The organism is Undibacterium sp. TC4M20W (assembly GCF_049340245.1).
GTDB lineage: Bacteria > Pseudomonadota > Gammaproteobacteria > Burkholderiales > Burkholderiaceae_D > Undibacterium.
Genome location: NZ_JBMPPI010000007.1, coordinates 1 through 57671 on the forward strand (window position 1 = coordinate 1; position 57671 = coordinate 57671).

The following is a 57671-nucleotide window of genomic DNA, read 5'->3' on the forward strand; positions in this document are numbered from 1 at the left end:
ACTGAAGAAGTTGGGGATACAACTCCCCAATTCTTGATGAAAATCATGTTCAGCAGCACGTTTTATGCTTTGACTGGAACATGATTTTGTAATTGATGGAAATTAGAACTTAATCAGATGTTCCTTAGATAATATTTCGCTAAATCACTTATTACTGATGGTATGTGTGCGCAAGCGCGCATAAAATTTTTGCATGACATGATAGGCTTGCGCTCCGCTAGCCGTGTTTGTCTGTGTGACAAAATCCCTGGTGGAGTTTTGAGGCCAAAAACGTTAATGCACACATCCCCCAGTCCTTTGCACAATCATCTGCTTGCGGCCTTGCCTGCAGCAGAGTTTGCATCATTGTCTGACGGTCTTGAGCTGGTCATCATGGCGGTTGGTGATGTCTTGTATGAATCTGGTGTGCGTCAACAGTTTGTGTATTTCCCTACCTCTGCCATTGTTTCATTGCTGTACGTGCTGGAAGATGGCGTGTCTGCCGAGATTGCCGCAGTCGGCCATGAAGGCGTGGTCGGCATCTCTCTGTTTATGGGTGGCGATACTACGCCTAACCGTGCAGTCGTTCAAAGTGCAGGGTTTGCCTATCGACTCCAGGGGCAATTGCTGAAACAAGTGTTTGATCGCGCTGGCCCTTTGCTGAGGGTGTTATTGCGTTATACCCAAGCGCTGATCACGCAAATGACGCAGACCGCCATTTGTAATCTTCATCATACGGTAGAGCAACAATTGTGCCGCTGGTTATTGTTGAGCCTGGACAGGCTACCTTCAGAGTCGGTGAATATTACCCAGCAAAGAATTGCCAATGCTCTCGGTGTGCGTCGTGAGCGAGTAACAGAGGCGGCAGGTAATTTACAGCGCGCCGGCTTGATTTTCTATAGCCGTGGTGCCATTACCGTGCTGGACAGGCCGGGACTGGAAAAAGTGGTTTGTGAATGTTATTTCGTCGTGCAAAAAGAATATATGCGGCTGCTTACTTCCATCCCTTTTCAATAATGAGTTTGGTCTGCTCCAGTTGCAAATACATTGTTGCTGACCAGCATATTCATTGTCAAAGCAAACCTGCCCTCTTGTTTGATCAATAAGTTGATATAAATCGAACGTATATGCGCGATGCCGCACATACGTCAGTCTCATACCTGCTACTCTGTGGATAGATAATCCAGTCTATACAATCCCTGTCACTCGCAATTGAGTTGGCTGTTCAGAGCCCTACCCATGATCATTCCGCATAACCCTCTGCAAAATCACCTGCTCGCCGCTTTGCCGCAAGCAGAGTTTGATCGCCTTTTCCTGCATCTGGAATTGGTGGAAATGCCGTTGGCGCAGGCTCTGTATGAAGCAGGCGGCACCTTGGATTACGTGTATTTTCCAACCACCTCTATCGTTTCCCTGCTGTATGTGCTTGAAAGTGGCGCTTCTGCTGAAATAGCCATTGTTGGGAATGAGGGAATACTTGGTATTTCTCTCTTTATGGGTGGTGAAACCACGCCCAGTCGTGCTGTGGTGCAATGTGCTGGTTATGGTTATCGTCTCAAAGCGCGGTATTTAAAGGATGAATTTAATCGCGCCGGCCCATTTTTGCGTCTCTTGTTGCGATATACCCAGGCGCTGATAACGCAAATGACGCAAACCGCTGTTTGCAATCGCCATCATTCCATAGAGCAGCAACTGTGCCGGTGGCTGTTGCTGAGTCTGGATCGCTTGCCTTCAGATTCTGTTTCCATGACGCAGGAATTGATTGCCAATATGCTTGGGGTCAGGCGTGAAGGTGTGACGTCTGCAGCGGGCAATATACAAAGGCTGGGTTTGATACGGTACAGTCGCGGGCGTATTGATGTAATCGATCGCCCCGGACTGGAGAAGGTAGTCTGTGAATGTTATGCCGTCGTTAAACTGGAGTTCGATCGCCTGCTTGCTGACATTCCTCGTGGTGATCCCTTGCATATATTGGGGGAGTCAGACCGGCGGGCAGCCGTACTTCGTCCTGTTGCCGGGCAAGGCCAGGGACGAAAAGATAATTAAATTCAAAATTGATGCAAGTGTTTTGCCGTCAATGCTTTCTCAATTAAACCTAAGGAGCAATGTCGAGAAAATTAAGATCTGTTTTTGCGACTGTATGTGCGCTAACGTACGTAACTATTTTCTCGAAGCTGGCATATTGCAGCTTCTAATGCAGAGTCGGGATTCTGACTGGTTATGCATGCGAAATAAACTGAGCAGGCGAGAGCCACTGAGTTTTTTTCGCATTATTTTTTCTATATGTGTGATATCGAACAGACACTATAAGCATAAATGCCATAGAGTCGGGCGCGGGCATGCTAAACAGATTTTTCTGGGTAGATTTTGTGCCTTGTCCTTCATTCTAAAATAGGCAGGAATTCGATATGGACAGTCAGATAGACCCGAATCAAAACCATTTGCTAGCGGCATTACTGGATACAGAGTTTGATCGACTGGCACCGCATCTGGAATTGGTGTCTATGTTGCTGGGTGATGTTTTGTATGAGTCGGGTGGCAAATTACAGTACGTGTATTTCCCCGTGACGGCAATTGTTTCACTGCATTATTTGCTGGAAAACGGTGGTTCATCAGAAATTGCCGGTGTCGGCAATGAAGGCCTGGTCGGTATTTCGCTATTTATGGGTGGTGACACCACACCTAGCCGCGCAATTGTGCAGACTGGTGGGCAAGGATATCGCTTGAGAGCGCATATCTTGTTGGAAGAATTTAACCGCGCCGGCCCAGTCTTGCGCTTATTACTGCGCTACACCCAGGCATTGATTACGCAAATGTCCCAAACGGCGGTATGTAATCGCCACCATTCAGTTGAGCAACAGCTATGTCGCTGGCTTCTATTAACTATGGATCGCATGAAGGGCAATGACCTGACCATCACTCAAGAGTTGATTGCCAATATGCTGGGTGTGCGGCGCGAAGGGGTAACGGAAGCGGCTGGCAGATTGCAAAACCATGGTTTTATCAGCTATCGTCGCGGGCATATTACGGTGGTAAACAGGGCAGGGCTGGAAGACCACGTGTGTGAATGCTATGGCGTGGTCAAGAAAGAGTTTGCCCGCTTGTTGTCAGATGTCTTGCAGCGTCAGGGCACGTCTGTGCCCGTTGCTCCGGCTACGGGTGTCAGAAAAATTGGCTATATGCAAGGCGGCATGCCAGGCAATATCGGTTTGTAAATGCTGTCGTGAATTTCGAAATTTATTGAAGGATTGCTGTGAATAAAAATATATGAAGGCAATCTCGGTAGAGCGTCTTACCTTAATCGGCTTTGGCATTACCTTGCTGGCCTTGTTGATGATAGGTGGGATTGCCTGGAATATTGCCGTTCCATTTGATGCAGTCAAATCCATAGACCATACACGCAAGGTAATAGATGATCTCAGTGAACTGAGTGTCAGACTGTCTGAGGCGGAGAATGGGCAAAAAGCTTATTTCCTGACAAAAGAAGACGCTTTCATCAAACAGCGCAATAGTCGGTTTGATGACATTGCGCTAGTCATTCAACATTTGCAGGGGCTGACACTCGACAATGTTCAGCAGCAGGCTCGCATAAAGCAGTTGCAAGAGGCTATTGCAGAGCGAGTGACGATCATGCAAGAAAGCCAAAAACAATTTGATACGCATGGCTTTCCTGCCGCCAAAGCTTTGTTTCATGCGGGTTTGCTGGCATCTTCCAAAATCCAGAATATTCTGACTGAAGCGGTCGTTGATGAGCAGGTCTTGCTTGATGAGCGTAAATTAAAGGCCGCATTTCGCATCAAACTTGTGGTCGGTAGCGTTGGTTTCTTGCTGGTGTTTTTATTGCTCTGGGCTTTGCAGATTCGTCGCGCCACACTCGGGCGTCTGGAAGGTGAGCAAACCTCACTCAAGGTACGTGAAGTGTTACTCAAGATGGGAGCATTGCAGGACGCCATCTTTAATAGTCCGAACTTTTCCATCATTGCGACAGATGCTCAAGGTCTTATCCAGATTTTTAATGTCGGAGCCGAGCACATGCTGGGCTATGACGCGGCTGATGTCGTCAACCTGATCAGTCCTGCCGATATCTCTGATGCTGATGAACTGGCTGCCAGGGCGGCGGCGCTCAGTGCCGAATTCAATACACCGGTTGCTTTAGGTTTTGATGCCTTGATCTTTAAGGCCATGCGTAGTCTTGAGGATATTCATGAGCTGACCTATATCCGTCGTGATGGCAGCCGTCTGCAGGCTATCGTTTCTGTCACTGCATTGCGTGATGCGCAGGGTGTGGTTATCGGCAGCCTCTTGATAGGCACAGATAACACCGCCCGCAAACAAGTGGAAGCAGAGCAGGCATTGCTGGATCAGCGCTTGCGTGATCAGCAATTTTATACTCGCTCTTTAATTGAAGCCAATATTGATGCCTTGATCACCACTGATTTGAATGGTGTCATCAGCGACGTCAATCATCAGATGGAAGCGATCACAGGATGTACGCGCGATGAATTGATCGGTGCGCCATTCAAAAATTATTTTACCGAGCCCGCTGCTGCAGAACTGGCGATGAAGCGCGCGCTGCAAACCGGCAAGGTCAGTAATTGTGAACTGACAGCGATAGCAAAAGACGGCAAGGAAACTGAGATTTCCTACAATGCCAGCACGATATATGACCGTGAACGCAGATTGCAGGGCGTGTTTGCATCTGCCCGTGATGTCACTGAATATAAATTATTCGAGCAAAGACTGCAGAATAATAATGTCGAACTGGAATTGGCCAAGGCGGTTGCTGAAAAAGCGAATCTGGCGAAGTCAGAATTCCTATCCAGCATGAGCCATGAATTGCGTACACCTTTGAATGCAGTGCTGGGTTTCGCGCAATTGATGGCATCAGATAATCCCCCGCCGACGGATAACCAGAAATTGTCGATAGACCAGATATTGCAAGCTGGCTGGTATCTGCTGCGCCTGATCAATGAAATCCTTGATCTGGCGATGATAGAGTCAGGCAAGGTCAGTATTTCAAAAGAATCTATACCGCTTGCCGATGTCTTGCTGGATTGCCAGTCCATGATAGAGCCGCAAGCGCAGACCCGTGGCATCACCATGATCTTTCCAGTCATTGATGTTCCGCTGTATGTGCTGGCCGACCGTACCAGGCTCAAGCAAGTCATGGTGAATTTGCTGTCAAATGCGATTAAATACAATCAGCAAGAAGGCTCGGTGACGGTTGAGTATATTGTGCGTGACGATAACCGCATACGCATCAGCGTCAAAGATGTGGGCAAGGGCTTGTCGCCTGAGCAGGTAGGGCAGTTGTTTCAGCCTTTTAATCGTCTGGGGCAGGATGCCGGTAATGAAGAAGGCACCGGCATTGGCTTGGTAGTCACCAGGCAATTGGTCGAACTCATGGGTGGTGCGATTGGTGTCGAGAGTAATGTTGGAGTTGGCAGTGTATTTTGGATAGAGCTTGCCCTGGCTGCCGCACCGGCTTTGCATGATGATGGGCATGATGATTTTGTGAGTGATCAATCGGCTGGGCAATTGCCAGGTCGGGCTTCATCGCAATCCAGCTTATTGTATGTGGAGGATAATCCAGCCAACCTGGCACTGGTGGAGCAATTAATTGCTCGCCGTAACGATCTCAGATTGTTGACGGCTGTGGATGCACATCTAGGCATTGCAACAGCAAAGGCATGCAAGCCAGATGTGATTTTGATGGATATTAATCTGCCTGGCCTCAGTGGCTTTGGCGCGCTCAAGATTTTAGCCAATGATCCGCTGACGGCACATATACCTGTCATGGCTTTGTCTGCAAATGCCATGCCGCGTGATATAGAAAAAGGCCTGGATGCGGGCTTTTTTCGTTATCTGACCAAGCCCATCAAGGTCAATGAATTTATGGATGCGCTGGATCTGGCTTTGCACTATGCCAAAGAGCATGGACTGGATCGCAAGAAGAGCGAAACCGAATCCAGGGCAAAAGAAAAAGTACCAGAGTTAAAAATGTAGTATTGCGGTGGGAACGATTTTGAAAGAGTGAAATGCTTGAAACAGTTGAAATTCTCAAGGCCAGCATCCTGATCGTCGATGATCAAAAAGCTAATGTGATGTTGTTGGAGCAAATGTTGCGCAACATAGGCTACACCGCGATCACGACCACCATGGATGCACGCACCGTTGGTGCCTTACATATGGAGCATAACTACGACCTGATATTACTGGATTTGCAAATGCCGGGCATGGATGGTTTTGAAGTCATGGAAGAGTTGAAGAACATCGCTGCTGATGCGTATTTGCCAGTACTGGTGATCACCGCTCAGCCGGGGCATAAGATCCGTGCCTTGCAGGCAGGTGCGAAGGATTTTGTCAGTAAACCTTTTGACCTGCAGGAAGTGCAAACGCGCATACATAATATGCTGGAAGTGCGCTTGCTGTACCAGCAACTGGATACTTACAACAGGCACCTGGAGCAAACCGTGCTGGAGCGCACTGCAGAGTTGCGCGTCAGTGAGGCACGCTTTAAAAGTTTTACCCAACTCTCATCTGACTGGTATTGGGAGCAGGATCAGTTCGGCAATTTCACCAGTGTATCCGGGCCTGTATTTGAAATGCTGGGCATACAGGCAGAAGAGATGCTGGGTGATGCACCCAAGGGGGGAATGGAAGGCTGGGATGTCGATGAGCGTGAACAACTCGACGACAATATTGCCAATCGCCGGCCATTTCTGGATTTCATTTACCGGCGCAGCAAGCCGGATGGCACAATACAATATCTGCAAGTTAGTGGTGAACCTTTTTTTGATTCGGCCAGCCGTTTTGCCGGATACCGCGGCGTCGGTATGGATGTCACTCATAGGCGTCCATAAGACCACAAGACCATAAGATCAAAAGCAATCACTCGCATTCAAGAACCACGCCATGAATAAACCGATTTCAGGTTCACCAGCAGACGCCAGGGAACCATCCCTGTTAAAAAAACTGGGACCTGGCCTGATTACGGGAGCCGCTGATGATGACCCCAGTGGCATTGCTACGTATTCACAAGCAGGTGCGCAATTCGGTTTTAATATGCTGTGGACGGTTTTGTTTACCTATCCCTTGATGGTGGGGATACAGGTAGTCAGTGCCCGCATAGGCCGGGTCAGTGGCCATGGTCTTGCCACCAATATACGCCGCCATTATCCTGCCTGGTTATTGTATGCAGTGGTGGGTCTTTTGCTGATCGCCAATACCATCAATATTGCGGCTGATATTTCTGCCATGGGCGAGGCCTTGAAGTTGCTGACCGGTGGCAAGGCGCATTTGTATGCAATTGGTTTCGGTATATTGTCCTTGTTGTTGCAGGTGTTTATTCCTTATCAGCGCTATGTGCGCATTTTAAAATGGCTGACATTGGCCTTGCTGGCGTATGTTGCCACTGTGTTTGTCGTACATACGCCCTGGCTGGAAGTCGCCAGGAGTGCGGTCATGCCACAGCTGTCCTGGAAAAAAGAATACATTACGACGGTAGTGGCATTGTTCGGTACCACCATCAGCCCTTATCTGTTTTTCTGGCAAGCCTCGCAAGAGGTGGAAGATATGCGCGCTGATCATCAGGCACGTCCACTGATTCAGGCGCCTGAACAGGCGCCAGCCAATCTCAAGCGTATCAAGCTTGATACCTACATAGGCATGGCATTTTCCAATCTGGTGGCTTTTTTCATCATATTGACTACCGCTGTTACGCTGAATTTGCATGGGGTGACCGATATCCAGACTTCTGCGCAGGCGGCAATGGCCTTGCGACCCATCGCCGGCGACCTGGCTTTCATGCTGTTCAGTGCGGGTATCATAGGCACGGGTTTGCTGGCGATACCTGTGCTGGCAGGTTCATCTGCCTATGCCATGGCTGGCGCATTCAAATGGAAAAACAGCCTGGAAGATAAGCCCATGCAGGCCAGGCAGTTCTACGCCATCATCGCGCTTTCTACTTTGATAGGCATCGCGCTTGGATTCACTGCGATTGACCCCATCAAGGCCTTGTACTGGAGTGCAGTCATCAATGGCGTGATTTCTGTTCCCATCATGGTGGTCATGATGTTGATGGCGGCAAGGGCCGACATCATGGGTAAATTTGTGATTACCCGCAGGCTGAAGATATTAGGCTGGCTGGCCACTGGCATGATGGCGCTTGCAGTTGTGTCCATGCTGGCGACGTTTTTTTATTGATAGCGGTTCCAGCGCATCAGGCGTTCGTCCGAGGCTTCCTTGATCAGGTGCCTGGCTTTTAACGGGTCTTTTTCGACATGCTTGCTGCCGCTTTCCAGTTCCATGGCCAGGGCCTGGATTGCGACTGGGTATTCAAGCTCTGCAGATTCTTCCAGCCACTTTCTGGCCAGTGCCTGATCCTGATTGACGCCTTCTCCTGCAGCATAGGCGTTCGACAGCAAAAACATGGCCTGTGCATTGCCTTGTTCACTCCCTTTTTCCAGCCATTTGACAGATAGGGCAAGATCTTGCGGCACGCCTTGACCATATTTTGCCATGCGTGCCAGCATGAAACTGGCCTTGCCATAAGCATTGTTGGCTGCAAGCTCATACCATGTCCAAGCTTGCGACTCATTTTTTGTCAATCCCAGGCGGCCTTTGTAATGGGCTTCTGCCAGCTGGAACTGCGCTTCAGCATCACCATGCTGATTTTTTGCGGCACGCTCCAGCCACAGCAAAGCCTGGGCTTGTTGCTCAGGATGTATTGCATACGCCAGCCCCAGTTCGCGCTGGGCTACTGCATTGCCAGCATTTGCCCATTTTTGCAGAGCAGCGATGGCGGAGGGCAGTTGTGCGTGCAAAGCCTGTATGCCAGCAGATTCTATTTCTGCCGTGGTTGGCACCGGTGCGCAGGCGCAGAGACTGCATATCAATAACAGGCCTGCACTGATTCTTAATTTGTGGAGCATATTGTCATCATGGTAGGCACGCACTTCAGTCTGAAGTGCGTGCTTATTCTTCTTGCTAAACTTTCTGGCTAAATTTCAGCATGCAGCGTGTTTACTTGCTTAAATCTATCGCATATTTGGCAAAACCGCTGGCATCCAAAGCGCCCTCAGATTTGACGCGGCCCAGGCCCAGGGCTTGTGCAACCGAAATCTTGCCTGGTGCAGAGCGCAAAATCACTGGTCCCTTGGTCGTCACTTTGACAAAACTCCAGCTTTGGCCTGTGCCATTGGCGGCGCTGGTGATCTTGCCTTGTTTTTTGACAAAATTGCTCACCACAGCCTGATTGGCGTCTGGCGATTTGATAATGGTCTTGCTGCCATCAATGCCAGGGAAATTACCACCACCACCTGCGCGATAGTCATTCGTTGCAACGATAAAGTCATCATTGTCGCCTATGGCCTTGCCAGCATACGTCAGGTTGACAATACGCTTGCCTGCTGGCTGGGTAACATCGATCTGGTAGATCAGTGCATTATTGTCTGCATAAAACACATCATAGTTATAGATGGTTGAATAAGACGGTACCAGGTCTTGCTCAGTCGTCACGGCAGGGTCTATCTGGCCGAATTGTTTTGCAGCAGTTTCCAGCCAGTTCTTCAGATCAGAGCCCTTGATTTTAACGGCTTGCAGATTGTTATTGCCATACAGGTAAAGATCACCAGGGTTGCGTACTTGCAAACCAAATGGTGATGCTGGGCTGGCGCCCGGTGCAACGTCCGTAAAGTCTGTTGGTCCATTGCGGCCTGCCTTGAATGGCGCGCTGCATGAAATGACGGGGATGGATTTGTAGCTGACTATCGTCGCATCATTTGAAGTGGCGATGAAGTTTTTTACGTAATCGATTTGAGCCTGATTGACGATTTGTATGGCAGAGACATCGCCGACCAGAGAAAAGTAGGCGGACATTTCAAAGTCTGTCGTCGTGCCCAGTGCTTGTGTTGCGTAGTTAATCGTAGCTTTGTGTTCAGTATCAACCAAGGATGCGATGGAGGCATCTGCATCAACGATATTGGTGCCATCTTTATATTTGAAGCCGCGCGCCTCTACATTCGTCAGGTCTTTTTGCACTACCCATTTGCCACTCTGGTATTTGAGCGTCATTTGTATGATGCCCAGACGGCGTCCCCAGCTTTGTGCCATGACGGCTGGCACGCCATTGACCAAACCTTTTTTGGTATCGACAATCGCAGCGGGCAGGGCAGCCAGCGAAGCATCTATCGCTGGTGCGCCAACTTCTTTTGGTGCCGGGAAAATCAAATGGGCGTGACCCAGCATCAGTGCATCGATACCAGTCGTGCTCAGGTGCAGGCTGCCGTTTTCCATTTTTGGGCTATATGGCGATGCATCCAGCCCGCCATGGGACAGTGCAACGACCAGGTCCGCACCTTTGGCGCGCAGCTCAGGTACATATTTGTTGGCAGATTCTTGCACGCCATTGACGACAACTTTGCCTGCCAGGGATTTTTGATCCCAATCCATGATTTGTGGTGGCACAAAGCCCATGATGCCAACATTAAGTTTGACATTCATGTTGCTGCCATCAGGCTTGGTTGCAGTGAATTGTTTGTTGATGATGGATGTGGGATTGAAGATAGGTTTCTGGCTGGTGGCACCGACAACGTTGGATAAAACCAGCGGGAAGTTGGCGGCGCCACAAGTGCCGGCTTTGCTGACATCGGGCAAGCCAAAATCGGTATTGGTGATCTGGCTCAAAAAGCCCAGGCCATAATTGAATTCATGGTTACCCAAGCCGGCGCCATCATATTTCAAGGCATTCATGACCTTATAGATGGCCAGTGTGCCGCTGCAGGTGACGGGGGCGGCCAGTGCCTGGTAATCGCCGAGCAAAGTTCCTTGTATGACATCGCCGTCGTCGAGCAAAATGTTATTCGGGTTTTCTGCGCGTGCTTCATTGATCAGCGTTGCCGTTCTTTCCAGGCCCAGGCTGGTGTCGGCTTTCAGGCCGTAGTAATCGTAACTGAGTATGTTTTGATGAATGTCTGTGGTTTCCAGCAAGGCCAGTTTGACGACGGTTCCCTCAGGGATGCTATTGGGATCGACAACAGGAGTTACATTGGTTGTGGTGGTGGGATTGCTGCTACCACAGCCTGCCAGGGCAATAGCTACCAGTGCCGCGATAGGAGTGAGTGGCGGTAACCAGGAAATTTTTTTCATAAAATCTTTCAAGTAGCTTCAGACATCAAATGTTTAACGAATGGCGTCTCCGCAAGCTGCGGGACTTTCCGGATAATTGGGTCGGTAATTACGCGACAAGTGCGGGATTATCAATACTAATTATTTCTATGGCATGACATATAGGTATACGAATGGTGTGTATCATGATTTTGTGATATTTGATTTGGCATTGACTTAGCATTGACTTCATCAAATCTATAGTTGTCTATGATGGTTTGCCTGGTTCAGCAGTTTTTTTCAGCATGCCCGGTGCTATGGCTCTTTTAGAAATATAATCACGCACCTGCAAAAATAATCCCGCTCGCCGGAATTTGCACCTTATTTACCGTTGGAACTTAGAAATCACATGTCGCGTATATTTTCCCGTCCATCAGCTTTGGCTGCTGGTAAAAACTCTGTTCTTGTTCGCCTCGCCTTGCCAGTCATGCTGGCATTTGGCTTGTCTGCCTGCAATACCTCACCCCAACAGGCGACACCTGCCGTGACGCCCGTCATACCTGTGGCCAAGACACTCAAGCCCATACGCATAGGCCTGGCGCTTGGCGGTGGTGCTGCACGTGGGTTTGCCCATATAGGCGTCATCAAGGCGCTGGAGTCGCAAGGCATTAATCCTGATCTTGTGGTTGGTACCAGTGCGGGCAGTGTGGTTGGGGCCATGTATGCGGCTGGGAACAATGGTTTTGCCCTGCAAAAAATGGCCCTGGACATGGATGAAGTGACGATCTCTGACTGGTCACTGCCTTTATTTTCCAAGTCCAGTGGTGTATTGAAGGGGGATGCCCTGCAAGCCTATGTAAACCGTCTGGTGGTGCAAGCACCGATAGAAAAACTGCGTAAGCCATTTGGTGCTGTGGCGACCGACCTGGCAACTGGCCATGCGGTGCTTTTCCAGCGCGGTAATACTGGTGCGGCAGTACGTGCTTCATCCGCTGTGCCTGGTGTATTTCAACCTGTGAAAATCAATGATCGCCTGTATGTCGACGGTGGTCTGGTATCGCCGGTGCCAGTGCGTTTTGCCCGTGAAATGGGAGCTGACCTGGTGATCGCCGTCAATATTTCTTCGCCGCCTGAACCGCTGGTTTCCAATGCGACCCTCGATGTGTTACTGCAAACCGTAGCCATCATGGGGCAGAGCATCAATCAGTTTGAATTGAAGCAGGCCGAGATAGTGATACGACCGGAATTGCCGGGTATGAAGGGTAACGATTTTAATGGCCGCAATCTGGCTATCCTGGCGGGTGAAAAAGCGGCAATGGCGATGATGCCAGAGATTAAGCAAAAAATTAAAGCGATGCAGGAGCGTTGATCTTACTGAGGGGTAGTAATCTGAGGCAGGGCATTATTGCTCTGCCTTTGTTTTTTGAAGGCGGGAAAGTGTGCGGTAAGTGCGGGGCTTAAGTCGGCTTTGAGCTAAATAATTTATTTATAACTTATTTGGCGTCATCATCATTGATGCGGCGGGCACCATTGAAGCGTTTTTTCCAGTAAGCGATGTCCATGCTTTCTACTCTAACCTGGCCGCCTGCTGAAGGGGAATGGATGAATTTGTTGTCACCCAGATAAATACCTACATGAGAAAAACCGCGTTTGAGCGTGTTATAAAAAACCAGATCACCCGGCTGTAAATCTTTTTGCTCTACGTGTTCGCCTACTTTACTGATTTCTGCTGAGGTGCGCGGCAAATTGGCGGCGACCACATCCTTGAATACATACCTGACAAAACCGCTGCAATCGAGACCATTTTCCGGGGAGTTGCCACCGCGCTTGTAACGTATGCCCATCAAATCCATGGCTTTGACTGTCAGGTCAGATGCGCGTTGCTTGATTTCCTGCAGTTTAGTGTAGGCGGTCGATGATTCGGGGAAGGGATTGTCTGCGCTCCAGGCTGGGTTGGCCGCTGCGGCAAGCAGCATAGTCGAGATAAGCACTAACTTGGCTTTCCTTGAAAGTCTGGAAACGGTTATTAGCATCTTTGCACCTGGTTGGAAAAACCGCTCAACTGTAAGCGAACTCTGAAAAAATGTAAACTATTTGGGATACCTTTCTGCGTAACAATAAGTTTCAGTCATTCAATTGAAATAAAGACAATTCTGATGAATGTAGGCAGGGGTTTTGTATAAATTTTAATTTTTGGGTATGGTTAAGCGGGCTGAATGAGTGAACCAAATGAGCGGGTCGAATGAGCTGCCTGATCAAACTCAATAGTCGAACTCGTTCAAACTTGTTCGAACTTGTTAATCGCGAGTCCGCTAAATTGGTAAAAACTGTTTGTATACCTAAGCGCAATTGCTTGGCGTACAATCCGCTGACTTTAATGGAGAGGTATTTATGCAAACAAAACCTGTGATGACATTGGATGATGTCAAAAAAATTGCTGCCGCCGCCGAGGCAGAAGCCAAAGCCAATAACTGGCCTGTCGTGATCGCTATTGTGGATGATGGTGGCCATTTGATGTGGTTGCAGCGTCTGGATGGTGTTGCCCCAATTTCTGCGCAAATCGCCCCTGCAAAAGCGACTACTGCTGCGCTGGGCAAGCGTGAATCAAAAATTTATGAAGATATTATCAATAATGGCCGTTTCTCTTTCCTGAGCGCACCTCTGGAAGGTATGCTCGAAGGTGGTGTGCCAATTATTGTTGATGGTCAATGCGTTGGTGCGGTCGGTGTTTCTGGTGTCAAGTCGGCAGAAGACGCACAAATCGCCAAAGCGGGCATCGCTGCGCTGGGCCTTTAATTCAAATTCGATTTGAATGCGATTCAACTGTGATTCGAAATATTCAAATTGAATAACACATTCTTTTTACGGGATTGCGCGCAAGATAATTTCCAGAAATTCATTGCTGAATAATTAGCGAACGCCCGTACACTATTGAGTTTGCAAGCAATTTCACGGCCTGTCAGGCATTTCGTATTTGCCTGATGGGCCGTTTCGCGCTATAATTCGAGGGTTTAACTAATCCGAAATCTCGCCGTAGCGCCTACCCAAATTCACATCGCTCCATCATCTTTCCAGGCCACGCGGCAATTCTTGCGCGGCCAGGGAAACGACAGCTTGGGGCGTCGCAGCGGCGGTAACAATACAGGAGTTGCCCTTGCTGCCCATTCCGCAGTCCCTTCTTCGTTCCGGCCAGGACACCGCTATACTTGCCCTCGCCGATGGAAGCATTTTCACTGGATATTCGATTGGCGCTGCCGGTCAGACCAAAGGTGAAGTTGTCTTCAATACCTCAATGACCGGTTACCAGGAAATTCTGACTGACCCCAGTTATAGTTCCCAAATCGTTACCCTGACGTATCCGCATATTGGTAATACCGGCGTCAATGCCGAAGACGTAGAGTCTGACAAAATCCATGCAGCTGGTTTGATTATTAAAGACCTGCCTTTGCTGGTATCGAATTTCCGCTCTGAACAAACCCTCTCTGATTATCTCAAATCCCAAAACATCGTTGCTATTGCTGGTATTGATACCCGCAAACTGACACGTATTTTGCGTGAAAAAGGTGCGCAGGGCGGTGCTATCCTGGTAGGTGCTGATGCTGAAAAAGCCATCGCACTGGCCAAGTCTTTCCCTGGCCTGTCTGGCATGGATCTGGCAAAGGTGGTGTCTGTCAAACAGGCTTACAACTGGACTGAGGCTGAGTGGGTATTGGGCCAGGGTTATGGTCAGTTGCAAGACCCTAAATTCCATGTTGTCGCTTTTGACTTTGGCGTCAAGCGCAATATCCTGCGCATGTTGGCCGAGCGCGGCTGCAAGGTGACGGTATTGCCTGCGCAATCCAGCGCTGCTGATGTGCTGGCGCTGAACCCGGATGGCGTGTTTTTGTCGAATGGTCCTGGTGACCCTGAGCCTTGCGATTACGCGATTGCTGCTGCTAAAGAGTTGATAGAGAAGGGCGTTCCTACCTTTGGTATCTGCCTTGGCCATCAAATCATGGCGCTGGCATCCGGTGCAAAAACATTGAAGATGAAATTTGGTCACCACGGTGCCAATCATCCAGTGCAAGATCTGGATACCAAGCAGGTATTGATCACATCCCAAAACCACGGTTTCGCAGTGGATGCGGCAACTTTGCCCGCCAACTGCCGTGTCACCCACGTGTCTTTGTTTGATGGCTCGCTGCAAGGCTTTGCCCGTACTGATAAACCAGCTTTCTGCTTCCAGGGTCACCCTGAAGCCTCACCAGGTCCGCATGATATTGCCTACCTGTTTGACCGCTTCACCGCGATGATGGCCAAGGCAAAGACAGGAGAATAAGAGAATGCCAAAACGTAACGACATAAAAAGTATTTTAATTATCGGCGCTGGCCCCATCATCATCGGCCAGGCTTGCGAATTCGATTATTCCGGCGCACAGGCTTGCAAGGCTTTGCGTGAAGAAGGTTACCGCGTGATTCTGGTCAACAGCAATCCGGCAACCATCATGACTGATCCGGAAATGGCCGATGTAACTTACATCGAGCCTATCACTTGGCAAGTTGTTGAACGCATCATCGATAAAGAAAAACCGGATGCGATTTTGCCGACCATGGGTGGCCAGACTGCGCTGAATTGCGCACTTGACCTGCATCGCCATGGCGTATTGACCAAATACAATTGCGAACTGATCGGAGCTTCACCAGAAGCCATCGATAAGGCTGAAGACCGCCTGAAATTCAAGAACGCCATGACCAAGATCGGTCTGGGTTCTGCACGTTCCGGCGTTGCCCATAATATGGATGAAGCATGGGTCGTGCAAAAGGATGTCGGCTTCCCGGTCATCATCCGTCCGTCATTTACCATGGGTGGTACTGGCGGTGGTATTGCCTACAACCCGGAAGAATTCGAAACGATTTGCAAACGCGGTCTGGAGGCATCGCCTACCAATGAATTATTGATCGAAGAATCGCTGATAGGCTGGAAAGAATATGAGATGGAAGTCGTGCGCGATAAGGCCGACAACTGCATCATCGTCTGCTCCATCGAAAACCTGGACCCTATGGGCGTGCATACCGGTGACTCCATCACGGTTGCACCAGCACAGACACTGACTGACAAAGAATACCAGATCATGCGTAATGCCTCTTTGGCAGTGTTGCGTGAAATTGGTGTGGATACCGGTGGTTCCAACGTACAGTTTTCCATCAACCCTGCTGACGGCCGCATGATCGTCATTGAGATGAATCCGCGTGTATCGCGTTCATCTGCGCTGGCATCCAAGGCAACAGGTTTCCCTATCGCGAAAATCGCTGCCAAGTTGGCAGTTGGTTTCACGCTTGATGAATTGCGTAATGAAATTACCGGTGGTGCTACGCCTGCTTCTTTCGAGCCTTCGATTGATTACGTCGTTACCAAGATCCCGCGTTTCGCATTTGAAAAATTCCCGCAGGCAGATAACCGCCTGACGACGCAGATGAAATCTGTTGGTGAAGTGATGGCGATAGGCCGCACCTTCCAGGAGTCTTTCCAAAAAGCCCTGCGTGGCCTCGAAGTTGGTGTCGATGGCATGAATGAAAAAACCCAGGACCGCGAGACTCTGGAAAAAGAACTTGGTGAGCCTGGCCCTGACCGTATCTGGTATGTCGGCGATGCTTTCGCTCAAGGCTTTACGCTGGAAGAAGTCCATCAACTGACGCATATCGACCCATGGTTCCTGGTGCAGATCAAGGACATCGTCGATATCGAATTGTGGCTCGATGAACAGTCACTCGACAGTGTTGATAAAGCCCTCATGCTGCAACTGAAGCAAAAAGGTTTCTCTGATCGCCGCCTGGCAAAATTGTTGAAAACCACTGATACAGCGATCCGTGAAAAGCGTAAGGCTTTGAACGTGCGCCCAGTCTACAAACGCGTGGATACTTGTGCTGGCGAATTCGCGACGAATACAGCTTACATGTATTCGACATACGAAGAAGAATGCGAATCGAATCCGACCGACAAGAAAAAAATCATGGTATTGGGCGGTGGCCCTAACCGTATCGGCCAGGGTATTGAATTTGATTATTGCTGCGTACATGCGGCATTTGCGATGCGCGAAGATGGCTATGAAACCATCATGGTCAACTGCAATCCTGAAACCGTTTCTACCGACTACGATACATCCGACCGTCTGTACTTTGAACCGCTGACGCTGGAAGACGTACTGGAAATCGTTGATAAAGAAAAACCAGTTGGCGTGATCGTGCAATACGGTGGTCAGACACCTTTGAAACTGGCACTGGATCTGGAAGCCAATGGCGTGCCTATCGTTGGTACTTCACCAGACATGATTGATGCTGCTGAAGATCGCGAACGCTTCCAGAAAATGCTGCAAGACCTGGGCTTGCGTCAGCCGCCTAACCGCACTGCGCGTACTGAAACTGATGCGCTGGCACTGGCGCAAGAGATTGGTTATCCGCTGGTGGTGCGTCCATCCTATGTACTCGGTGGCCGTGCGATGGAAATCGTGCATGAGCAGCGTGATCTTGAGCGTTACATGCGTGAAGCCGTCAAGGTGTCGCATGACTCTCCAGTCTTGCTCGATCGCTTCCTGAATGATGCGATTGAAGTCGATGTTGATTGCCTGTCTGATGGCGAGCGCACCTTCATCGGTGGCGTCATGGAGCATATCGAGCAGGCTGGCGTACACTCTGGTGACTCTGCATGTTCCTTGCCGCCATATTCCCTGTCGCAAGAAACCATTGCTGAACTCAAGCGCCAGACTGCGCTGATGGCAAAAGGTTTGAATGTTGTTGGCCTGATGAACGTACAGTTTGCGATTCAGCAGCAAGATGGCAAGGACGTAGTATTCGTACTGGAAGTGAACCCACGTGCATCGCGTACCGTCCCTTATGTATCCAAGGCCACTGGCTTGCAATTGGCGAAGATTGCTGCCCGTTGCATGGTTGGTCAGTCTCTTGATTCACAGGGTATAGGCGCGGAGGTTGTGCCGCCTTACTTCAGCGTCAAGGAAGCGGTATTCCCGTTTGTGAAGTTCCCTGGTGTCGATACCATCCTCGGCCCTGAGATGAAATCGACTGGTGAAGTCATGGGTGTGGGGAAAACCTTTGGTGAAGCTTTCGTGAAGTCGCAACTGGGTGCTGGCGTGAAATTGCCAACGTCTGGCAAGGTATTCCTGAGTATCAAGAACAGCGATAAACCACGTGGCGTCAAAGTGGCACGTGATCTGGTGGAGATGGGCTTCTCCATCGTTGCTACACGTGGTACGGCAACGGCGATTGCGGCTGAAGGCATACCGGTTTCTATCGTGAACAAGGTTGTCGAAGGCAGGCCACACGTTGTTGATATGATCAAGAACAATGATATTGCCATGGTCATCAATACAGTAGAAGAAAAGCGTAACGCCATTACTGATTCACGCGCTATCCGTACCTCTGCATTGATTGCCCGCGCAACAACGTTCACTACCATCGCCGGTGCTGAGGCTGCGGTAGAAGGCATGCGTCATCTCAATGAATTGCACGTTTATGATTTACAAGGTCTGCATAAAACCTTAAACTGATAGAAATAACAGTGTCCCTGAGTACTGATTGCAAGCCCAGGGAAGCTTGAACTTCGATACAGAGGTCACAAAAGGCATCGGTAATGCTGGTGTCTGACGTGGCCTCTGTATTTTTACTTTTATGAGTGTGAATGATATGAGTACAGTACCTGTCACTAAGTTCGGCGCAGAATTGCTTAAAAAAGAATTGCATCTTTTGAAGACCAAAGAACGCCCGGATGTTATCAATGCGATTGCAGAAGCACGCGCACAAGGCGATTTGTCTGAAAATGCCGAGTACGATGCCGCCAAAGAACGCCAGGCATTTATCGAAGGCCGTATTGCTGAGCTGGAAGGCAAGCTGGGTTCTGCACAAATCATCGACCCAACTACACTGGATGCAGAAGGCCGTGTCGTATTTGGCTCTACCGTACATCTGGAAGACCTGGAAACTTCACAAAAAGTCAGCTACCAGATCGTTGGCGAAGACGAGGCAGACTTGAAATTGAGCAAAGTCTCCATCACTTCTCCTATCGCACGTGCCTTGATTGGCAAGTATGCTGGTGACGTGGTTGGTGTGCAGGCACCCGCAGGCGTGCGTGAATATGAAGTGCTGGATGTACTGTACGTCTGATATGACGTTTTAAATTCATATTCAGTCAATGAATATGAATAGCTGTAAAGTGAAGTAGAAAGCGATGTAGAGTGACTAGAAGGATGTATTTTCTGGCAAAAATATTACCCGGCCTGGTTTGGCCGGGTTGAGTACTGATCAGATATCAGAAGTATTCAGGCTTAGCTGTTGGCCAGAGATGATTTTTTTGCACTGCTTTGACGTGGTTTGGCGCGTTTGATGTTGCCACCTTGGGTAACGCGTTCATTGCCTTTAACCATGACTTTGGATACAGTCGGTTTTTTGGTGCCACTTGGGCTAGGTTTGACGATAGTGACTTCGCGCATGCCTTTGCCTTTTTTAACCAGTTTGGTTTCTTTCGTGCCTTCCAGTTTTGGACGGTAAACTACCAAAAGTTTTCCAATATGTTGTACTGGAGCTGCATTCAGCTCGGCGCAGATGGTATCGTACATACCGATACGTGCTTCTCTATCATCGCCAAATACGCGTACCTTGATCAGGCCATGGGCATTCAGGCCAGCATCAATTTCTTTGATCACAGCAGGAGTCAATCCAGCTTCGCCGATTAATACGATAGGTTTCAGTGCATGTGCTTCGGAGCGGAGTTCGCTTCTTTCAGCGGGCGTAAGTTTTAACATAGTAATTCCTTTAAAAGCAGTATTTTACGCGAATGGCAAAGAATAAATTCAATCAAAATTGGGTTCACGACCATATTAATGATCCTTATGTGAAACTTGCACAAAAGGAAGGCTATCGTGCGCGCGCCGTTTACAAGCTAAAAGAAATAGATGAATCAGAAAAACTGATACGACCAGGACAGATTATTGTTGATTTGGGTGCAACACCTGGTAGCTGGTCTCAGTATGTAAGGAATAAACTCGCAGGTAAAGAGGGTGGCGGTATCACGGGCGAAATATTTGCCTTGGACCTTTTACCCATGGACCCTATCGCTGACGTGCAATTCATACAAGGCGATTTTCGCGAGGATGAAGTGCTTGATCAATTGGAATCTAAATTGTTAGGGCGCAAAGTTGACTTGGTTTTATCGGATATGGCCCCAAATCTTTCTGGTAACTCAACCGTTGACTCTGCCCGTGTCGAATATATTATCGAATTGGCAGTTACTTTTTCTAAGGCACATCTGAAACCAGGCGGTGCTTTATTGGTGAAATGCTTCCACGGGCCTAGTTATAACAATATTTTCACACTATTTAAAGATGAATTCAAAACAGTGATCAACAAGAAGCCAAAAGCCAGCAAAGACAAGTCTTCCGAGATATTTTTGCTTGGAAAAGGCTTGAAAAACCCCGAATAATTGAATTTACCTCTTGATAATCATCAATATTGCCAACATATGCTGGCTAGCAAGCTCTACCCAATGGGGGTAGAATGAACGTTTACAGTATCAAATGGCGCATCCTGCCTCCAAGGAGTTCTCGTGAATAATATGTTTTCAAAAGCTGCCGTCTGGGTAGTTGTTGCCCTGGTGCTCTTTATGCTGTTTAAAGAGTTTGGCACGAAAGGTGTCGGCGCCAGTGCTGCACCAATTCCGTATTCTGAATTCCTCGATGAGGTCAGGTCCAAGCACATCAAGGAAGCGACCATTGATGAAGCCAACCGTACCATTGTGGCGACCAATTCTGAAGGTAAAAAAGTCAAGTCCCAGATCACTGTGCTGGACAAGGGCCTGATACGCGATCTGGTCGATAGTGGCGTAAAGTTTGATGTCAAACAGCCTGAAGAGCAGTCTTTCTTGTCGCAAGTCTTCATTTCCTGGTTCCCGATGCTGTTGCTGATCGGCGTCTGGGTATTCTTCATGCGCCAGATGCAGGGCGGTGGCAAGGGTGGGGCATTCTCTTTTGGCAAGTCCAAGGCCAGAATGCTGGACGACACCAACAATAATGTGACCTTTGCTGACGTCGCCGGTTGCGATGAAGCCAAAGAAGAAGTCAGCGAAATCGTTGATTTTCTGCGTGATCCTACCAAGTTCCAGAAACTTGGTGGCCGTATCCCGCGCGGCGTGTTGATGGTTGGCCCTCCAGGTACTGGTAAAACTTTGCTGGCACGCGCTATTGCAGGTGAGGCAAAGGTACCTTTCTTCACGATTTCCGGTTCTGATTTCGTTGAAATGTTCGTTGGTGTGGGTGCTTCCCGTGTCCGCGACATGTTTGAGAATGCTAAAAAACATTCACCTTGTATCATCTTTATCGATGAGATTGATGCTGTTGGCCGCCATCGCGGTGCTGGTATGGGCGGTGGTAATGATGAGCGTGAGCAGACCCTGAACCAGATGCTGGTGGAGATGGATGGTTTTGAAGCGAACTCAGGTGTTATTGTGATTGCTGCAACTAACCGTGCTGACGTACTGGATAAAGCTTTGCTGCGCCCAGGTCGTTTTGACCGCCAGGTTTCCGTTAGTTTGCCGGATGTACGTGGTCGTGAGCAAATCCTTAACGTCCATATGCGCAAGGTACCTATTTCTGCTGACGTAAAAGCTGACATCCTGGCACGTGGTACACCTGGTTTTTCTGGTGCTGACCTGGCTAATCTGGTTAATGAATCAGCTTTGTTTGCTGCAAGACGCAATAAACGTTTGGTCGAAATGATCGATTTTGAAGATGCCAAAGACAAAATCTACATGGGTCCTGAGCGCCGCTCCATGGTCATGCGTGAGGAAGAGCGCAAAGCTACGGCTTATCATGAGTCTGGTCATGCTGTAGTGGCAAAATTGCTGCCTACGTCTGATCCTGTTCATAAAGTGACGATCATGCCACGCGGCTCTGCTTTGGGTGTGACTCTGTCTTTGCCTGAACATGATGCTGTGAGCTTGTACAAAGATAAAATGCTCGACAAAATTTCAATGTTGTTTGGTGGCCGTATCGCTGAAGAAATTTTCGTTGGTCAAATGTCATCCGGTGCGGAAAGTGACTTTTCTCATGCGACCAAACTCGCCAGGGCGATGGTTACACGTTGGGGTATGTCTGACAGCATGGGCGTGATGGTGTATGAAGACAATCAGAATGATGGCTATTTTGGTGGTTCATCCAAAACGATTTCCGAAGTGACGCAGCAGAAAGTGGATGCTGAGATCCGTAATATTCTGGATGCGCAATATGCTTTGGCACGCAGACTTTTGGAAGAGAATCGTGACAAAGTTGAAATCATGACCAAGGCCTTGCTGGATTGGGAAACCATCGATGCAGATCAGGTCAGTGACATCATGAATGGTGTTGACCCACGTCCGCCAAAACAAAGTCAGGCGATTAACCGCTCTCCATCCGACAAGTCTTCTGGTGGCGTATCTCCTAGTGCGACAGCGCCAGCCTGAGCTGACGTACAAAAAACACACAATTAATTTTTGAATTTCTTGTACAAGGGTGGGGGTTATTCCTCACCCTTAGTCTTTTTAAAAAATGAAATATTTCCAATGTGGCCGTTTCCGCTATCCCTTAAGTGGAGCCCAGTCCAGAACCCTGGTCATGGGTGTGCTCAACATCACGCCTGACTCTTTTTCTGATGGTGGTAAATACCTGAACCTGGAAAGCGCCATTGCCCATGCTGAACAGATGATAGAAGACGGTGTTGATATCATCGATATCGGCGGTGAATCAAGCCGCCCTGGCTCTGCTCCTTTACCGCTGGATGAAGAGTTGAGCCGCGTTATGCCTGTCATCTATGCCTTGCGTGACTGCGGCAAGCCCTTGTCCATAGACACTTACAAGCCTCAGGTCATGCGCGAAGCGCTGATTGCGGGCGTCGATATGATCAATGATATCCAGGGCTTCCGTTCGCCTGAGTCTATCGCCGCCGTACAAAATGCAGAAGCTGCCTTATGCGTCATGCATATGCAGAACACGCCAGAAGACATGCAAGTCAGTCCCGAATATATAGACGTCAATCAGGACGTGAAGACATTTTTGCGCGATAGACTGACAGCATTGACAGATGCTGGCATAGAAGCCAATCGTATTTGTCTTGATCCTGGTTTTGGCTTTGGCAAAACTCTGGAACATAATACAGCCATGTTCAAGCACTTGCCGCAATTCCAGCAAGAGCTGGGCTTGCCTGTGTTGGTCGGGGTATCCCGCAAATCCATGATCGGTGGCTTGACTGGCAGAGCAGCACCTGAACGCATGGCAGGCAGTATCGCAGCAGCCCTGCTCGCAAAGCAGATGGGCGCAAACATTATCCGTGTGCATGACGTTGCAGAAACTGTCGATGCATACAAAATCTGGGATGCATTATCCCCTTGATGAGCAGGAAGAATATGAGCAGAAAATATTTTGGTACAGATGGCATACGTGGCAAAGTGGGTGTCGCACCGATCACGCCTGATTTCGTCATGCGCCTGGGCTATGCGGCAGGCAAAGTGCTGGCGCAAGCCAATGTCACTGGCGATGCTCGCCCCACAGTCCTGATCGGCAAAGACACCCGTATCTCAGGTTATTTGCTGGAAGCGTCGCTGGAGGCCGGCTTTGCCGCCGCAGGTGTCGATGTCATGCTGTCTGGCCCGGCACCAACACCCGCAGTAGCTTACCTGACGCGGGCATTGCGTTTGTCGGCAGGTGTCGTTATCTCGGCTTCGCATAATCCGTTTGATGACAATGGCATCAAATTTTTCTCGGCCAACGGCAACAAGCTGGCTGATGAAGTTGAACTGGCTATCGAAGCTGAGCTCGAACGCCCCATGCAATGCGTGAGCTCTGAGAAACTTGGTAAAGCCCGTCGTCTGAGTGATGCGAATGGTCGCTATATAGAATTCTGTAAAAGCACCTTCCCGGCAGAGCTGGATTTACGTGGCCTGAAGATCGTTATCGATTGCGCTCATGGTGCAGCTTATGACATCGCCCCGCATGTTTTCCATGAACTGGGTGCAGACGTTATCGCCATAGGTAATCAACCGAATGGCTTGAATATCAATGACAAGGTTGGCGCTACTTCACCAGATGCCTTGTCACTGGCAGTGCGCGCCAATCATGCTGATCTGGGTATCGCCCTAGATGGCGATGCTGACCGCCTCCTGATGGTAGATAAACACGGCAAGATTTATAACGGTGACCAGCTCTTGTACCTGATGGTGCTGGACCGCATGGCGATAGGCAAGATTGAGGGCGTGGTCGGCACCTTGATGACGAACATGGCAGTTGAAGTTGCGTTTAAAAAACTCGGTGTGGGTTTCGCCCGTGCCAAAGTCGGCGACCGTTACGTGTTGGAGCAAATGCAGGAACGTGGCTGGTTGCTAGGCGGTGAAGGTTCTGGTCATCTCCTGTGCCTGGATAAACATACTACCGGCGACGGCATCGTCTCGGCCCTGCAGGTATTGTCGGCTCTGAGGCGCAACGGCAAGAGCCTTGATGCCTGCTTCGATGATTTGCAACTGTTTCCGCAAACCTTATTGAACATCAAAGTGCCAGCCGGTTTCGACTGGCAAAAAAATGAAAAGCTGGTTGCAGAAAAGCAAAAGGTCGAAGCCGAACTTGCAGACCGGGGCAGGGTATTGATACGCGCATCCGGCACCGAGCCTTTGGTGCGTGTGATGGTAGAAGCAGAGGATGCCGAACTCGCCTCCACCAGCGCGCGCCGCCTGGCAGATTGCATTCCACCTGCAATCTAAGTAAATTAGCTGTTAGCAGTGGTTTCATTCTTGAAAGTGAGAGCGATACCATGTACTATTCAGCCTTCAGTTTTTGGGCTCGCAAACATCTGTTTTGCTAGCTATCAACAAGACTGTCCATAGCTCAGTTGGATAGAGCACGAGCCTTCTAAGCTCGGGGTCGTAGGTTCGATTCCTACTGGGCAGGCCAATAGATTCAAGTACTTAGCCCGGATTCAAATTCCGGGCTTTTTCATTTCTACTCCCATGTAACCGCTGTGTAACCCGATTTGAGAAATATTCAGTAATTAATTCTTTTTCGACGTAAGTATTTGCAAAGGGTTTCGTAGTAACCTGTTTTGCTGTTCTTTAAACAAAGATTTTTCTACTGACCATGAAAACTTTGATTTCGACCGTTTTAGGAATTTTTCTCTGTGCCGCGACTAATGTAGGAACTTGCGGGTCATTGACATTGACTGCAAAACCGGGTGGCGAGTTTCTGACTGATTCTTGGTCACTTTTAATTTCAAAGCCGGAAGTTGCGATGCTAAGCGACTATCAGTTAAAGAATGCCGTTAGCAAGCGTCTTTTGCAGGCAGCAACATCCCGCATTAATCAATTTGTCGGCGATAGATTTCATGCCGAAGCAATAGCGCGTACGATTTTCTATGAGTCTTATAGGGCTGGGATTGAGCCGGAGCTAATTTTTGCGATTGTTGAAGAGGCGACCTTGTTCAAAGTCGATTTTTCTTCTCAATATGGGAATGGTCTTCTTGCTCTGCGAGATGAGCAAGTTAAGCAATTTGTTGAGGAGCCATATCCGTCGATTTCTTCCTTACCCTATAACGTTCGCGTCGGTTGCCTTCTATTGCGTCATCAAATAGATATAAATTATGGGGATATATTCATCGCTTTGAAACACTTTACGTCACCGATAAGAGGTGCGGAGTATCCAGAGCGTGTTTTGGTTGCTTTAAAGGTTTGGTCTAAACTACTAAAGAAATAAACCTCAAAGTAAAAAACTGTCTTGCATCAGGTTGGTTGTATAGAGACTAAACTTAACAATGCCTAGCATCCAAACCTTAATAAAACTTAGCATTGGTGCGCATATTGTCAGACGTATTTCCACCCTCACGCGCGCGCGTATCGGTCGGTTATTTCTGGCTAACGATGCTTAGGGCGCTTCAACGCTGCGCCCAGCAATAGACGCTCCAATGTTCTGCCGCCACATTCGCAGGGCTTCTTTTCTTGCCTGATGAGGGCAACTAAATCAGGATGCACATAAATGGACAGGCGTTTAAAGCCTGCCTCTTTCATCTTCGCCTTGTAGGTGCGCAGGCGTTCTGCATTTGTAGTCGTCATGGTCAATTCCTTTTGCGCATTGAAAGTGCTTTATGGACTGAAGTAAACACTTGTTCTTTTCTGCTTACCCTTGGGGTTTCCTTGGTGTACTCTCCGCGCTCGCAATCCCATTCATTCGCTGGAATGTCTGTTTCTCGTATTCGCGTGTAATCGTCCGGCACAGTGTCGGGCAAGTGAGCAATTAAATGAGCATGTGGTTGAACTCCTACACAGGATAGAGGTTGATTTTTTTCATGAGGTTTTATGAGGTCGGATTCAACTACTATAGGAATTGCGCTTTCAACTTCTATAGGTTTTTCTTTGTCGTTCAAAATCGCCGTGTCTGCTACTTCGGGTTTGCTGTGGTCGGAATTTTCTCCGTAGTTATCAGGGTAGGGTTTTGCTGCGTACTTGCTGCGAACCTGTTTTTCTGGCTTGCATGGTTTTGTCATGATTGCGGCAAATGTGGTCTTTGGCTTGGACGTTGGCATTTCTAAACCAAGTTTTTGCATGAGCGCCTCAGGATTGTCCATGCAACCTTTAATGAAGAATAGCAGAACGTCGTCAGTCAGCCCGCAGATGGGTTCCAACGCCTTGAATGCTAATTCTGTACACTCTTGCTTGATAGCCGCGCCATACCGCGTTTTAGGCGTTGGGCGGGCTAATCCGTATTGCTTACCCACTGAGCTATGGTAATCCTCTTGCATTGCCACCATGCGCCTTTTATTGCCCATGACCTGGCTGCCGCATAATTTACCATTCACAATGGGGACTAGAATTACATGGCAATGGGGTGTGTCTTCGTCCAAGTGAATTACGGCGCTGACAATTGGCACATTAAAGAAACTTTCGGCCCACTTAACTGATGCGCTGAAATAGTCGAGATGATTGATTTTTGCAGTGCTGGGCAGGCTAAAAATCAACTCTATCGCGCCAATCGTGTCTGTTCGCCATTTCGAAACTATGACGCCTTTCATCAAGGCATTAACTGCTGATGCAACATCGTCAGAGGTGCACCCACCTCTAAGCACAATATTGTCTTTACTGCGTGTAGCATCGATATGGCTATCAGCACGGACGCCCATTTTCGCGACCTGTTCGCGCAGGTTATGTCCCATCACACGCGGTATAACTGCTGCTTGAGTCCTTGAATCTGTTGTCTTTGCGCTGAGTCCTTTTATTCTGAGGAAATGGCTATAAATCACTTTTCCTCCCAAAAGGAACCTTGGCGCGGGTCGTTTACTCGGTGACGGCTGGCATTCAAACTATTTGCCAGTCGCTTGCATTTGCCAGAAGTTTTTCGCTGCTTTGCCCGCGACGTTTTTACTCGCTCAATCCAAACTCGCGCACCTTGGGCGAATGCGGTTGATATTGTCAATTGTGGTAGCCAATAGACGGTTATCCATGAAATGCGCCCGTCATTTGTGCCCGTGGCTTTGTCGTCTCGCTCAATACTCCATGCATATTTTTTGCCGAGATAATGGATTACTGCTGCAAGCCTAGTAGTGCTCATTTTGAACACGGCTTCCATACCTGTAGGGCTCTGGTTTTCAAGCAGATAGGCAAGCACGCCAGACGTGACGGTATTGGTTTTCTTTGGCAGTATTCCGGGCGTATAATTGCGCTTGTCTGGGGCGCTCTCATTGCTTTTTGTGGTGGGGGCGTTTTTCATTATTTGCCCCCGTTAAGTAGCGCGGCAATCTCGTCTAGATGCCAAGCAAGCCGCCCGTTGATGCGAACGGGGCGAATCGGGCCATTTTCCAAACAAGCCCATTTTCTAAGCGTTTGGGGTGCGCGATTTAGAGCTTTTGCTGCTTGCGCTGTGTTGATTGAGTGGCGCAATTTATCAAATGATTGCATCATCTTTCCTTCGTGTTGATTAATGAAGGTTTGATGATTTGATACTGCCATTTTTTTTTACTGGCAGCAGTATGTCAAACTCAATGATGGCAAGGGTTTGCGGAGACTTGGCCAGTATGTTCGCTGTATGTTGGGGCGGTATGTCGCTTCATTATTCAACGGAAGTTCTCAGATTTTTCTACCCAGTCTTCTTGCCATTTCTTTAGGGAATTATTGCTGTTAAAGACAGAATCCAATTTCCTGATGGAAATATTGCGCGGGCTATCTGATAGTGCTATTGCTATTTCCACGGGATTCCACATTGAAACTTGTTTACGTACCGATTTTGAGCCTCTTGTAATTCTGCACTCTGCGAGCCATTTGGGTGGCGATGCAAGATATTTGCCCCATTGCTCTGCCGAATAATGAAGACTGGCAAAGGCTGTAATTACTTGCTGCTTGGTTATTCCTGGCAGGGAGCTGCTATTCTGCACCACGTTCACATTAATGGTAGATGATTGCAGCCTTTCCTTTTCCTCTAACCATACTTCCCAGTCCAAAATCCATGAATGAAATTTTAGGTCTAGCTTTCTTGCATACGCTATCCATTCTTTGAGTGTTTTTGTCTTAATGAGAGACCCATCAAAGGCATTTTTTAGCCGTTTGAAATCTTCTGGCCCCATCTCATCGCTAGAAGTCTGATGGGCATTTTCTTCGGTTTCTTTATTGGGGTTAAGTCTTGCAAGAAGCATTGCTGCATGCAACGGTGTAATTGAATCGATATTCCACCAGATTGAGGCATCCATAGAAACGCTCCACCAAACTGCTTTATTTTCAACTTGGCGAAATGGATTGTATTGAAGGTCGTAATCGTTTATTTGAGCCTCACGTTGCTTTCTTGTATAGGTGTCCCAGTACTCAGGGCATGGATAGAAAGCGGCATCTACGTGCGCTCGCAAGTATTCAGTTAATTCGGAATATTTCGATTCGAAATAAGGTGATATCGTTGTTAGTAAAGATATATTCGGCAAGAATGGCTGTTTCGACCGTGACTTGTTAGGAGTAGAGTCGCGTTTATCATCGATGTCTGTAATAACAATGTTCCATCGATAAGAAGCCCCTTCAATTGCAAGCCACGCATTTACGTCGGCTATTGTCACAAGCTCATAAAAATCTCGGATGGCAGCACTTTGAGTTTGTATGTTTGTGTGTGGGTCGCGGGTTGTGAGTTTTAAACTCTTGGCTGCAGCTAACATTTGTGCCTTGAGGGAATCCCGAGCACCTTGATGCCAATTTTGCTGGGAGGCTATCTCGCTTGCTGCATTCTCAATAGTCCAAAATTGCGGGCCACTTCCATAAGGGATTTTCCTAAGTTCAATGCCTTTTTCTTTGAGAAGCGAAAATAAATCATGTTCCATGAGCACGCTTTGATTTAAAGCATCGCCCACAAGAAGTGTTTGCTCTTGCAGACCAGACTCATTTCTAACAATGAGCTTGCGAGCTAGAACTAACTGTCGTAGTTCGTTTTTGAGATTTATTCTCGCAGCACCATATTCCATTAGTTGACTGTCGTCTGGATGCAATGCTTTTGCAATCAGACCCGCGAGCTCCGAATATCTAATAAACTTGCCTTCTTCGATTGTCAAAAAAGGTACTTGTTTCGGTGTTGGCATTTTCTTACTCCCAGAGTCTGATAGCTTCGCTGAGCTCGTTGCAGTTTGTTGCACCTATTTCGAGCTGATTGATTTGGGCTATTATGAATTGGTAACCATTTTTAGCCCAGGCTGTATTGGCATAAAATCGATTTGGGCTTGCTCTAACAACCAAGATTCTATTTTAGTGTGCCACATGCGCAGCAGGTCAAGTGGACGGATACGGTAATGTTTTTCAGCGGTGGCGCTGGGTTTGTGTCCCATGATTTGCGCTGACACGCCTACAGGGCATTCTACCCATTCGCATAAAGTGCCAAACGAACGGCGCAGACCATGCAATGATACATGTGGCAAACCCGCCAGTTTTAGGGCTTTGGTGTGTGCAATTCTTGGCTCGGTCAATTTGCCATCTGCTGCGGCAGGGCTGGAAAATACCCAACCATTGCGCCGGGGCAGGGCGTTGAGTAATTGCGAGACGTAGGGCGTTAGTGGAATGGTGCGTTCGCCTTCAACCTTATCCCGGATTGTCAGGCTATTCCATTGCAAATCTACATCTTCCCAGCGCAGAGAGCTTAATTCGCGCCTACGTGCCCCCGTAATGAGTAAGGCTTGCAGGTATGCGCTGATGACTGGATTGCCTATTTTCCCGACAGCTTCAAACCATAATGCTAATTGCTCGCGTTGTAGGGTATCGCTTTTGCTTTTATTCTTTGGGGTCGCTTCTTTAACGTCGTGTGATTTGCAGGCGTCCATTGAAACCATGTCTTTGTATGCTGGCATAGTTGCCGCCCAGCCTATGAAAGCCCTTAAAATCCTGAAGCTTTGCGCTGCATTGGTCGGACGGCTTAGGGTTTCCTTAGTGAGCCATGCGGCGATATTGGCGCTGGTTAAGTCAATCAGGCGCATGGGCATGAGGGCAGCGAGTGGGGCGGCAACTGTGACGCCATTACCGCGTTTGTGCTTTACGCCCCCTGCGGCGGCAAGCTTAATGTGATTTTCATAGTGACCATCACCCCAGTGGGGCTTGCGGTTTTCCAAGTAGGCGGGCCAGACATCGGCCAGAGTGACCAATTCGCGCCTTTGCTGAATTATCGCGGCCTGCTCTTTGGCTGTTTTGGCTTCTTTCCTGGCGTTTGCTTCTGCCAGTTCATCTGCTTTGACTTGACGCGGGTCTTTCCCGCTCTCTACCAATACTTGCAGGCGTCGGGCTTCTGCTTGGGCGTCGTCAATTGTCCATGCACTTGGTGAGCCTATAGACATGCGTATGGTCTCGCCATTGAGTTTTGCCTGAAAGATGTATGTTCTGGCGTTCTTTGCTGTTACCCGCAAGCCTAGGCCGTGCGCCGTGGTATCCCAAAGGAAGCACTGGCTTTTGCCAGCTTCGCACTTGAAAGCCTTGACTCTGCCAGCCGTGAAATTAATCTTAGCCATTGTCTCTATACTCCATCAGTTCATTCCATGTAACCACCATGTAACCCTGTTTGGAGTATATCAATCAACATTAATCAATGCAATGCAGCACTTGAAAATCAGTAGTGTATTGTTTTTAAAGGATATTTATATTTTTTTGATTGTTAATCAACGGAAAGAAATGCTATTTTTTCGAGCCTTCTAAGCTCGGGGTCGCACGTTCGATTCGTGCTGGACAGGCCAAGAGATTCGACAAAAGCCCCTGAATTTGTTTCAGGGGCTTTTTGTTTTTTTGCCTGAGATTCTAAAATTGAATGCTGGTGATGAAATCGCAGAAGGCTTGGGATCGCATATCTTCTAGATATTCATTTTCTGATACCCCGGTGCCAGTACCGCATTACTTACCTCATCAAGCACGCTCAGATCGGCCAGCCTCAATCTGGCGTTGCTGCCGTCAAGTTTGCCATCTGGTGAGCAATCGACTTGCCACTGGCGCAGGACATAGCCGGCGATGGCTGCGCGTAATTTGACTTCGAGCTTGCCATTTTTCATCCCATAATCGCGCATGATGGATTCTGGATATGGGTGCGAGGGATGGGGCTGTAATTCGATATGGACTATGCGTTGCCATTGTTCATCGGCAGCGAGTTGTTCGTGTTCTTGCAGCACGTGACTTTTATCGCCTGGCTTAATATCTGTGATGTTATCCATGCGCGTCAGTACCAGGTCGCGGAATTCTCGTTTGCTTCTGTCATAGGCTCTTACATGCCAACGCAGGCCGGAATCCACCAGCGCCAATGGGACAATTTCCCGCTGCGATGGGCCGGTTTTCATGGAGTGATAGGTTAGTCTGAGTGGATATTCGCCACGAATGGCGCGGGTTACTTTGGCCAGGTCCTGCAATGCTGGTTGATTCAAGCGCTTGGGGATGTCGTGTGCCAACAATGATGCGCCAGTGCCGCGCTCGCCATCTCCAAATCCTGAGCACAGTGCTGACAATACCCTGTCTGGCTGATGTTGAAACAGCGGCTGGAAGCTCTGCTGATAGTGATACATTTTTCCTTCATACTGCACATTGCCGGGTGCCAGTTCCCGGTACAAAACCAGGTCGCGTGTGCCAGCCGCTGAGGCTATATCAAAGCGGTCCATGACTTCTTTGCGGGTGACGGTGCCAAGAAACCACAGGCGAAACTCTATAAATGCGAGACGTTCGCGCTGGGCGGCGGGCAGGGTGTGCAGATGCATGATGTTAATCGGTTGGTCAATTTTATGGAATATTTTAACATCGAATCAATTTGATGCTATTATTCAATTTGATTTAATATGAGATCAAATTGATCCGATGTTAGTCATTGCTGGTGCTGCAACTTGATGCTGTTCGTAAAATATGTAGTCACTTTGATGCCATCTGGAAAGCTGTAGCGTGGTAACAGAATAAAAGGAAAATGATGAGTCTGATTCAACAACTGCCATCTGGCCCGCTGGATATTATTGGCGATATCCATGGTGAATATGATGCCCTATGTAACTTGATGCGCCATCTTGCTTATGATGCCGATGGCCGGCACAAGCAGGGGCGTACCCTGGTGTTTGTCGGGGATTTTTGCGATCGTGGGCCAGACAGCCCCGCCGTGCTGGCATTGCTTGAGCGCCTGGTCAAGAAGGGTAGGGCCGTGGCGGTATTGGGCAATCATGAAATGAATCTTTTGCGCGGTAGTGCCAAAGATGGTGCTGGCTGGTTTTTTGATGAGAGAGCAGTCAGGGATGAACCCAAGTACGCGCCTTTCAAAAGGCTGGATGCTGCAAAGAAAGCAGATACCCTAAATTTTTTAGCGTCTCTGCCTGTCGCACTTGAGCGCGAAGATCTGCGGGTGGTGCATGCGGCATGGATTGCTGAACATATAGAAGAAATACGTCATCTTGCTCTGGGCAGCGTGATGGAGAATGACCGCCGCCTGGACGCCGACACGCGGCAGTTGGCGCAGGAATTTGCTGCGCAAATGCAGGCTGAACTGGCTGCACACAGTCCTGGCCTGGAAAACCCGGATCATCTGCCACCCTTCATGCACGCTCATGCCGCATACGATGTGCTGATGCAAATGCATAATCCATTGAGAGTGTTGACATCGGGAGTAGAAAGTAAATGGCATGAAGCTTTTTATTCCGGTGGCAAATGGCGTTTTGTCGGGCGTGAGCAATGGTGGAATGAATACACCGATCAGCTACCTGTGGTGGTTGGTCATTATTGGCGCCGCTTCAATGCGTTTGACCGTGCCCATGTTGGCAAGGGAGGCGAAGACCTGTTTGAGAATACATCGCCGCTTGCATGGCATGGTGTAGCCGGTAATGTGTTTTGCGTTGACTTTTCTGTGGGTGGACGCTGGTCTGCGAGAAAAAATAAAGATTTTCCTGAGTCAGATTGCAAGCTGGCGGCATTGCAATGGCCAGAACGCAGCTTGTGTTTTGATGATGGTCAGGTCATGCAGACGGTGTCATTCAAAGCAGCTACACCTGCTCCATAGAAAATAAATTTTCATCTGAAGCTGTGAATTGTTTTTACCGCGTGCATAAATGCCTGAGTGAACAATGAGTATGCAAAAAGGCGTTGTGATTTTGAGTCGATGTTGCAATTCGTCATCATTGACGCATGTGTGCCGCCTTTTTTTCAGGCTATACTCTAAGCAAGTAGTACCACTTGTTGCTCAGGGAATTTGATCTTAATTCTTGTTGGCAGGCCTATTCAAATTGCTATTACGAGTGCATGTTGAAGCAGGTTTTTTCTGAAGTTTTGCGTGTTGAAAATATAAAAATCAGAGTGCGTGGAAAAATTGGGAAGTACTCTCAGCTCTTCTCTTGTTAATCTGATATTCACCCTCCGTCTTTTGCGGATACTCAGGAAAATGTATGAATCAATTGTCACGTTTGAAGATTAGCGGTCGCCTGGCTCTGGGTTTTGGACTGGTCATCTTGCTGTCTTGCGGCTTGCTCGTTCTTGGCTTGTTCCGTCTGAGTCAGTTACAGGCTTCCACCGATTATATTTTCAATACCAAGGTCGCCAGTCTTGATGCCGCGACTGATATGCGTGAGCAGGGGCGTGCTCTGGCGCTGGTGCTGCGCAAAATGACTGCTCCCAGTGACATGGCAGAGGCCGAACGCGAAACCAAAAGACTGGCCAAGATACTGGAAGGCTATGACGCCTCTGAAACTGCAGCAAAAAAATTGATAGATGATAAAGAGGGTAAAGATACCCTGCAAAATTCTCTTGATCAAAAACGGCAGGTGCTGGCGATTGCCAACAAAATCAAAGCACTGGTTGCTGAAGGAAATTATTTCGACGCAGCATCTGTATTGCAAACAGAATTTAATGCACCAAATGAAAAATGGATGCAGGCGCTGTCAGAGCTGGCCAGCCAGCAGCACAAGGCGATGAAGGCTGCTTATGATGAGTCGCTGACCAACTACAAAAATGCCCGGCTGGGTATGTTGATCATTGGTATTTTGACGATAGTCATAGGCTCTGTTGCAGCATGGCTGATTGCAAGAACCATTGCTGGCCCGATCAAACGCTCTGCCATTATCGCTGACCAGATTGCCAATGGCGATTTGACTCAGCATGTAGAAGCAAGTGGCACGGATGAAATAGGTGACCTGCTGCATTCCCTGCAAATGATGCAGGAAAATCTCTTGACTACGATTTCCAAAATCAAGACGGGTACAGAGACCATTACCGTAGCCTCGCAAGAGATAGCCTCAGGCAATGCCGACCTCTCAAGCCGCACAGAATCACAGGCCAGCTCACTGGAAGAAACAGCGAGCTCGATGGAAGAACTGACCAGCACGGTCAGGCAAAATGCCGACAATGCCCGTCAGGCCAATCAGCTTGTGGTTTCTGCTTCCAGCGTAGCGGTCAAAGGTGGTGAAGTCGTAGGGCAAGTCGTCAATACCATGGGCTCGATCAAAGAGAGTTCCCGCAAGATCGTCGATATCATCGGCGTCATCGATGGCATCGCCTTCCAGACCAATATCCTTGCCTTGAATGCTGCGGTAGAAGCCGCCAGGGCAGGTGAGCAAGGTCGTGGTTTTGCCGTGGTTGCGGCAGAAGTGCGTAATCTCGCACAACGCAGTGCCAGTGCAGCGAAGGAAATCAAATCCCTCATCAGCGACTCAGTCGATAAAGTTGATCAGGGTAGTAAGCTCGTCGATGAGGCAGGCAAGACCATGGATGAGATTGTCACCAGCGTGCAGCATGTGGCCGACATCATGAGCGAAATTACCGCGGCCAGCCAGGAACAAAGTTCAGGTATAGAACAGGTGAACCTGGCGATCACGCAAATGGATGAAATGACGCAACAGAATGCAGCTCTGGTTGAGCAAGCGGCAGCGGCGGCAGAGAGTATGGAAGAGCAGGCAGTGGAATTGACGCGCGCAGTCAGCGTGTTCCAGTTACCATCCAATATGCAGGCAACTGAAGTGGCTGGCCCACAGGCGCGCCGCTATACGCCGAGACAACTGACGAACTGAAGGCGAACTGAAATTTATCCCAGCCTCAATGCAGTTCGTGCGATAAATGCATTGAGGCGGTTTACAAGACCTTGCCTGGGTTCATAATATTCTGCGGATCCAGCGCCATTTTGATGGCGCGCATCATGCTTAATTCCAACGCGGATTTATACAGTCTGATCTCATCGCGCTTCAACATTCCCAGCCCGTGCTCGGCAGAAATCGATCCTTTGAACTGATGCACTTGGTCATGAACTATGCGGTTGATATCGGCTTGTTGCAGGATGAATGCCACATCGCTGCTACCAGCAGGCGCTGAGACATTGTAGTGCAGATTACCATCCCCCATATGACCAAAGCAGACGATCTGGCAACCCGGAAATGCAGCTGTTAATTCTGCATCCGTGATGTGTATGAAGCGGGGGATTTGCGACACCGGGATGGAAATATCGTGCTTGATATTCTTGCCCTCCCTGGCCTGTGCTTCAGAAATATGCTCGCGCAATTTCCATAAAGATCTTGATTGGCTGACCGAGTTTGCGCAGACGGCATCGGCGGCGTGACCATCATTGATTGCTTGCTCCAGCACTTGCTCGATGAGGGTAATTGCGTGGCTTTCTGATTCGTGGTCAGACATTTCCACCAATGCATAATAAGGATAACTGCGAGGATAACTGCGAGGATGGCTGCGCCCGAATGGATTCTGCAGTTGCGGGAAATGTTTAAGCACCAGTTGCAGGCTGAAGTCAGAGATCAATTCAAATGCAGTCAGGGTTGGTCCCAGGGCGTGTTGACATTGCTTGAGCAGGTCCAGGGCAGCATCCGCACTATCAAGTGCTGCGAATGCGGTAATCTGCGCCCGTGGTTGCGGGAATAATTTCAGCACGGCGGCCGTGATAATGCCCAGCGTACCTTCGGCGCCTATAAACAGGTCGCGTAAATCGTAACCCGTATTATCCTTGCGCAGGCCACGCAAGCCATCCCAGATATCGCCCTGGGCAGTGACGACTTCCAGCCCCAGGCATAATTCCCTGGTATTGCCATAGCGTAGAACTGCGGTGCCGCCTGCATTGGTCGAGAGATTGCCGCCTATGGTGCAACTGCCTTCTGAGGCCAGTGACAGGGGAAATAATCTTTGCTCTTCGCTCGCCGCAGCCTGTACCTGCGCCAGCAAACAACCAGCTTCGACGGTGATGGTGTTGTTGGCTACATCAATAGCCAATACGCGATTCATGCGTTTCAAGGAGATGACTGCAGCCTGGCCTCTCTGATCAGGTATGCTGCCCAATACCAGGCCAGTATTGCCGCCCTGTGGTACGCAGGCGATTTTATGTGTTGCGCACAGCCGCACCAGGCTTGCCACTTCATCGGCAGACTTTGGTAGCAGCACTGCCAGTGCCTTGCCGAGATAGCGCTGGCGCCAGTCCATCAAATACGGGTATTGTTCTGACGCAGCCGTGATGACGAAATCATGGCCCAGAATCTTGATGCAATCAGCAAGAAATTCAACGTGCATGATATCGCCTTCGCTTGCCGGGGTCACTGTTCTGCTGCCTTTGCTACATTTGCTGCATTCACTTTTGCCAGAGCTTTCGCAGCTTTTTTCAAAGGACGTAAATACAGGATGACTGCAATAAAAAATAAGATGGACAAGCCAACTTCAGCCAAAGCCAGTGCTACAGACAGGGGGCTACGGTCACTGTAGGCCCTGACTATGCCCTCGGTGAAGTACAGCCAGATCAGCATCGACGACCATTGCATGGTGTAATTGTCACGCTTCAGTACGCCGCGCAGTGGTATGAGCAAGGGCAGGGTTTTGAGTACCATCCATGACCCACCCGGGCGCAGCGGAGCAAGAAACCATTCCCAACTGATGCAGAGCAGCAGCAAGGCAATCAAGCTGGCTGAAGCGAGCAGGTAATATTTTTTCTCTGGTGTTGCCGTGCTCATGCTGCAGCCTGTAATTTTTTACTGACTTCTGCCAGGCGTTTGCCCAGGGCGATTGCCAGTTTGCGGCTGTCTTCTGAAATAACTTGTGCACCGTCCTGGCCTGCCCAATGGGTGGCACCATAAGGGCTGCCGCCGGTTGAAGTTGTCATCAGTTCTGCATGGCTATAGGGCAGGCCCAGCATCAGCATGCCGTGATGCATCAGTGGCAGCATCATGCTGAGTAAAGTTGATTCCTGGCCGCCGTGCATGCTGCCGGTGGAGGTGAATACGCAGGCCGGTTTGCCCGTCAGGGTGCCAGACAGCCAGTCGGCGGCAGTGCCATCGAGAAAATACTTCAGGGCTGCCGCCATATTGCCAAAGCGGGTGGGGGAACCCATGGCGAGCCCGGCGCATTCTTTGAGGTCAGACAATTCCACATAGGGTGCGCCATCTGCTGGCACGTCAGAGGCGGTTGCTTCTGCTACCGTGGAAACGGCTGGCACGGTACGCAGGCGGGCATTGCAGCCCGGCACGCTTTCTATACCCTGGGCAATAAATTCTGCCATTTTTCTGGTATTGCCATGCCGTGAGTAAAATAAAACTAAAATCGTGAGTTCTTGTGTAGTCATGCTTGTATTATAGAAGTCTTTTTTCCTGGTCTCTCGTTAAAATCGAGGCATTTATATCTCTAGCTACAAAAACTATGCGTGGTCTGTCGTGGAAACAAATACTCAATCTCTTCAAATTTGCCCTGCAGCGCCTGCAGGAAGGTCGTTTGCCACAGGTTGCCGGTAGCCTGACTTTTACCACGGTACTGGCCCTGGTACCTATCCTGACTGTGGCATTTGCCATTTTTACAGCTTTCCCGCTATTTAATACCTTCCGCACTTCGCTGGAAGCGTATTTTATTCAAAGTCTGATGCCCAAGGGGATTTCCAATACGATTTTGGGTTATCTGACGCAGTTTGCCACCAAGGCGACCCGCGTTTCTGCCATCAGTGGCGTCGCCTTGATGGTGACTGCCATTACGACTATGGCAATGATAGACAAGTCATTCAACCAGATCTGGCAAGTCAAGCGCCCGCGCCCGGCTTTGCAAAGGCTGTTGGTGTATTGGGCGATCGTTACTCTGGGGCCTTTGCTGGTGGGTGTTTCCATCTCCAGCACGTCTTACTTGTTCACTGCCACCAGTGGTGTAGTGGGGGCTGTGCCGTTTTTGGGTGCGGTATTTTATACCCTGACTTCAATTGCATTCACGACAGGTGCATTTACCTTGCTGTATCTGATCGTGCCTAACCGTGCGGTTGAGTGGCGTGATGCGGTCTGGGGTGGCCTGTTTGCAGCGCTGGCATTTGAAATTGCCAAACGCATATTCGCCAGCTTTGTGATTCAGTTTCCTACCTATACCATCGTGTATGGTGCTCTGGCAGCCGTACCTTTATTTTTGGTCTGGATTTATGTGTCCTGGTTGATCATCCTGATTGGCGCGGTCATCGCTGCCGCTTTGCCGGTTGTGAAATTCGAGCGTTGGTGGCATGTGCCCACACCAGGCAGTGCTTTTGAAGACGCGGTCAGTATCTTGCAAGTGTTGGTCGATGCCCGTCTGGCCGACGCTACTGCAGCTGTCAGCGTCAACACCATACGTACCGAGACTAGATTGGGTATAGATGAAATTGAGGGTTTGCTGGAAAATATGGCCGAAGCTGGCTGGGTTGCCAGAGTGAAGGTAGAAACCACGGCTTCACGTAGTCGCTTTTGGTTACGCAAGAACGAAGCAGGGGCCGAATTGTGGATCATGCTGGTCAACCCTGTGAGCTTGCGCCTGTCAGATATTTATCGCCTGTTTGTATTTGATTCAACACGGGAGAGCCAATTATCGAGCCTGGTTGATCAAAGTATAGAAAATGGTTTACAACAGAGCTTGCAGACTTATTTTTATCCGGCGGGGCAAGGCTAAATGAAATTCCGTTTGATCAGTGCAAAAGAACTCGACGCGCCTTTAATGGCGCGCTGGGCGGAGTTGCGCAGTCAAAACTCTCGTAGTCAAAACCCTATTTTCGAAAGTCCATATTATTTCCCGGCTTTCACCACCATTATCGCTAATGCCAGGGGCGATGCCAGCATTCTGGTAGTGGAAGATGCTGGCCGTATCGTTGCCATATGGCCTTTTCATTCCTTGAGCAGCTTTCGCGCTGTTTCCATCGGTGATTTTCTGGCAGATTATCAGGGGCCAGTGTGTGAGGCATCTCTGGATTTGCACATTGCTGATGCCTTGCGTGCCATGCGGTGCCGTTATTTTTCCTTTAACCATATGCCATCTGGTTTGGGCAAGTTCAGCCAGTATGCGTGGACACATAGTCAGTCGCATATCCTGGATTTGACTGGTGGCTTTGATGTATATGCGCAGCGCCTGACAGAAATGCGCGACGCCTCGCTCTTAAAAAAAGTCGCTACCAATGAACGCAAGCTCAGCAAAAAGTTTGGTGAATTGCGTTTTGAGTTGCAAAGTAGCAGCGACACTGATTTTGCCGCTTTGATCGCTGGCAAGCGCGATCAGTTCCAGCGCACAGTCGGGGCTGAACATGATATTTTCAGGCTGGATTGGGTCAGGCAGGTCATGGATGAAATCAGGGCCGCAAATGCGCCTGATTTTGCTGGCATGTTATCGACGCTGTACGCGGGCGATACTTTGATCGCGGCACATTTTGGTATGCGTTCTGGCAAGGTAATGCATTACTGGTTCCCCTGGTATCACACAGACTTTGCCGAGCATTCACCAGGTTTGATCTTGCTGGCGCAATGCGCCAGACATGCCGCGCAAACAGGTATCACTACGATAGATTTGGGCCGGGGTGATCAGCCATACAAACTGCGTTTTGCCACGGGTGCAAATCAATTGTGTGAAGGGGCGGTTAGCTCACCTGCTATTTTGAGCAGGGTGCAAGCCGGACTCTATCATGGCAAGCAAAAATTGAAAGCCTCCAGTCTGGGGCAACACTTGCGTAAATCGCGCCGGGCTGGCAAGTAAGTCTGCATTAATAAGCTTGTCGCAATAAGCTGAATTAATAAGCTTGTATTCAATAAGCGTTTTTATCGCCAAGTACAACCTTGATGGTGCGCCAGATAATCACGATGTCCAGCCAGACTGACCAGTGCTGGATATAGTAAAGATCATATTCAATACGTTCTTCCATTTTTTCCAGCGTCTCGGTCTCGCCGCGCAAACCATTGACCTGCGCCCAGCCGGTAATGCCAGGTTTGATCTTGTGGCGGAACATATAGCCGCTGACCAGCTTGCGGTACAACTCATTATGTTCAACGGCATGAGGACGGGGGCCAACCAGGCTCATTTCACCTTTGAGTACATTGAAAAGTTGCGGCAACTCATCTAGCGAAGAGCGGCGCAAGAAACCGCCAAACTTGGTAACGCGAGGATCGCCAACCGTCGCCTGGACCACGCGCTCATTGGGATTACTCTGCCGCATGCTGCGGAATTTATAGACGTTGATAGGCCTGCCAGCGATGCCATACCTGACCTGTTTGAAAAGTACAGCACCAGGTGAGCTGAGCTTCACGCCTATCGCGATCAGCAACAATATAGGCGACAGCGCAATCAGGCCAAAGAAAGAGCCGAACAAGTCTAGCATGCGTTTGGGCAGGGCTGCCAGGCCAATGAAAGGTGTTTCTGTCGATGCTAGCACGGGGCGGCCTGCCAGTTCGCGTAATTGTATGCCCGGCATACCAAAGATCAGCGATTCAGGCACAAAGTACGTGGATGCCGTGCTGTCTTCCAGAATCGCAATGATTTCTGCCAGTTCTGGCGGTTCCTTGGTGTTCAGGCCTATGAAGACCACGTCAACATTCACATGGCCGGTCTCGGCATCGACTATCCATTCTGCCGCGTCACTCAGGTCGCCCAGTCTTTCCAGGTTGCTGGGTGGGCGTGATTCATTGCGATTATCAAAGAATCCGACGAAATCTATCGCAGCCAGAGGGGTGTTGCGCAGTGACTCTACCAGGTCAGCGCAGGCGGTATTAGACCAGATCAGTACGGCCTTGCGTCGTCTTGAAGGATTTGAGTAGTAAAACACTGCCAGCTTGCGCATGATCAGCGCTGTCAGCAAAAGCGTGAACGGCGTGGTAAACAGCCAGATCAGCATGATGGCGCGTGACAGTCTTTCTGCTGACTTGTCGACGTAGGCGCTCATCAGTACGATCATGAACACCACAAACCAGCGCGCCGTAATACTGGGGAAGGCGGCCAGCACATGCTTTTCTTGCAGAGTCGCCAGCACTTGCTGGCTGGAAAAAACAATGATGCTGGAGAGGCCTGCAATCAGCATGCGCACGCCAAAAATTTCGATATCGCTATGGTCTGAATACAGGATGATGCCAAGTAGCGTCATGTAAGTCGTTATGCCAAACGCGACGCCAGTAAACGCAGCCAGAATTTGCGCTGATTGTGAGGTGTTGGAGGCGGGTGAAGCGTTGAGCATGGTGATAAGGTTTTTCGCTGATATTCCTGGGGATGCTGCAGTGGTTTTTAAAACAAATTACCCTGCCAGCATGTTTAGTTTTTTTGCCCTGAAAAGAGTTTTTTGATCTGTCCAAGCTGCCAGCGATGCAGATGTTCCCTGAATTCAGGATTTTCATATCTGGGCGCGCGTTTAATTGCAGCACCGAGATAACCGGCAATAATCAACAGGCCACCGATGACAAATGGTTTTTCGCGCATGCGGAAAATACCTGAGGCCAGTGCGTACAGAGGGTGATATCCCATGAACCAGATGCCACGCCCCCAGCGCAGGCGGCCACGATAGACATTCTTGTCAGACGAACCCATGAGGCGGTGATGCATGAGAATGGCATCAGGATGCAAGAAGCTTTTGGTTGTCCAGCCCTTCATGCGGGCAGTGTGAACGTCTATACCGTCCCACAAGACTTCTTCGACAAAACCACCAATTTCTTCAAATGCTGTTCTGCGGTAGAGCTTGAATTGGCCAGCGACATGTTCATCAATGATGATTTCTTCTATTTTCTTGCCTTCTTCTTCGCGATAAACCTTGCCGGATACGGCAGCCAGCTTGGGTTCCTGGGCAAATTGCTCAAACATGCATTCCAGATAGCGCGGCCCAAACGACATATCGCCATCCAGCTTGGCGATATATTCATATTCCTGATGCTCAATCTGGGTAATACCAAATTTGAAGGCCGCTACCACGCCACCACCCACCTTGCGAAAACCACGGTCGGGGCGTTGTACCAGCCTGATGAATGGATGTTGGGCAGAATATTCGCGTACGATGTCAGCGGTACCATCTTGTGAACCATCATCGACAATGATCCACTCTACCGGTTTGACTGTTTGCGCTACCATGGAGTCCAGAGTCAGCCTGATCAGGTCGGCTTCGTCACGCACCGGCGCAATGATGACCAGAGGTACCACTCTGGCAGGACTTGCTGATGGCTGTGTGCTCGGGCTTTGCATAATTAGTCTTTCTTACTTTTATTTGCATGTTAACTGAGCTTTGAGTTGCCCACAATTCAATAAAGGTTAATTTTTGTAATTAAATAGCAATGCTAATAAAGCTGGCAGCTTATTGTTACAGGGTTTTGTTGTCCTGACAAAAATTTGCATCTATTCTTACTATTGCAATATAAAATGAAGTTCTTTCTAAAAAATGCCTGATTCAGATGACAATTTGGTCCAAATTTTCTGCTTTTACTGAGATAACTGCCCGCAAACTGCTGCCTGCAGTGCTGGCGTTTGCATTTATCGGGCAGGCGCAGGCGCAAGAGATCAAGACTATCCCTGCAAATGGCATGAAACTGGAAAGTCAGTTGTTGCAAATACCTCAGTCAGACAAAGCGCCAGCAACAGCATCAGTACCAAACACGGCAAAGAATGCCACAGATGACATGCCTGGCGATGCAGCCTCTGATGTCATAGGCGAGGGCGATCAGTTGCTGATCACCGTATTCGGACAACCCGACCTGACCGCAGATGTCACCATAGGTGAGAGTGGTGTCATCACCTTGCCGCTGGTGGGTACGGTAGAAGTCAAAGGCCGCACAGCAACAGAAATTGCCGCCACCTTTGCAAAAAAGCTGGAGCAGGGGCAATACATTAAAAATCCCCGGGTTTCCATCAAGGTCATACAACAATTGAGCAGGACTTTTTCAGTCCTGGGCGAAGTATTGCGGCCGGGGCGTTATCCCCTGACAGGGCAAATCAGCATTCTGGAAGCCTTGAGCCTGGCCGGTGGTGTCTCACAGAAAGCCGAGAAAAGCCTGCGCATCTTGCGCCGTGAACCCGGCAAACCTGCTTCGGAATTGCAAGAATATGCATCCGTCAAGCTGGAGCTGGACGCAACAAAGCTGGCACCAGAGCTGGCACAAAAAATCCAGCCGAATGATGTTTTGTTCGTGCCCCAGTTGAAGAACTTTTATGTCTACGGTGAGGTGCGCCGTCCTGGTATGTACCCTATGGAAGATGATTTGAATGTCATGCGGGTCTTGTCCATAGGCGGCGGGGTGACTGAGCGGGGCTCGGTCAGGCGCATCATCATCCATCGCAAGACAGACAGTGGCGAGTTGCGCGAAATTTCTGCAGGTATTGCCGACCGGGTATTGCCGGGCGATGTGGTATTTATCAACGAAAGAATATTCTGACGCGTATGATAAAAACCTCCCCAAGTGAATTGGTTTTGTCCTTTGCCCAGATCGGGGCAATGTTGCGGGCGCGCCAGCTGTTAATCGCGTTTGTCATGATAGTCGCTGTTGTTGGTGCAGCCGTGGCCAGCCTGATCTTGCCCAAGACTTATGTGGCGGTGGCTGATATTTTTATCGATTACCGTGTCAATGACCCTATCGGCGGCCGCCAATTCCACCCCATGCAGGATGAAAGCTATCTGCAGACCCAGTTTGACGTTATCAAGAGTGTGCAGGTTGCTGAGCGAGTTATACAGGCACTGGGCTTGCAGACCACGCCAGAGGCCAAACGCTTTGTACAAAGATATGGCGAGCAGCGCGGTTTACGCGCATTGGCTGAGTCTATCGTCAGGAATACTGATGTGTCACCGCACAAGAATAGCCGCGTCATAGAAATCCAGTATTCATCGAGTGACCCCAAGCATGCCAAAGAAGTTGCCAATGCTGTGGTCAAAGCCTATATAGATTTGTCGCTGGAGATGATGAATGCACCGGCCAGAGCCAGGCGTGATCAATACAATGCCCAGCTTGAGTCCATGAGCAGGCAGATTGATGAGTTGCAAAAAAAACTGACGGCTTATCAGCAGGAATATCAGATCGTCGATGTCGATGAGAGGGCGGACATCGAATCCAAACAAATGAATGCCTTGAGTGTGCGCCTGATTGATGTGCAACTGCAAAAAGTGGAAGCCCAGGCCAAGCGCCAGTCGCTGGAAAAACTTGTACGCGAAGGTAATCCGGAGTCAGATATCCCTGAGATTGCTGGCATAGGCCATATCTCAGGCCTGAAAGCTGCCCTGATTTCGCTTGATACACAGTTGGCCAATGCCAAGATTACTTTGGGTGTGCGTCACCCCAAATACATGGCGATCAATGACGAACGCCAGGCACTGCTGGACAAGCTCAAAAGAGAGTCTGCCACTGCATTTGAAATGCTCGGTGCCTCTGAAACGCGTCTGAGCCAGCAGGAAAAAGTCATAGAAACAGAAATCGCCAGCTACCAGAAAAAGACGTTTGAAAACAAAAAACATAGGGATGTCATCAGCTCTTACCAGCGTCAGCTTGACAGCGTGCAAAAGATTTACAACGCTGCCATACAAAAATTTGATGAGTTGCTGATGACCAGTAATGTGGCCATCTCAAATGCCTCAGTCATGCAATGGGCCGAGCTGCCCGAGAAGCATGCCAAGCCACTGCTGCGCAATAACCTGGTGTTTGGCTTGCTGGCTGGCATCGTGTTTGGCTTTGGCTTGGCCTTCCTGCTCGAATTGATGAACCGCCGTGTACGTTGCCTGGAAGATCTGGAGCGTGAATTTGATGAACCTGTGATGGCAAAAATTGGATTTGATGAAAAGCTGAGTGGCAATGGACAGGGTGAGGGTGGTTTGCATGCAAACAGCTGAAACCATGAATCCACCAGCCTCTAAAATAGGCCGGCTCGGCGAGTTATTCCTGCAAAAAGGTTTACTCACACCTGAGCAGATCGACCAGATCGCCCAACTGCAAAAAGAAAAAAAACTCAGGTTTGGTGATGCAGCACTGGCGCTGGGTTACCTGAGCCAGACCCAGCTTGATCAGGCTTTGGGCGAGCAGTTCGGGTATTCGACCAAGGACCTGATTAACGGCAGTGCCGACAAGTCTTTGAAATTCTTTTACTTCCCTTTCAGTAAAGAGGCAGAAGAAATCCGCCGTTTGCGCAGTGAGTTGCTGTTGAAGTTCAGCGGCCAGGAGAAAATCAAGATCACCCTGGTCAGCCCGGCACGCCGCGATGGCAAATCCTATATGGCAGCCAGCCTGGCTATCGCCTTGTCGCAAGTTGGCAAACGTACTTTGCTGATAGATGCTGACCTGCGTAGCGGTAAGTTGCATGAATATTTCTCACTCGGCAAGCCGGATGGTCTGTCTTCTGTGCTGGCCGGGCGTATTAAAGCATCCGATGCCCTGATACAGCTGATGCCCAATTTACATTTCTTGCCAGCCGGGCCACAGCCGCCTAACCCGCTGGAGATTTTGCGTGCACCGCGCATGCGTGAATTGCTTGATTCCTGTTCCGATCAGTTCGATGCTTTCGTGGTTGATACCCATACAGCGACCCTGGCATCGGATGCCCAGATGGTTGCCCATCAGACCGGGAGTGTTTTGCTGGTAGCCAGAAAAGACCATACCTATGTCGATGAGCTGCGTCAGGCCAAGGCAGACATGCAGGCAGCTGGTGTCGAGGTGCTGGGAACGATCTTCAATCAATATGAACCGGCAGGAGCAGTGCGTTTTGCGCCATTCAGCTGGCTTATGCGTTTGCTGTCCAGATTATTCCGGCGGAAAAGCTGAGTTCATATGCCTGAACTGAGTATCTGCATTTGCACTTATAAAAGGCCGGAATTGTTGCGGCGTTTGTTGCAAGCTATCTTGACGCAAACTTTACGGGATGTGGCCATAGAAGTAGTGGTTGTTGACAATGACGTCAATCAGTCTGCCGCGACCGTACTGGCTGAAATTGCAGCGGGTTTCGCCGGAAGCCTCAAGGCGCTGAGCCTCGCAAACTCAAATATTTCACTCGCCAGAAATGCCGCTATTGCCGCGGCCAACGGGCAATGGATAGTCATGATTGATGATGACGAAGTGCCAGTGGCAGACTGGCTGGAGCAACTGCTGAAAGTGCAAAAGGCTGAGCAGGCTGATGTAGTATTTGCACCGGTGCTGCCTGAGTACTCAGAAAGTACCCCAGCCTGGATACGCGAGGGCGGCTATTTTGACCGACGCCGCATGCCTACCGGCACAAAAATAGATCATAAGGACGCCCGTAGTGGCAACGTGCTTGTCCGTCGTTCAATACTGCAGGATATAGCCGCATCCCAAAAAGATTGCATAGGCCCGTTCGACCCTGCCTTTGGTACGACGGGTGGGGAAGATACCATGTTGTTTCGTCGTCTGGATAAACTGGGTGCTGTCATGGTCTGGTGTGATGAAGCTCCGGCTGATGAATTTATTCCGGCGGACAGGGCTACGGCAAAATGGTTGCTGCAAAGGTCTTACCGCACCGGGCAATTATTTATCCGCACCGAACTTGCGATGCTCACAAGCGGTAAAAAAATCAGTTCTGCGCTGTTGCTCAGTGCCCGGGCCTGCGTGCAGTTTGTGCTGGCCTTGTTATTCGCCTTGCTGTTATTGCCTTTTAAATTCCTGCGCAGCTTCGCCTGGCTCAGGGTCGCTGCCTCACAACTGGGCAAACTCAGTTATTTCTGGGGTAGCGCCAGCCATGCCTATGGCAGCCAGCCGGCAAAGAAATAATTCATGATGGCTCATCAATCCCAACGCTTACAGGCACTGGATGGCTTGCGTGCCTTATCCATTGCACTGGTTTTCCTGTCGCATATAGGATTTGGTCATCTCTTCCCTGGTGGCCTGGGCGTGACGATATTCTTTTTTATCAGCGGTTTCATCATCACCAAACTGATGCTGGAAGAGTGGGACACCAGTGGCCGTGTGAGCATACGTAATTTTTATGTGCGCAGGTTGTTCAGGCTGACACCAGCCTTGCTGTTTTTTGTGCTGATATCGCTGGCATTGATGGCTGTTGTCGGAGAGTTGCCACCGAAAAAAGAAGTTGCCTCGGTATTCTTTTATTTTGCGAATTATTATGGCATTTATTCCAGCTTCAGCGGTGAGTTGATCAAGCAGCCCCTGGCGATAACCTGGTCATTGGCAGTCGAAGAGCATTTTTATTTTGTTTTCCCTTTTTTGTTTATCGGTTTCATCCGCCTGCCCAAACGCTTCTTGAGTCTGATCGCGGTAATCCTGTTGGCGATGCTGGCCTGGCGTGTGTATCTGGTGCTGACCATAGGCCTGGATCATTTGCCGCATTACAGAATTTATACAGCGACCGATACCCGCGCTGATTCCATTTTGTATGGCGTAGTGCTGTCAATAGTATTTGCGCGTTACCCTGACTTTGCCAAGCAATTGGCATACAAGCGAGTTTTCTTTTTTGGCGTATTTTTGCTGTTACTGACGTTGGCAATACGTAGTGAAGAGTTTCGTGAGTCTTTGCGCTACTCCATGCAGGGCATAGCTTTGTTTTGCATGTTTCCTACCCTGGTTTTTGGTAAAAACCGCTTGAACGGCTTCCTGCAGTTGCCACCTGTCGTTTATCTGGGACGTATCAGTTATTCCCTGTACCTGTACCACTGGTTGGTAACACATAGCGTTGCGCATTTTTTGCCGGAGCTGACTACGCTGCCGAGAATCGCGCTCATTACTGTGCTTTCGCTGCTGTTATCCCACTTGTCATACCGTTACATAGAACAGACTTTCCAGAACCTTGGACGCAAATTAATGGTCTGAGTTTGCTGAATTTGCTGAGTTTGATTTTGCGAGTTTGAATCTCCGGCTTGATGAACTGACCGCAATCAGGCTGAAGATAAAGAATACATTCTGGAATACAAAGCCGCGAAACAGACTGCTTTCGGTGAAGTTGGTAATCACGACAACAGCCAGCATGGCGGACCAGAAGGCGGCTTGCTGTCTGTCCTGATGGGAAAGCGTAATCAGCATTTTTGCCTGCATCAACAAGGTGAGTATCACCAGTATCAAACCAATCAGCCCTTGTTCATTGAGGATATCCAGATAGCCATTGTGGGACTGCAAAGGTATCCAGTGCAGGGCATCAATGACGAATTGCGAGAGACTGTCTGGCCCCAGCCAGAATACACCATAACCCAGACCAAACAGATAGTGTTTGTTAATCTCCATCTCTACCAGTTGCCAGACATCAGTGCGGCCAGTCAGGTCTGTGCCTTTGCCAAACAGGCCAGCAATTGGTGATGCCGCTTCTTGCCAGGTAGGCAGGCGTGATTCCTGCATAAAAAAGACATACACGGCGATCGTCAGCAGGCACATAATGACGAGGCTGGCCCGCGTCAAAGAATAAGAAGATGAAATGTGCCGCTTGCGCAGCAAATGGAAAACGCCCGAAGTCAGCAGGGTGATGATCATGCTGGTCGAGCTTTTGCTCATGACCAGCATGAAAAAAGAAAACAATATGCCCAGCGCCAGGCTGCGGATACCCACGGTCTCTCTGCACGCCTTGATTTGCCATAATAAAATGCTGAGGGCAGCAACCTGGCCCAGTTCATTTTTTTGCGACAGGGCACCGCGCCAGGCGCCTCCGAGGTCATAGTCTATGCCTATGCTGGGAACAGCAACAGCCATAAAGAAGGACAGTATCAGCATACCCGTCAAGGTATACAAGACATAGTTCACCATTATTTTTAAAGGATGTTCAGCGAGCTGTATGCTGAAACCTATCATCACCAGACCATAGAGCTGTATCGCACGTTTGAAGGTCGTTGCTGGCAAGGGCGACCAGATGCTTGATGCCAGACACCATATCAACACGAAGGCCAGGAAGGGATTCATCGCCCGCACATCTTGCAAGGCCTCGGGTAAATGACGATACAGGATGAATGTTGCCAGCAAAAACAGGCCGCCCCACTGCAGTTTTGTGGTCAGAGAACCTTCCATGGTCAACGCAGACGAGCCGGTGTAATCCCAGGAAATGCCATAAGGTAACAGGGAAAAAACCACGAACAGAACGATCATCAGTTTGACGATTCTGGTTTCCAGCAGGTTCAGGCTGGTATTGCCGGGCAGTACGGACAAATTTTGCATTTCTCAATACTAATGTCATGTGTTTGTGCGATATTCTAATGGCTACCTTGTCTGTTGCGCCCCAAAACTATGAAGTATTTTCGATTTCACGTCCCTTTCACCTTCAGATTGGCTTTATTGAGCCTGATTTGTCTCTGTCCGCCTTTTGTAGTAGCGGGTGATCTCGCCTGGTACCGTTTTGAAGTCAATGAGGATACCCTGTCGCCAGTCGTGGATTTTGGTGGCATGAATCATACGCTGGGGGCTGCTGACAGAGTATTTGTCAGGCAAGGGCATTTTTACCGTATCGGGCCAGATGGCCGGGGTGGCACCAAAGATGACGCCCGTGTGCGCTTCTTTGGCATCAGCTTGTCTGGTGCTGCGAACTTCCCCGAAGAAAAAGACGCACAAAAAATCGCACGCCGTTTGCGCAGGCTGGGTTTTAATGCAGTGCGTCTGCATCATCTGGACAGTGTTCTCAGTGATAGCCTGGAGCAGCCACGTGGTATTTTGACGACAGCCGCTTACCCCAGTTTTAACGAAACAGCCTTGCGGCGTTTGCGCGTGTTTATTGATGCACTCAAGGCCGAAGGCCTGTACATCAACCTGAACCTGCACGTGGGTTATCAATTTCGCCCAGCGGTTGATCAGGTCACGCCTTTGATGGCCGGTGAGCAAATGCCTTTTGCCAGCCATCCTCTGCATTTGTTTGAGCCACGCATGATCAGTCTGCAGGCAGAATATGTGCAGCAACTATTGCGCAGGCTGGAACTCAGGGATGATCCTGCTCTCGCCATGGTTGAAATCAATAATGAGTCTTCATTGCTGGGTGCCTGGCAAAGAAAGCAGCTCGATGGCCTGACAGGTGAATATGAAAGAGCCTTGCAGCAGCATTGGCAAAAATGGGTGCTGCGCCAACATGGGCACGCCGACAACGCCTGCAAGCTATGGGATAGCTGTTCACTACCGCGCAAAGGCGTGATCAATGTCAAGTCGTCCGAGGCCAGCATACTTGAATACGGTGAAGGCTGGGTCGCGGGCGTGCAGCGTTTTTCGCGACGCGCAATCAATAAGCTGGGTTGGGAGACGCCAGCCTCCTTGCAGCAGCAATATCGCCCACATCAAAAGGGCAATGGCCGCAGGGTACTCGACTATGTACGGTTTTTATCTGATCTTGATCAGCAATATTTGAATCTGATTCGCAAGACTGTAAGACAGGAGGCAGGGGATTTATTGCCTGTGACTGGTACGCAAATGTATTTTGGTGGAGTGGCACTGGCCGACGCGCAGCAGCAGATGGATTATGTCGATGAGCACTTTTATGTGGATCACTATGACTTCCCACATAAGGAGTGGGATAAAAATGACTGGCGCATACGCAATAATTCTGTCTTGCGCGAGGGGTGGCAATCGTTGTTGCAGCGTGCTTATGTGCGCGATGCGCGCAAGCCCTTTGTGGTCAGTGAATTCAATCAGGCTTTTCCAAATCGTCAGTCGGCAGAAATTCTGCCTGTCATGAGTGCGTTTGCCAGCGCCCAGGACTGGGATGGGCTGTTTCTGTTTCATTACATTGATGGTGATCTTTGGCGGTCCGTGCCGGACAGTTTTGGGCTTAGCGGTCACAGTGGCCAACTTGTGGTCAGCGGCATGGCGGCGGCTCTGTTCAGACAATATCAGGTGCAGCCATTACCAACACAGATGAATATCAACCTGGCACCTGAAGAGCGCACCATGCTGGGTGCTTTGCGTGATGGTGTCAGTGGCGGTGGAATGCCCGCCTGGCTACAGGCGCAATACGGCATTGATTACCGGCATGCTTTTTATACCCGTGTAGCCATGATGTATGGCACGCAAGCCAAACCGGTTGGGCCGGTGCAGCACACTGCCAGGTTATGGCATGAAGATGATATGACCTGGGCTGCAGCCGGGGGCGAATTACGTTACGGTGAATCTGGCCCCTGGCTGGCAGCAGAAACTGCTTATACGCGCCTGTTCGCGGGGCGCAAACCACCGGGCTCTGTCACTATGGAAGCAGATAAATACCTGCCTGTGTTTTCAGACAAAGGGCGGCAATATGGCGTCATTATGCTGAGCAGCCGGGATGCCTTGCCTTTGAAAAATAGTCGCCACCTTTTGCTGGTGCTGAGTGGTGCCACAACGACCACGCAAGCCGGCGTGCAACCTGAACGTCCTAAACAATTGATAAATTATGAGGGGCAATCTGGATGGTGGACGCTGGAGCCTGACCCGGCAACAGCCAGAAAACCTTCGGGTTCACTGGAAGGTCTTGCGCCTGTATGGCTGGAGCGTATCCCGGTCAAGTTATTCCACGCCAGCAAAAGCAAAAAGATGACGGTATATCCGCTGGATGGAAATGGCGTGCGCATGAAGGCACTGGCCAGTTCTGCCATCAGCAAAAAGCCAGATGGTTTTGAGCTCGACTTTGATTTTCCGTCGCCTTGGTATGAGCTCGTCCTTGAATAAGCCTTTTTAGGACTTAAGCAAAATTGGCATTGACGGTTTTTACGTCGGCCATGCATAGATCACAATGAGCGCAATCAATACAGCGCATCTCAAACCGTCATTCCCGCGTGCTTTTAGCGGGAATCCATCGTTGATCAATCTCGGAGCTTGTAATGCAGGTGCAGGGGCGATCAGGCATGGATACCCACCTGCGCGGGTATGACGAATTGGGGGGCACGGTAAACTGCAAGCTTTGGGGTGGTGTTGCTTAAGTCCTCCTTTTAATAAGCATGTTTTAAGCTTGTTGTTGAGATTGTTAATGAGTCTCTTGAGGGGCTTGTGGGTGCAGTGGTGGCATCCGCGCGTTCTGCACTAAAAACTTCCAGTTTCCCGAGGGAATTTGAAACTTAATTTTCTTTGTGTAAAAAACTGAATTGCCAAATTTTATGATGTGAAATCAATTTTTCATATTGTGAAAAATGCTGACTCGCTGCACAAATTATTTTTCTCATTCTAAGAAATATAATTTCATATCGCAAAAAATGAATTTTAAGTATTTGATTTTAAACGATTAAATATTTGTCATATGTCTTATATAAGACCTTGTTGCTCCGCAAAAAATACTCTATTATTTCTCTCAACGGATGCACCTTTTCATTTGATTTGCCCACAGGAGAGAAATATGACAACTCGCGCACAACAAGTAGCAGAATTGCAAAAAGACTGGGATACCAATCCACGCTGGATCGGTATCAAGCGTAACTACACGGCGGAAGAAGTAGTTCGCCTGCGTGGCTCCATGAAGGTGGAGCATACTATTGCAAAAAACGGCGCGATCAAATTGTGGGATCTGGTGAATAACGAACCTTTCATCAATGCCCTGGGCGCGTTGACTGGTAACCAGGCCATGCAACAGGTTAAGGCTGGCTTGAAAGCCATCTACCTGTCTGGCTGGCAAGTTGCTGGCGACGCCAACGTTGCCGGTGAAATGTATCCTGACCAATCCCTGTACCCAGCCAATTCTGTACCACTGGTTGTCAAACGCATCAACAACACACTGACACGCGCTGACCAGATTCAATGGTCTGAAGGCAAAGATGACATCGACTTCTTCGCCCCTATCGTGGCTGATGCTGAAGCCGGTTTCGGTGGTGTATTGAATGCCTTTGAACTCATGAAAGCCATGATCGAAGCAGGCGCATCTGGTGTTCACTTTGAAGATCAACTGGCTTCTGTTAAAAAATGCGGCCACATGGGCGGCAAGGTTCTGGTTCCTACCCGTGAAGCCATTGAAAAACTGAATGCAGCACGTCTGGCTGCTGACATCATGGGTACATCCACCGTGATTTTGGCCCGTACTGATGCTGAAGCCGCTGATTTGCTGACTTCTGACGTCGATCCTAACGACCAGCCTTTCTGCACAGGCGAGCGTACAGTTGAAGGCTTCTACAAAACCAAACCAGGTCTGGAACAAGCAATTTCCCGTGGCCTGGCTTATGCAGAATATGCAGATTTGATCTGGTGTGAAACTGGCAAACCTGACCTGGAATTCGCCAAGGCATTTGCTGACGCTATCCATGCCAAGTTCCCAGGTAAATTGTTGTCCTATAATTGCTCACCATCTTTCAACTGGAAGAAAAATCTGGATGATGCAACAATCGCCAAATTCCAGAAAGAACTCGGCGCAATGGGCTACAAATTCCAGTTCATCACACTGGCAGGCTTCCATGCATTGAACTACGGTATGTTCAACCTGGCACATGGCTACGCACGTCGCCAGATGTCTGCTTTTGTTGAATTGCAGGAAGCTGAATTCGCAGCAGCAGAAAAAGGCTTTACAGCTGTTAAGCATCAACGTGAAGTTGGTACTGGTTACTTTGATGCAGTGACACAAACGATTCAGCAAGGTAAATCTTCTACGACAGCTTTGCATGGTTCTACTGAAGATGAGCAATTCTTCGATGCGAAGAAAGTAGCCTGAGAAGTAGCGTAAGTATTTAAAGTAATCCCCCAAGAAAAAACCGCGCAGATTGTTATCTGTGCGGTTTTTTTTACATATTGCATTCAAAAAAAGTAAATGCTAGATAAATATTTTTTTGTTACCATTTGTGCGATGTTATTTTAAAGATTCTTATTGGAAAAATATGTTTTGTTCAAAATGTGGCTCTGAGGTTCAGGCGGATGCAAAATTTTGCAATAGTTGCGGAGCCTCACTAAACGTAGATGTCCCGCCAGCACCCCAAAGAAATAACGATGTGGTAGTAGAGAAGGTGTTTATGGACAGGCATGGTGTATATGTAAGCGATGTAATGTTCAGACTCTCGACGGGTGCAAATTTCCCAATTCGAAATTTGACTTCTGTTACTATTTCTCAAAAATCAGGCAACGTATTGCTTTTCATATTGGCTTTGTTTTCTACTTTATTCAGTTTGATAATGGTTTTCAACGTGCCTTTTGTCGGATTTGTTATGCTTGCTTTAAGTGCAGTTTTTTTTATTCTCTATTTTCAACGCGATTGGCAGTTAAAAGTTGGTGCGGGTGGGATTATTCAAGTAGCTATTCAGGATAAAAATAAGGCTTACCTGGATAGTGTGGCAACAGCAATTAATGAATCTTTAGCTTATATGGAAAGAAAGTAAGCCAATGAATTTGGAGCACATTGTAAGTATAAATTTTCCCTTTTTTATTTTGTAGTTGAATTTAAATTCCGCATTTGTTTCTGTATTTTTTTTTCGCGCAGCAATAGCCCTACAAAGCGCCAGGCTTGTGTCGTATAACGTTGCCACAAGCGGCGCGGTTCGCTGGCCAGACGCCAGAACCATTCCATGCCTATCTTTTGCATCCATAAAGGCGCACGTTTTTTCTGTCCCAATGCAAACTCCATCGCTGCGCCGACGCACAATATCAATGGCACGTTGTCAGTGGTGAATTGTGCGCGATAACGAAATGCCAGTCTTTCCTGCTTGGGCATGCCCAGACAAATGAACAGGATATTTGGTTTTGCAGCCTGTATGTGCTGTATCGCCAGATCACTTTCGGCGCCGTCGGCAGTGAACTGCATGGACGGGCAAAAAATATCAACCTTGAGACCAGGGTAAGTTTTGGCGAAGGATTCCAGTAACATGCTTTCTTGCCCCGGCATGCCACCCAGAACAAAAATCGATAAATCCTGCTCTATGCAACCCCGGCATAGCGACACAAACAGGTCTGCCCCGGTAACGCGTTCCGGCAAGGGCAGGGCGCACATTTTGCTGGCCCAGATTATCGGCATGCCATCGGCAAAAATATAATCTGAAGTCGCGTACAAGGTCTTGAACTCAGGCTCATATTCGAGCTTGGTCATATGATCCACATTTGGCGTCACCACCACGCGGCTGGCATGGTCACGGCTGCTGGCAACTTCCAGCAAATGCTGATTGGCCTCTGCAAAACGCATATTGCAGATATCCAGTCCGAATAGCCGGGTGATGAGCGGTTTTGTCGCGGGTGAATTCATGGCGTCTATGAATGAAATGGTAATTGATTATCGCATGCTTCAATCAACTGATTGCCTTTGTATATACTCGGGCGCTGGAAAATTGCATGTGCCAATTATCATTTTTCTGTTTTTTAAAAATTAGCATTTTCTAGAAAATCTGATATCGTGATAATTAATGTGAAACATTCTACCGTTCAGCGGTAATGCTTGTGCTTGGCTTGTTGTCAGCATTAAGGGAGGTTTATGGAAAATATGCAGGGCAAACAGCGATTAAGTTTGGAAAGAAAGCTAATTATCTGTTTGGGAATTGTTGGTTTTGTAATTGGGCTCTTGGCTGAGCATCCTGCAGAAACGCATTTGTCTGTGGTTACAGCCCAATCCCTAAGGATATCTTGCTCTGCGCTTGGATTTACTTCATTTGCGGCTGCAGTTATTCCCAAGAGTAAGACTAGCCATGTGCTCACACTGTTTGTCGCTACCGTAGTATTGTATTTAGTGTTGGTTTTCAGTTAATCCTGAGTAATGATTTTTGGCCCTTCAATCTAAAGAAGTCTGACCATGTTCGACGATATAAATGCTCTAAATTTCCTGATTGTATTGGCAATTTTACTTCCTTTGGCTTGGCTCGCATATCGTTCCTGTCAGGGCAGTAACGCTGCTTGGTATGTTTTATATGCTTGGCTGGCTGGTTCCGTTATCAACGTCTGCCTTGGTTTGCCATATTTTATGGTGACATTGATAGGGTTTGTTCTTATTGGATTTGTGTGTAGGCAAAAATTAATGGTGCCTCAATTCTTTAAGAATAATACCGAAGCGAAGTAAACTGCCCCTGTTCTGACCTTGTTTGATACTAGCGATTACGGAGCGCGACAAAAATTTGCAGTAGTTTGAATTGGAAAAGTTTTTACATTAGGAAGTGCCATGCGTCACAGAACCAGAATCAAAATTTGCGGTTTATCCCGGTCAGAAGATTTGAGATTCGTTGTCGCGGCTGGTGCTGACGCCTTGGGCTTCGTCTTTTATCCACCCAGTCCTCGTTATGTCACACCTGATACTGCCGGGGCTTTGCTGCGCGAAATTCCTCCCTTTGTCATGTCAGTAGGCCTGTTCGTGAATATCAATGAATCGGGCTTGCAAGAGATCATTAAGCAGGCTCCCGTGCAACTGCTGCAATTCCACGGCGATGAAACGCCAGAGCAATGCGCGAGTCTGGCAGCCAGTGTCAATCGTCCTTTTATTCGTGCTTATCGCGTCAAAGCTGACACAAGGCCTGAGGATTTGCTAGAATGTGAGCAGTCTTATCGTAAGGCTAGTCCTTTATTCAGTGGTTTATTGCTAGATACCCATGTTGATGGGTATGGCGGTAGTGGAAAGGTTTTTGATTGGTCTCTCATTCCAAAAGAGCTCGCGCCTCGGGTCGTTTTAAGTGGTGGCTTGAGCGTACAGAACGCGACTGGCGCAGTTAGTCAGGTTCGCCCGTTTGCGGTCGATATCAGCAGTGGTGTCGAAGCGGCAAAGGGTATCAAGGATGAGGCCAGCGTGCGCGCGTTTATCGCAGCAGTGCGTCTGGCAGACAATCAGAAATAGTGATGTTGCGTAGGGTATGCACCCGGCGCATCGCTTTCAAGCCAGTTTGAAGGAAAGAAAATGAAAGAACTCCAGTCTTTGGATGCTCAGTTCGAGCGCCAGTCCGTCGCCGGTCAGGCAATTTATCAGTCAGCCCAATATCATTTACCCGATTCACGTGGCCATTTTGGCCAGTTTGGTGGCACTTTTGTGTCCGAAACACTGACTCACGCACTGACTGAGCTTAAAGAAGCCTACGCCAAGTTCCAGCATGATGCTGAGTTTCTGGCTGAGTTTCGCAATG

Annotated in this window: 50 protein-coding genes and 1 tRNA gene (1 of these 51 running past the window's edge); 33 read left to right on the forward strand and 18 right to left on the reverse strand. The window is 49.0% G+C overall.

The genetic code is table 11. The features are described 5' to 3' along the window. Positions 1–276: 276 nt before the first annotated feature. The 6 genes from ACO0LL_RS11160 (at position 277) to ACO0LL_RS11185 (ending at position 8184) form a co-directional block, all read left to right on the forward strand. On the forward strand, positions 277–996 hold the full coding sequence (locus ACO0LL_RS11160; RefSeq protein WP_422950944.1) for a Crp/Fnr family transcriptional regulator: 720 nt from the start codon (positions 277–279) through the stop codon (positions 994–996). A 222-nt stretch (positions 997–1218) separates the two neighbouring features. After that, positions 1219–2025, forward strand: a complete 807-nt coding sequence (locus ACO0LL_RS11165) for a Crp/Fnr family transcriptional regulator (RefSeq protein WP_422950945.1) — start codon at positions 1219–1221, stop codon at positions 2023–2025. Positions 2026–2387: 362 nt separating this feature from the next. Next, a complete protein-coding gene (locus ACO0LL_RS11170; RefSeq protein ID WP_422950946.1) occupies positions 2388–3194 on the forward strand; it encodes a Crp/Fnr family transcriptional regulator in 807 nt (268 codons plus the stop codon). Between the two features lie 52 nt (positions 3195–3246). Continuing rightward, positions 3247–5985: a PAS domain S-box protein gene (locus tag ACO0LL_RS11175; RefSeq protein WP_422950947.1), complete on the forward strand. Its 2739-nt coding sequence runs from the start codon at positions 3247–3249 to the stop codon at positions 5983–5985. Positions 5986–6017: 32 nt separating this feature from the next. Then, complete coding sequence (locus ACO0LL_RS11180; RefSeq protein ID WP_422950948.1) at positions 6018–6842, forward strand: response regulator; 825 nt, start codon at positions 6018–6020, stop codon at positions 6840–6842. Positions 6843–6894: 52 nt separating this feature from the next. Beyond that, on the forward strand, positions 6895–8184 hold the full coding sequence (locus ACO0LL_RS11185) for an NRAMP family divalent metal transporter (protein WP_422950949.1): 1290 nt from the start codon (positions 6895–6897) through the stop codon (positions 8182–8184). Here the strand turns inward: ACO0LL_RS11185 and ACO0LL_RS11190 are convergent. Beyond that, entirely contained in the window at positions 8178–8912 is a 735-nt protein-coding gene (locus ACO0LL_RS11190) for a tetratricopeptide repeat protein (protein ID WP_422950950.1), read from the reverse strand. The genes ACO0LL_RS11185 and ACO0LL_RS11190 overlap by 7 nt on opposite strands. Before the next feature lie 91 nt (positions 8913–9003). Further along, positions 9004–11127: a bifunctional 2',3'-cyclic-nucleotide 2'-phosphodiesterase/3'-nucleotidase gene (locus ACO0LL_RS11195; protein WP_422950951.1), complete on the reverse strand. Its 2124-nt coding sequence runs from the start codon at positions 11125–11127 to the stop codon at positions 9004–9006. Between the two features lie 445 nt (positions 11128–11572). Between ACO0LL_RS11195 and ACO0LL_RS11200 the strand changes: the two genes are divergently transcribed. Beyond that, positions 11573–12454 carry a patatin-like phospholipase family protein gene (locus ACO0LL_RS11200; RefSeq protein ID WP_422951102.1) on the forward strand — a complete coding sequence of 294 codons (882 nt, stop codon included), beginning with the start codon at positions 11573–11575 and terminating at the stop codon, positions 12452–12454. A 124-nt stretch (positions 12455–12578) separates the two neighbouring features. On the opposite strand, the gene ACO0LL_RS11205 is transcribed toward ACO0LL_RS11200, so the two are convergent. Then, positions 12579–13076 carry a C40 family peptidase gene (locus ACO0LL_RS11205; RefSeq protein ID WP_422950952.1) on the reverse strand — a complete coding sequence of 166 codons (498 nt, stop codon included), beginning with the start codon at positions 13074–13076 and terminating at the stop codon, positions 12579–12581. Positions 13077–13476: 400 nt separating this feature from the next. Here ACO0LL_RS11205 and ACO0LL_RS11210 point away from each other — a divergent pair, with 400 nt between their 5' ends. The 4 genes from ACO0LL_RS11210 to greA all read left to right on the forward strand — a co-directional run bounded on the left by ACO0LL_RS11210 (position 13477) and on the right by greA (position 19239). Continuing rightward, the gene (locus ACO0LL_RS11210) at positions 13477–13881 is read left to right on the forward strand and encodes a GlcG/HbpS family heme-binding protein (RefSeq protein ID WP_422950953.1); all 405 of its coding nucleotides are present in this window, start codon (positions 13477–13479) and stop codon (positions 13879–13881) included. Between the two features lie 367 nt (positions 13882–14248). Next, positions 14249–15403 carry a glutamine-hydrolyzing carbamoyl-phosphate synthase small subunit gene (gene carA, locus ACO0LL_RS11215; protein WP_422951103.1) on the forward strand — a complete coding sequence of 385 codons (1155 nt, stop codon included), beginning with the start codon at positions 14249–14251 and terminating at the stop codon, positions 15401–15403. Positions 15404–15407: 4 nt separating this feature from the next. Continuing rightward, positions 15408–18626, forward strand: a complete 3219-nt coding sequence (carB, locus tag ACO0LL_RS11220) for a carbamoyl-phosphate synthase large subunit (RefSeq protein WP_422950954.1) — start codon at positions 15408–15410, stop codon at positions 18624–18626. Positions 18627–18762: 136 nt separating this feature from the next. After that, the gene (gene greA, locus ACO0LL_RS11225; protein WP_110254249.1) at positions 18763–19239 is read left to right on the forward strand and encodes a transcription elongation factor GreA; all 477 of its coding nucleotides are present in this window, start codon (positions 18763–18765) and stop codon (positions 19237–19239) included. Positions 19240–19400: 161 nt separating this feature from the next. Here the strand turns inward: greA and ACO0LL_RS11230 are convergent, their stop codons facing one another. Next, positions 19401–19877: a YhbY family RNA-binding protein gene (locus ACO0LL_RS11230; RefSeq protein ID WP_110253841.1), complete on the reverse strand. Its 477-nt coding sequence runs from the start codon at positions 19875–19877 to the stop codon at positions 19401–19403. A 32-nt stretch (positions 19878–19909) separates the two neighbouring features. Here ACO0LL_RS11230 and ACO0LL_RS11235 point away from each other — a divergent pair, with 32 nt between their 5' ends. The 6 genes from ACO0LL_RS11235 to ACO0LL_RS11260 all read left to right on the forward strand — a co-directional run bounded on the left by ACO0LL_RS11235 (position 19910) and on the right by ACO0LL_RS11260 (position 25838). Continuing rightward, a complete protein-coding gene (locus ACO0LL_RS11235) occupies positions 19910–20554 on the forward strand; it encodes an RlmE family RNA methyltransferase (RefSeq protein ID WP_422950955.1) in 645 nt (214 codons plus the stop codon). Positions 20555–20677: 123 nt separating this feature from the next. Beyond that, on the forward strand, positions 20678–22567 hold the full coding sequence (gene ftsH / locus ACO0LL_RS11240; RefSeq protein ID WP_422950956.1) for an ATP-dependent zinc metalloprotease FtsH: 1890 nt from the start codon (positions 20678–20680) through the stop codon (positions 22565–22567). Positions 22568–22652: 85 nt separating this feature from the next. Continuing rightward, complete coding sequence (gene folP, locus ACO0LL_RS11245; RefSeq protein ID WP_422950957.1) at positions 22653–23492, forward strand: dihydropteroate synthase; 840 nt, start codon at positions 22653–22655, stop codon at positions 23490–23492. Positions 23493–23506: 14 nt separating this feature from the next. After that, complete coding sequence (glmM, locus tag ACO0LL_RS11250; protein ID WP_422950958.1) at positions 23507–24853, forward strand: phosphoglucosamine mutase; 1347 nt, start codon at positions 23507–23509, stop codon at positions 24851–24853. 113 nt (positions 24854–24966) lie between these two features. Beyond that, positions 24967–25043 (forward strand) — tRNA-Arg (locus ACO0LL_RS11255). A gap of 183 nt (positions 25044–25226) precedes the next feature. After that, positions 25227–25838, forward strand: a complete 612-nt coding sequence (locus ACO0LL_RS11260; protein ID WP_422950959.1) for a hypothetical protein — start codon at positions 25227–25229, stop codon at positions 25836–25838. 158 nt (positions 25839–25996) lie between these two features. On the opposite strand, the gene ACO0LL_RS11265 is transcribed toward ACO0LL_RS11260, so the two are convergent. The 7 genes from ACO0LL_RS11265 to ACO0LL_RS11295 form a co-directional block, all read right to left on the reverse strand. Further along, positions 25997–26194, reverse strand: a complete 198-nt coding sequence (locus ACO0LL_RS11265) for a hypothetical protein (protein ID WP_422950960.1) — start codon at positions 26192–26194, stop codon at positions 25997–25999. Positions 26195–26196: 2 nt separating this feature from the next. Next, entirely contained in the window at positions 26197–27378 is a 1182-nt protein-coding gene (locus ACO0LL_RS11270) for a plasmid recombination protein (protein WP_422950961.1), read from the reverse strand. Next, positions 27375–27845 (reverse strand): hypothetical protein, encoded by a 471-nt coding sequence (locus ACO0LL_RS11275; protein WP_422950962.1) that lies wholly within the window; start codon positions 27843–27845, stop codon positions 27375–27377. Before ACO0LL_RS11275 ends, ACO0LL_RS11270 begins: the two co-directional genes overlap by 4 nt. Next, positions 27845–28036: a DNA-binding protein gene (locus ACO0LL_RS11280; protein WP_422951104.1), complete on the reverse strand. Its 192-nt coding sequence runs from the start codon at positions 28034–28036 to the stop codon at positions 27845–27847. The genes ACO0LL_RS11275 and ACO0LL_RS11280 overlap by 1 nt, the downstream gene beginning before the upstream one ends. A 152-nt stretch (positions 28037–28188) precedes the next feature. After that, positions 28189–29685: a hypothetical protein gene (locus tag ACO0LL_RS11285; protein ID WP_422950963.1), complete on the reverse strand. Its 1497-nt coding sequence runs from the start codon at positions 29683–29685 to the stop codon at positions 28189–28191. Positions 29686–29766: 81 nt separating this feature from the next. Beyond that, on the reverse strand, positions 29767–31095 hold the full coding sequence (locus ACO0LL_RS11290; protein WP_422950964.1) for a tyrosine-type recombinase/integrase: 1329 nt from the start codon (positions 31093–31095) through the stop codon (positions 29767–29769). Between the two features lie 336 nt (positions 31096–31431). Continuing rightward, positions 31432–32319 carry a helix-turn-helix transcriptional regulator gene (locus ACO0LL_RS11295; RefSeq protein WP_422950965.1) on the reverse strand — a complete coding sequence of 296 codons (888 nt, stop codon included), beginning with the start codon at positions 32317–32319 and terminating at the stop codon, positions 31432–31434. Between the two features lie 203 nt (positions 32320–32522). Here ACO0LL_RS11295 and ACO0LL_RS11300 point away from each other — a divergent pair, with 203 nt between their 5' ends. Both ACO0LL_RS11300 and ACO0LL_RS11305 read left to right on the forward strand, forming a co-directional pair. Then, a complete protein-coding gene (locus tag ACO0LL_RS11300) occupies positions 32523–33596 on the forward strand; it encodes a metallophosphoesterase (protein WP_422950966.1) in 1074 nt (357 codons plus the stop codon). A 382-nt stretch (positions 33597–33978) separates the two neighbouring features. Next, the gene (locus ACO0LL_RS11305) at positions 33979–35595 is read left to right on the forward strand and encodes a methyl-accepting chemotaxis protein (RefSeq protein ID WP_422950967.1); all 1617 of its coding nucleotides are present in this window, start codon (positions 33979–33981) and stop codon (positions 35593–35595) included. A 61-nt stretch (positions 35596–35656) separates the two neighbouring features. Here the strand turns inward: ACO0LL_RS11305 and ACO0LL_RS11310 are convergent, their stop codons facing one another. The 3 genes from ACO0LL_RS11310 to wrbA are packed head-to-tail and all read right to left on the reverse strand — an operon-like array spanning position 35657 to position 38132. Continuing rightward, complete coding sequence (locus ACO0LL_RS11310; RefSeq protein WP_422950968.1) at positions 35657–37090, reverse strand: FAD-binding oxidoreductase; 1434 nt, start codon at positions 37088–37090, stop codon at positions 35657–35659. Between the two features lie 23 nt (positions 37091–37113). After that, positions 37114–37524, reverse strand: coding sequence for a DUF2069 domain-containing protein (locus ACO0LL_RS11315; protein ID WP_422950969.1), 411 nt, complete (start codon positions 37522–37524; stop codon positions 37114–37116). Then, a complete protein-coding gene (wrbA, locus tag ACO0LL_RS11320) occupies positions 37521–38132 on the reverse strand; it encodes an NAD(P)H:quinone oxidoreductase (protein ID WP_422950970.1) in 612 nt (203 codons plus the stop codon). Before wrbA ends, ACO0LL_RS11315 begins: the two co-directional genes overlap by 4 nt. Before the next feature lie 74 nt (positions 38133–38206). On the opposite strand from wrbA, the gene ACO0LL_RS11325 reads away from it, so the two are divergent. Both ACO0LL_RS11325 and ACO0LL_RS11330 read left to right on the forward strand, forming a co-directional pair. Then, complete coding sequence (locus tag ACO0LL_RS11325) at positions 38207–39460, forward strand: YihY family inner membrane protein (RefSeq protein WP_422950971.1); 1254 nt, start codon at positions 38207–38209, stop codon at positions 39458–39460. Then, positions 39461–40531: a GNAT family N-acetyltransferase gene (locus ACO0LL_RS11330; RefSeq protein WP_422950972.1), complete on the forward strand. Its 1071-nt coding sequence runs from the start codon at positions 39461–39463 to the stop codon at positions 40529–40531. Between the two features lie 49 nt (positions 40532–40580). Here the strand turns inward: ACO0LL_RS11330 and ACO0LL_RS11335 are convergent, their stop codons facing one another. After that, the gene (locus ACO0LL_RS11335) at positions 40581–41999 is read right to left on the reverse strand and encodes an undecaprenyl-phosphate glucose phosphotransferase (protein WP_422950973.1); all 1419 of its coding nucleotides are present in this window, start codon (positions 41997–41999) and stop codon (positions 40581–40583) included. A 74-nt stretch (positions 42000–42073) separates the two neighbouring features. Further along, positions 42074–42991: a glycosyltransferase gene (locus ACO0LL_RS11340; protein ID WP_422950974.1), complete on the reverse strand. Its 918-nt coding sequence runs from the start codon at positions 42989–42991 to the stop codon at positions 42074–42076. A 206-nt stretch (positions 42992–43197) separates the two neighbouring features. Here ACO0LL_RS11340 and ACO0LL_RS11345 point away from each other — a divergent pair, with 206 nt between their 5' ends. Genes ACO0LL_RS11345 through ACO0LL_RS11365 form a run of 5 tightly spaced genes read left to right on the forward strand, consistent with a single transcriptional unit; the run spans position 43198 to position 48555 of the window. Beyond that, positions 43198–44175, forward strand: a complete 978-nt coding sequence (locus tag ACO0LL_RS11345; RefSeq protein ID WP_422950975.1) for a polysaccharide biosynthesis/export family protein — start codon at positions 43198–43200, stop codon at positions 44173–44175. A gap of 5 nt (positions 44176–44180) precedes the next feature. Beyond that, a complete protein-coding gene (locus tag ACO0LL_RS11350) occupies positions 44181–45617 on the forward strand; it encodes a Wzz/FepE/Etk N-terminal domain-containing protein (RefSeq protein WP_422950976.1) in 1437 nt (478 codons plus the stop codon). Beyond that, positions 45604–46542: a polysaccharide biosynthesis tyrosine autokinase gene (locus ACO0LL_RS11355; protein WP_422950977.1), complete on the forward strand. Its 939-nt coding sequence runs from the start codon at positions 45604–45606 to the stop codon at positions 46540–46542. Before ACO0LL_RS11350 ends, ACO0LL_RS11355 begins: the two co-directional genes overlap by 14 nt. A gap of 6 nt (positions 46543–46548) precedes the next feature. Beyond that, the gene (locus ACO0LL_RS11360; RefSeq protein ID WP_422950978.1) at positions 46549–47502 is read left to right on the forward strand and encodes a glycosyltransferase family 2 protein; all 954 of its coding nucleotides are present in this window, start codon (positions 46549–46551) and stop codon (positions 47500–47502) included. Between the two features lie 3 nt (positions 47503–47505). Further along, positions 47506–48555 (forward strand): acyltransferase family protein, encoded by a 1050-nt coding sequence (locus ACO0LL_RS11365; protein ID WP_422950979.1) that lies wholly within the window; start codon positions 47506–47508, stop codon positions 48553–48555. Here the strand turns inward: ACO0LL_RS11365 and ACO0LL_RS11370 are convergent. Beyond that, entirely contained in the window at positions 48544–49881 is a 1338-nt protein-coding gene (locus tag ACO0LL_RS11370; protein ID WP_422950980.1) for an O-antigen ligase family protein, read from the reverse strand. The genes ACO0LL_RS11365 and ACO0LL_RS11370 overlap by 12 nt on opposite strands. A 117-nt stretch (positions 49882–49998) precedes the next feature. Here ACO0LL_RS11370 and ACO0LL_RS11375 point away from each other — a divergent pair, with 117 nt between their 5' ends. The 3 genes from ACO0LL_RS11375 (at position 49999) to ACO0LL_RS11385 (ending at position 54962) form a co-directional block, all read left to right on the forward strand. Further along, the gene (locus ACO0LL_RS11375) at positions 49999–52344 is read left to right on the forward strand and encodes a capsular biosynthesis protein (RefSeq protein ID WP_422950981.1); all 2346 of its coding nucleotides are present in this window, start codon (positions 49999–50001) and stop codon (positions 52342–52344) included. Positions 52345–53005: 661 nt separating this feature from the next. Then, positions 53006–54304, forward strand: coding sequence for an isocitrate lyase (gene aceA / locus ACO0LL_RS11380; protein WP_186951700.1), 1299 nt, complete (start codon positions 53006–53008; stop codon positions 54302–54304). A gap of 163 nt (positions 54305–54467) precedes the next feature. Further along, positions 54468–54962, forward strand: a complete 495-nt coding sequence (locus tag ACO0LL_RS11385) for a DUF6232 family protein (RefSeq protein WP_422950982.1) — start codon at positions 54468–54470, stop codon at positions 54960–54962. A gap of 44 nt (positions 54963–55006) precedes the next feature. Here ACO0LL_RS11385 and ACO0LL_RS11390 read toward each other — a convergent pair whose 3' ends face one another. Then, positions 55007–55819 (reverse strand): WecB/TagA/CpsF family glycosyltransferase, encoded by an 813-nt coding sequence (locus ACO0LL_RS11390; RefSeq protein WP_422950983.1) that lies wholly within the window; start codon positions 55817–55819, stop codon positions 55007–55009. Positions 55820–56044: 225 nt separating this feature from the next. Between ACO0LL_RS11390 and ACO0LL_RS11395 the strand changes: the two genes are divergently transcribed. The 4 genes from ACO0LL_RS11395 to trpB form a co-directional block, all read left to right on the forward strand. After that, positions 56045–56314, forward strand: coding sequence for a hypothetical protein (locus tag ACO0LL_RS11395; protein WP_422950984.1), 270 nt, complete (start codon positions 56045–56047; stop codon positions 56312–56314). Between the two features lie 45 nt (positions 56315–56359). Beyond that, a complete protein-coding gene (locus ACO0LL_RS11400; protein WP_422950985.1) occupies positions 56360–56623 on the forward strand; it encodes a hypothetical protein in 264 nt (87 codons plus the stop codon). A 99-nt stretch (positions 56624–56722) separates the two neighbouring features. Further along, positions 56723–57388: a phosphoribosylanthranilate isomerase gene (locus tag ACO0LL_RS11405; protein WP_422950986.1), complete on the forward strand. Its 666-nt coding sequence runs from the start codon at positions 56723–56725 to the stop codon at positions 57386–57388. Between the two features lie 60 nt (positions 57389–57448). Further along, on the forward strand, positions 57449–57671 hold the start of the coding sequence (trpB, locus tag ACO0LL_RS11410; RefSeq protein WP_422950987.1) for a tryptophan synthase subunit beta. It continues 1046 nt past the right edge of the window; the window shows 223 of its 1269 coding nt (coding positions 1–223); the start codon lies at positions 57449–57451; the stop codon falls past the right edge of the window.

Coding starts and splice junctions, on each gene's coding strand:
- ACO0LL_RS11340 (WP_422950974.1), bottom strand. CDS start 42,991: ATGCAAAGCCCGAGCACACAGCCATCAGCAAGTCCTGCCAGAGTGGTA.
- ACO0LL_RS11315 (WP_422950969.1), bottom strand. CDS start 37,524: ATGAGCACGGCAACACCAGAGAAAAAATATTACCTGCTCGCTTCAGCC.
- ACO0LL_RS11350 (WP_422950976.1), top strand. CDS start 44,181: ATGATAAAAACCTCCCCAAGTGAATTGGTTTTGTCCTTTGCCCAGATC.
- ACO0LL_RS11265 (WP_422950960.1), bottom strand. CDS start 26,194: ATGACGACTACAAATGCAGAACGCCTGCGCACCTACAAGGCGAAGATG.
- ACO0LL_RS11180 (WP_422950948.1), top strand. CDS start 6,018: ATGCTTGAAACAGTTGAAATTCTCAAGGCCAGCATCCTGATCGTCGAT.
- ACO0LL_RS11275 (WP_422950962.1), bottom strand. CDS start 27,845: ATGAAAAACGCCCCCACCACAAAAAGCAATGAGAGCGCCCCAGACAAG.
- ACO0LL_RS11175 (WP_422950947.1), top strand. CDS start 3,247: ATGAAGGCAATCTCGGTAGAGCGTCTTACCTTAATCGGCTTTGGCATT.
- ACO0LL_RS11260 (WP_422950959.1), top strand. CDS start 25,227: ATGAAAACTTTGATTTCGACCGTTTTAGGAATTTTTCTCTGTGCCGCG.
- ACO0LL_RS11200 (WP_422951102.1), top strand. CDS start 11,573: ATGCTGGCATTTGGCTTGTCTGCCTGCAATACCTCACCCCAACAGGCG.
- greA (WP_110254249.1), top strand. CDS start 18,763: ATGAGTACAGTACCTGTCACTAAGTTCGGCGCAGAATTGCTTAAAAAA.
- wrbA (WP_422950970.1), bottom strand. CDS start 38,132: ATGACTACACAAGAACTCACGATTTTAGTTTTATTTTACTCACGGCAT.
- ACO0LL_RS11360 (WP_422950978.1), top strand. CDS start 46,549: ATGCCTGAACTGAGTATCTGCATTTGCACTTATAAAAGGCCGGAATTG.
- ACO0LL_RS11335 (WP_422950973.1), bottom strand. CDS start 41,999: ATGCTCAACGCTTCACCCGCCTCCAACACCTCACAATCAGCGCAAATT.
- ACO0LL_RS11405 (WP_422950986.1), top strand. CDS start 56,723: ATGCGTCACAGAACCAGAATCAAAATTTGCGGTTTATCCCGGTCAGAA.
- ACO0LL_RS11230 (WP_110253841.1), bottom strand. CDS start 19,877: ATGTTAAAACTTACGCCCGCTGAAAGAAGCGAACTCCGCTCCGAAGCA.
- ACO0LL_RS11210 (WP_422950953.1), top strand. CDS start 13,477: ATGCAAACAAAACCTGTGATGACATTGGATGATGTCAAAAAAATTGCT.
- ACO0LL_RS11280 (WP_422951104.1), bottom strand. CDS start 28,036: ATGATGCAATCATTTGATAAATTGCGCCACTCAATCAACACAGCGCAA.
- ACO0LL_RS11355 (WP_422950977.1), top strand. CDS start 45,604: ATGCAAACAGCTGAAACCATGAATCCACCAGCCTCTAAAATAGGCCGG.
- aceA (WP_186951700.1), top strand. CDS start 53,006: ATGACAACTCGCGCACAACAAGTAGCAGAATTGCAAAAAGACTGGGAT.
- ACO0LL_RS11290 (WP_422950964.1), bottom strand. CDS start 31,095: ATGGCTAAGATTAATTTCACGGCTGGCAGAGTCAAGGCTTTCAAGTGC.
- ACO0LL_RS11370 (WP_422950980.1), bottom strand. CDS start 49,881: ATGCAAAATTTGTCCGTACTGCCCGGCAATACCAGCCTGAACCTGCTG.
- ACO0LL_RS11235 (WP_422950955.1), top strand. CDS start 19,910: ATGGCAAAGAATAAATTCAATCAAAATTGGGTTCACGACCATATTAAT.
- ACO0LL_RS11390 (WP_422950983.1), bottom strand. CDS start 55,819: ATGAATTCACCCGCGACAAAACCGCTCATCACCCGGCTATTCGGACTG.
- ACO0LL_RS11400 (WP_422950985.1), top strand. CDS start 56,360: ATGTTCGACGATATAAATGCTCTAAATTTCCTGATTGTATTGGCAATT.
- ACO0LL_RS11165 (WP_422950945.1), top strand. CDS start 1,219: ATGATCATTCCGCATAACCCTCTGCAAAATCACCTGCTCGCCGCTTTG.
- ACO0LL_RS11170 (WP_422950946.1), top strand. CDS start 2,388: ATGGACAGTCAGATAGACCCGAATCAAAACCATTTGCTAGCGGCATTA.
- ACO0LL_RS11385 (WP_422950982.1), top strand. CDS start 54,468: ATGTTTTGTTCAAAATGTGGCTCTGAGGTTCAGGCGGATGCAAAATTT.
- ACO0LL_RS11395 (WP_422950984.1), top strand. CDS start 56,045: ATGGAAAATATGCAGGGCAAACAGCGATTAAGTTTGGAAAGAAAGCTA.
- ACO0LL_RS11195 (WP_422950951.1), bottom strand. CDS start 11,127: ATGAAAAAAATTTCCTGGTTACCGCCACTCACTCCTATCGCGGCACTG.
- ACO0LL_RS11185 (WP_422950949.1), top strand. CDS start 6,895: ATGAATAAACCGATTTCAGGTTCACCAGCAGACGCCAGGGAACCATCC.
- ACO0LL_RS11305 (WP_422950967.1), top strand. CDS start 33,979: ATGAATCAATTGTCACGTTTGAAGATTAGCGGTCGCCTGGCTCTGGGT.
- folP (WP_422950957.1), top strand. CDS start 22,653: ATGAAATATTTCCAATGTGGCCGTTTCCGCTATCCCTTAAGTGGAGCC.
- ACO0LL_RS11345 (WP_422950975.1), top strand. CDS start 43,198: ATGACAATTTGGTCCAAATTTTCTGCTTTTACTGAGATAACTGCCCGC.
- ACO0LL_RS11325 (WP_422950971.1), top strand. CDS start 38,207: ATGCGTGGTCTGTCGTGGAAACAAATACTCAATCTCTTCAAATTTGCC.
- ACO0LL_RS11160 (WP_422950944.1), top strand. CDS start 277: ATGCACACATCCCCCAGTCCTTTGCACAATCATCTGCTTGCGGCCTTG.
- ACO0LL_RS11300 (WP_422950966.1), top strand. CDS start 32,523: ATGAGTCTGATTCAACAACTGCCATCTGGCCCGCTGGATATTATTGGC.
- ACO0LL_RS11295 (WP_422950965.1), bottom strand. CDS start 32,319: ATGCATCTGCACACCCTGCCCGCCGCCCAGCGCGAACGTCTCGCATTT.
- ACO0LL_RS11365 (WP_422950979.1), top strand. CDS start 47,506: ATGATGGCTCATCAATCCCAACGCTTACAGGCACTGGATGGCTTGCGT.
- ACO0LL_RS11330 (WP_422950972.1), top strand. CDS start 39,461: ATGAAATTCCGTTTGATCAGTGCAAAAGAACTCGACGCGCCTTTAATG.
- ACO0LL_RS11285 (WP_422950963.1), bottom strand. CDS start 29,685: ATGCCAACACCGAAACAAGTACCTTTTTTGACAATCGAAGAAGGCAAG.
- carB (WP_422950954.1), top strand. CDS start 15,408: ATGCCAAAACGTAACGACATAAAAAGTATTTTAATTATCGGCGCTGGC.
- ACO0LL_RS11190 (WP_422950950.1), bottom strand. CDS start 8,912: ATGCTCCACAAATTAAGAATCAGTGCAGGCCTGTTATTGATATGCAGT.
- glmM (WP_422950958.1), top strand. CDS start 23,507: ATGAGCAGAAAATATTTTGGTACAGATGGCATACGTGGCAAAGTGGGT.
- ACO0LL_RS11310 (WP_422950968.1), bottom strand. CDS start 37,090: ATGCACGTTGAATTTCTTGCTGATTGCATCAAGATTCTGGGCCATGAT.